Annotated in this window: 57 protein-coding genes and 1 pseudogene (2 of these 58 only partly in view); 18 read left to right on the plus strand and 40 right to left on the minus strand. The window is 72.8% G+C overall.

The window, feature by feature from the left end:
• Positions 1 to 841, minus strand: partial view of a geranylgeranyl reductase family protein gene (locus GA0070604_RS16245; RefSeq protein WP_091118705.1) — the 5' portion only. It extends 305 nt beyond the left edge of the window; the window shows 841 of its 1,146 coding nt (coding positions 1-841); the start codon lies at positions 839 to 841; its stop codon lies off the left edge, out of view.
• A 148-nt stretch (positions 842 to 989) separates the two neighbouring features.
• Here GA0070604_RS16245 and GA0070604_RS16250 point away from each other — a divergent pair, with 148 nt between their 5' ends.
• Together GA0070604_RS16250 and GA0070604_RS16255 are read left to right on the plus strand one after the other, a co-directional pair.
• Positions 990 to 1,226: a hypothetical protein gene (locus tag GA0070604_RS16250; RefSeq protein ID WP_091118706.1), complete on the plus strand. Its 237-nt coding sequence runs from the start codon at positions 990 to 992 to the stop codon at positions 1,224 to 1,226.
• A 69-nt stretch (positions 1,227 to 1,295) separates the two neighbouring features.
• On the plus strand, positions 1,296 to 2,771 hold the full coding sequence (locus GA0070604_RS16255; protein WP_091118707.1) for an MFS transporter: 1,476 nt from the start codon (positions 1,296 to 1,298) through the stop codon (positions 2,769 to 2,771).
• 75 nt (positions 2,772 to 2,846) lie between these two features.
• On the opposite strand, the gene GA0070604_RS16260 is transcribed toward GA0070604_RS16255, so the two are convergent.
• The 7 genes and pseudogenes from GA0070604_RS16260 to GA0070604_RS16290 form a co-directional block, all read right to left on the minus strand.
• Entirely contained in the window at positions 2,847 to 3,428 is a 582-nt protein-coding gene (locus tag GA0070604_RS16260; protein ID WP_091118708.1) for a hypothetical protein, read from the minus strand.
• Between the two features lie 845 nt (positions 3,429 to 4,273).
• Positions 4,274 to 5,020, minus strand: a complete 747-nt coding sequence (locus GA0070604_RS16265; RefSeq protein WP_091118709.1) for a hypothetical protein — start codon at positions 5,018 to 5,020, stop codon at positions 4,274 to 4,276.
• A gap of 246 nt (positions 5,021 to 5,266) precedes the next feature.
• On the minus strand, positions 5,267 to 6,370 hold the full coding sequence (locus GA0070604_RS16270) for a DUF3626 domain-containing protein (protein ID WP_244161933.1): 1,104 nt from the start codon (positions 6,368 to 6,370) through the stop codon (positions 5,267 to 5,269).
• 51 nt (positions 6,371 to 6,421) lie between these two features.
• Entirely contained in the window at positions 6,422 to 6,883 is a 462-nt protein-coding gene (locus GA0070604_RS16275; protein WP_244161934.1) for a VOC family protein, read from the minus strand.
• A pseudogene (gene rho, locus GA0070604_RS16280) lies at positions 6,880 to 8,046 on the minus strand (transcription termination factor Rho); the annotation flags it as partial. The pseudogene rho and the gene GA0070604_RS16275, both read right to left, overlap by 4 nt.
• Positions 8,047 to 8,768: 722 nt before the next feature.
• A complete protein-coding gene (locus tag GA0070604_RS16285) occupies positions 8,769 to 9,398 on the minus strand; it encodes an MBL fold metallo-hydrolase (protein WP_091118712.1) in 630 nt (209 codons plus the stop codon).
• Complete coding sequence (locus GA0070604_RS16290) at positions 9,395 to 10,483, minus strand: S-(hydroxymethyl)mycothiol dehydrogenase (protein ID WP_091118713.1); 1,089 nt, start codon at positions 10,481 to 10,483, stop codon at positions 9,395 to 9,397. The genes GA0070604_RS16285 and GA0070604_RS16290 overlap by 4 nt, the downstream gene beginning before the upstream one ends.
• 137 nt (positions 10,484 to 10,620) lie before the next feature.
• Here GA0070604_RS16290 and GA0070604_RS16295 point away from each other — a divergent pair, with 137 nt between their 5' ends.
• Complete coding sequence (locus tag GA0070604_RS16295; RefSeq protein WP_091127179.1) at positions 10,621 to 11,040, plus strand: hypothetical protein; 420 nt, start codon at positions 10,621 to 10,623, stop codon at positions 11,038 to 11,040.
• Between the two features lie 26 nt (positions 11,041 to 11,066).
• Here the strand turns inward: GA0070604_RS16295 and GA0070604_RS16300 are convergent, their stop codons facing one another.
• Both GA0070604_RS16300 and GA0070604_RS16305 read right to left on the minus strand, forming a co-directional pair.
• The gene (locus GA0070604_RS16300; RefSeq protein ID WP_091118714.1) at positions 11,067 to 12,350 is read right to left on the minus strand and encodes an MFS transporter; all 1,284 of its coding nucleotides are present in this window, start codon (positions 12,348 to 12,350) and stop codon (positions 11,067 to 11,069) included.
• Between the two features lie 72 nt (positions 12,351 to 12,422).
• Positions 12,423 to 13,526, minus strand: a complete 1,104-nt coding sequence (locus GA0070604_RS16305) for a CapA family protein (RefSeq protein WP_091127180.1) — start codon at positions 13,524 to 13,526, stop codon at positions 12,423 to 12,425.
• 167 nt (positions 13,527 to 13,693) lie between these two features.
• On the opposite strand from GA0070604_RS16305, the gene GA0070604_RS16310 reads away from it, so the two are divergent.
• Positions 13,694 to 14,491, plus strand: coding sequence for an inositol monophosphatase family protein (locus tag GA0070604_RS16310; protein ID WP_091127181.1), 798 nt, complete (start codon positions 13,694 to 13,696; stop codon positions 14,489 to 14,491).
• A 12-nt stretch (positions 14,492 to 14,503) separates the two neighbouring features.
• On the opposite strand, the gene GA0070604_RS16315 is transcribed toward GA0070604_RS16310, so the two are convergent.
• From GA0070604_RS16315 to GA0070604_RS16335, 5 genes are all read right to left on the minus strand, one after another.
• Positions 14,504 to 15,358 carry an alpha/beta fold hydrolase gene (locus GA0070604_RS16315; protein WP_091118715.1) on the minus strand — a complete coding sequence of 285 codons (855 nt, stop codon included), beginning with the start codon at positions 15,356 to 15,358 and terminating at the stop codon, positions 14,504 to 14,506.
• Positions 15,355 to 16,248 (minus strand): SDR family NAD(P)-dependent oxidoreductase, encoded by an 894-nt coding sequence (locus GA0070604_RS16320; protein WP_091118716.1) that lies wholly within the window; start codon positions 16,246 to 16,248, stop codon positions 15,355 to 15,357. The genes GA0070604_RS16315 and GA0070604_RS16320 overlap by 4 nt, the downstream gene beginning before the upstream one ends.
• Before the next feature lie 19 nt (positions 16,249 to 16,267).
• The gene (locus GA0070604_RS16325) at positions 16,268 to 17,767 is read right to left on the minus strand and encodes a flavin-containing monooxygenase (protein ID WP_091118717.1); all 1,500 of its coding nucleotides are present in this window, start codon (positions 17,765 to 17,767) and stop codon (positions 16,268 to 16,270) included.
• A 92-nt stretch (positions 17,768 to 17,859) separates the two neighbouring features.
• Positions 17,860 to 18,315: a hypothetical protein gene (locus GA0070604_RS16330; protein ID WP_091118718.1), complete on the minus strand. Its 456-nt coding sequence runs from the start codon at positions 18,313 to 18,315 to the stop codon at positions 17,860 to 17,862.
• A complete protein-coding gene (locus tag GA0070604_RS16335) occupies positions 18,315 to 18,791 on the minus strand; it encodes a hypothetical protein (RefSeq protein WP_091118719.1) in 477 nt (158 codons plus the stop codon). The genes GA0070604_RS16330 and GA0070604_RS16335 overlap by 1 nt, the downstream gene beginning before the upstream one ends.
• Before the next feature lie 44 nt (positions 18,792 to 18,835).
• Here GA0070604_RS16335 and GA0070604_RS16340 point away from each other — a divergent pair, with 44 nt between their 5' ends.
• Positions 18,836 to 19,834, plus strand: coding sequence for a helix-turn-helix transcriptional regulator (locus GA0070604_RS16340; protein ID WP_091118720.1), 999 nt, complete (start codon positions 18,836 to 18,838; stop codon positions 19,832 to 19,834).
• A 64-nt stretch (positions 19,835 to 19,898) separates the two neighbouring features.
• On the opposite strand, the gene pdxR is transcribed toward GA0070604_RS16340, so the two are convergent.
• A complete protein-coding gene (gene pdxR, locus GA0070604_RS16345) occupies positions 19,899 to 21,374 on the minus strand; it encodes a MocR-like pyridoxine biosynthesis transcription factor PdxR (protein ID WP_091118721.1) in 1,476 nt (491 codons plus the stop codon).
• Positions 21,375 to 21,403: 29 nt separating this feature from the next.
• On the opposite strand from pdxR, the gene GA0070604_RS16350 reads away from it, so the two are divergent.
• The 4 genes from GA0070604_RS16350 (at position 21,404) to GA0070604_RS16360 (ending at position 23,477) form a co-directional block, all read left to right on the plus strand.
• Positions 21,404 to 21,853: a LysE family translocator gene (locus GA0070604_RS16350; protein WP_244161935.1), complete on the plus strand. Its 450-nt coding sequence runs from the start codon at positions 21,404 to 21,406 to the stop codon at positions 21,851 to 21,853.
• Positions 21,847 to 22,005 (plus strand): hypothetical protein, encoded by a 159-nt coding sequence (locus GA0070604_RS33590; RefSeq protein ID WP_244161936.1) that lies wholly within the window; start codon positions 21,847 to 21,849, stop codon positions 22,003 to 22,005. Before GA0070604_RS16350 ends, GA0070604_RS33590 begins: the two co-directional genes overlap by 7 nt.
• A gap of 9 nt (positions 22,006 to 22,014) precedes the next feature.
• Positions 22,015 to 22,794, plus strand: coding sequence for a B3/B4 domain-containing protein (locus tag GA0070604_RS16355; protein ID WP_091118722.1), 780 nt, complete (start codon positions 22,015 to 22,017; stop codon positions 22,792 to 22,794).
• A 251-nt stretch (positions 22,795 to 23,045) separates the two neighbouring features.
• On the plus strand, positions 23,046 to 23,477 hold the full coding sequence (locus tag GA0070604_RS16360; protein ID WP_091118723.1) for an archease: 432 nt from the start codon (positions 23,046 to 23,048) through the stop codon (positions 23,475 to 23,477).
• Between the two features lie 17 nt (positions 23,478 to 23,494).
• Here GA0070604_RS16360 and GA0070604_RS16365 read toward each other — a convergent pair whose 3' ends face one another.
• Genes GA0070604_RS16365 through GA0070604_RS16390 form a run of 6 tightly spaced genes read right to left on the minus strand, consistent with a single transcriptional unit; the run spans position 23,495 to position 30,989 of the window.
• Entirely contained in the window at positions 23,495 to 24,913 is a 1,419-nt protein-coding gene (locus tag GA0070604_RS16365) for an RtcB family protein (RefSeq protein WP_091118724.1), read from the minus strand.
• Positions 24,914 to 24,959: 46 nt separating this feature from the next.
• Positions 24,960 to 26,021 (minus strand): ABC transporter ATP-binding protein, encoded by a 1,062-nt coding sequence (locus GA0070604_RS16370; RefSeq protein WP_244161937.1) that lies wholly within the window; start codon positions 26,019 to 26,021, stop codon positions 24,960 to 24,962.
• The gene (locus GA0070604_RS16375) at positions 26,018 to 27,082 is read right to left on the minus strand and encodes an ABC transporter ATP-binding protein (protein WP_091118725.1); all 1,065 of its coding nucleotides are present in this window, start codon (positions 27,080 to 27,082) and stop codon (positions 26,018 to 26,020) included. Before GA0070604_RS16375 ends, GA0070604_RS16370 begins: the two co-directional genes overlap by 4 nt.
• 14 nt (positions 27,083 to 27,096) lie before the next feature.
• A complete protein-coding gene (locus tag GA0070604_RS16380; RefSeq protein WP_091127183.1) occupies positions 27,097 to 28,086 on the minus strand; it encodes an ABC transporter permease in 990 nt (329 codons plus the stop codon).
• 59 nt (positions 28,087 to 28,145) lie between these two features.
• On the minus strand, positions 28,146 to 29,897 hold the full coding sequence (locus GA0070604_RS16385; protein ID WP_091118726.1) for an ABC transporter substrate-binding protein: 1,752 nt from the start codon (positions 29,895 to 29,897) through the stop codon (positions 28,146 to 28,148).
• A 57-nt stretch (positions 29,898 to 29,954) separates the two neighbouring features.
• Positions 29,955 to 30,989, minus strand: a complete 1,035-nt coding sequence (locus GA0070604_RS16390; RefSeq protein WP_091118727.1) for an ABC transporter permease — start codon at positions 30,987 to 30,989, stop codon at positions 29,955 to 29,957.
• A 490-nt stretch (positions 30,990 to 31,479) separates the two neighbouring features.
• Here GA0070604_RS16390 and GA0070604_RS16395 point away from each other — a divergent pair, with 490 nt between their 5' ends.
• Positions 31,480 to 32,364 carry a pentapeptide repeat-containing protein gene (locus tag GA0070604_RS16395; protein WP_244161938.1) on the plus strand — a complete coding sequence of 295 codons (885 nt, stop codon included), beginning with the start codon at positions 31,480 to 31,482 and terminating at the stop codon, positions 32,362 to 32,364.
• Positions 32,365 to 32,598: 234 nt separating this feature from the next.
• On the plus strand, positions 32,599 to 32,835 hold the full coding sequence (locus GA0070604_RS16400; RefSeq protein ID WP_091118729.1) for a preprotein translocase YidC: 237 nt from the start codon (positions 32,599 to 32,601) through the stop codon (positions 32,833 to 32,835).
• A 52-nt stretch (positions 32,836 to 32,887) separates the two neighbouring features.
• Here the strand turns inward: GA0070604_RS16400 and GA0070604_RS16405 are convergent, their stop codons facing one another.
• The 3 genes from GA0070604_RS16405 to rnhA all read right to left on the minus strand — a co-directional run bounded on the left by GA0070604_RS16405 (position 32,888) and on the right by rnhA (position 34,935).
• Complete coding sequence (locus tag GA0070604_RS16405) at positions 32,888 to 33,154, minus strand: ferredoxin (protein WP_244161939.1); 267 nt, start codon at positions 33,152 to 33,154, stop codon at positions 32,888 to 32,890.
• Positions 33,151 to 34,374: a cytochrome P450 gene (locus GA0070604_RS16410; protein WP_091118730.1), complete on the minus strand. Its 1,224-nt coding sequence runs from the start codon at positions 34,372 to 34,374 to the stop codon at positions 33,151 to 33,153. The genes GA0070604_RS16405 and GA0070604_RS16410 overlap by 4 nt, the downstream gene beginning before the upstream one ends.
• 84 nt (positions 34,375 to 34,458) lie before the next feature.
• The gene (rnhA, locus tag GA0070604_RS16415) at positions 34,459 to 34,935 is read right to left on the minus strand and encodes a ribonuclease HI (RefSeq protein WP_091118731.1); all 477 of its coding nucleotides are present in this window, start codon (positions 34,933 to 34,935) and stop codon (positions 34,459 to 34,461) included.
• 132 nt (positions 34,936 to 35,067) lie between these two features.
• Here rnhA and GA0070604_RS16420 point away from each other — a divergent pair, with 132 nt between their 5' ends.
• Positions 35,068 to 36,180: a serine hydrolase domain-containing protein gene (locus GA0070604_RS16420; RefSeq protein WP_208602080.1), complete on the plus strand. Its 1,113-nt coding sequence runs from the start codon at positions 35,068 to 35,070 to the stop codon at positions 36,178 to 36,180.
• Positions 36,181 to 36,227: 47 nt separating this feature from the next.
• Here the strand turns inward: GA0070604_RS16420 and GA0070604_RS16425 are convergent, their stop codons facing one another.
• Positions 36,228 to 37,481 (minus strand): lycopene cyclase family protein, encoded by a 1,254-nt coding sequence (locus tag GA0070604_RS16425; protein ID WP_091118733.1) that lies wholly within the window; start codon positions 37,479 to 37,481, stop codon positions 36,228 to 36,230.
• 83 nt (positions 37,482 to 37,564) lie between these two features.
• Here GA0070604_RS16425 and GA0070604_RS16430 point away from each other — a divergent pair, with 83 nt between their 5' ends.
• Complete coding sequence (locus GA0070604_RS16430; protein WP_091118734.1) at positions 37,565 to 37,825, plus strand: hypothetical protein; 261 nt, start codon at positions 37,565 to 37,567, stop codon at positions 37,823 to 37,825.
• Positions 37,826 to 37,878: 53 nt separating this feature from the next.
• On the opposite strand, the gene GA0070604_RS16435 is transcribed toward GA0070604_RS16430, so the two are convergent.
• Positions 37,879 to 39,144 (minus strand): MFS transporter, encoded by a 1,266-nt coding sequence (locus tag GA0070604_RS16435; RefSeq protein ID WP_244161940.1) that lies wholly within the window; start codon positions 39,142 to 39,144, stop codon positions 37,879 to 37,881.
• A 123-nt stretch (positions 39,145 to 39,267) separates the two neighbouring features.
• Positions 39,268 to 40,959 (minus strand): AMP-binding protein, encoded by a 1,692-nt coding sequence (locus tag GA0070604_RS16440; protein WP_091118735.1) that lies wholly within the window; start codon positions 40,957 to 40,959, stop codon positions 39,268 to 39,270.
• 148 nt (positions 40,960 to 41,107) lie between these two features.
• On the opposite strand from GA0070604_RS16440, the gene GA0070604_RS16445 reads away from it, so the two are divergent.
• On the plus strand, positions 41,108 to 41,971 hold the full coding sequence (locus GA0070604_RS16445; RefSeq protein WP_244161941.1) for a response regulator transcription factor: 864 nt from the start codon (positions 41,108 to 41,110) through the stop codon (positions 41,969 to 41,971).
• A gap of 102 nt (positions 41,972 to 42,073) precedes the next feature.
• Here GA0070604_RS16445 and GA0070604_RS16450 read toward each other — a convergent pair whose 3' ends face one another.
• Positions 42,074 to 42,319, minus strand: a complete 246-nt coding sequence (locus tag GA0070604_RS16450; RefSeq protein ID WP_141721308.1) for a DUF6767 domain-containing protein — start codon at positions 42,317 to 42,319, stop codon at positions 42,074 to 42,076.
• Between the two features lie 408 nt (positions 42,320 to 42,727).
• Here GA0070604_RS16450 and GA0070604_RS16455 point away from each other — a divergent pair, with 408 nt between their 5' ends.
• Both GA0070604_RS16455 and GA0070604_RS16460 read left to right on the plus strand, forming a co-directional pair.
• The gene (locus tag GA0070604_RS16455) at positions 42,728 to 43,216 is read left to right on the plus strand and encodes a hypothetical protein (RefSeq protein ID WP_091118738.1); all 489 of its coding nucleotides are present in this window, start codon (positions 42,728 to 42,730) and stop codon (positions 43,214 to 43,216) included.
• A gap of 89 nt (positions 43,217 to 43,305) precedes the next feature.
• A complete protein-coding gene (locus tag GA0070604_RS16460) occupies positions 43,306 to 43,956 on the plus strand; it encodes a class F sortase (RefSeq protein ID WP_091118739.1) in 651 nt (216 codons plus the stop codon).
• Positions 43,957 to 44,065: 109 nt separating this feature from the next.
• Here GA0070604_RS16460 and GA0070604_RS16465 read toward each other — a convergent pair whose 3' ends face one another.
• The 3 genes from GA0070604_RS16465 to GA0070604_RS16475 form a co-directional block, all read right to left on the minus strand.
• Positions 44,066 to 45,112, minus strand: a complete 1,047-nt coding sequence (locus tag GA0070604_RS16465) for a phosphotransferase family protein (RefSeq protein WP_091118740.1) — start codon at positions 45,110 to 45,112, stop codon at positions 44,066 to 44,068.
• 66 nt (positions 45,113 to 45,178) lie between these two features.
• A complete protein-coding gene (locus GA0070604_RS16470) occupies positions 45,179 to 46,423 on the minus strand; it encodes an MFS transporter (protein ID WP_091118741.1) in 1,245 nt (414 codons plus the stop codon).
• 3 nt (positions 46,424 to 46,426) lie between these two features.
• Entirely contained in the window at positions 46,427 to 47,047 is a 621-nt protein-coding gene (locus tag GA0070604_RS16475; RefSeq protein ID WP_091127186.1) for a DsbA family protein, read from the minus strand.
• Positions 47,048 to 47,399: 352 nt separating this feature from the next.
• On the opposite strand from GA0070604_RS16475, the gene GA0070604_RS33050 reads away from it, so the two are divergent.
• The gene (locus GA0070604_RS33050; protein ID WP_208602081.1) at positions 47,400 to 47,888 is read left to right on the plus strand and encodes a histone H1; all 489 of its coding nucleotides are present in this window, start codon (positions 47,400 to 47,402) and stop codon (positions 47,886 to 47,888) included.
• A 137-nt stretch (positions 47,889 to 48,025) separates the two neighbouring features.
• On the opposite strand, the gene GA0070604_RS16485 is transcribed toward GA0070604_RS33050, so the two are convergent.
• Positions 48,026 to 48,970, minus strand: coding sequence for a hypothetical protein (locus tag GA0070604_RS16485; RefSeq protein ID WP_141721309.1), 945 nt, complete (start codon positions 48,968 to 48,970; stop codon positions 48,026 to 48,028).
• A gap of 75 nt (positions 48,971 to 49,045) precedes the next feature.
• Between GA0070604_RS16485 and GA0070604_RS16490 the strand changes: the two genes are divergently transcribed.
• Complete coding sequence (locus tag GA0070604_RS16490) at positions 49,046 to 49,471, plus strand: YchJ family protein (protein ID WP_091127187.1); 426 nt, start codon at positions 49,046 to 49,048, stop codon at positions 49,469 to 49,471.
• Between the two features lie 89 nt (positions 49,472 to 49,560).
• Here GA0070604_RS16490 and GA0070604_RS16495 read toward each other — a convergent pair whose 3' ends face one another.
• The 7 genes in view from GA0070604_RS16495 to GA0070604_RS16525 are tightly spaced (at most 27 nt apart) and all read right to left on the minus strand, a layout consistent with a single transcriptional unit that may run on beyond the window.
• Entirely contained in the window at positions 49,561 to 50,097 is a 537-nt protein-coding gene (locus GA0070604_RS16495; RefSeq protein WP_091118743.1) for a gluconokinase, read from the minus strand.
• Entirely contained in the window at positions 50,087 to 51,316 is a 1,230-nt protein-coding gene (gene manD, locus GA0070604_RS16500; protein WP_091118744.1) for a D-mannonate dehydratase ManD, read from the minus strand. The genes GA0070604_RS16495 and manD overlap by 11 nt, the downstream gene beginning before the upstream one ends.
• Before the next feature lie 27 nt (positions 51,317 to 51,343).
• On the minus strand, positions 51,344 to 52,360 hold the full coding sequence (locus tag GA0070604_RS16505) for a sugar kinase (RefSeq protein ID WP_091118745.1): 1,017 nt from the start codon (positions 52,358 to 52,360) through the stop codon (positions 51,344 to 51,346).
• A complete protein-coding gene (locus GA0070604_RS16510) occupies positions 52,357 to 52,980 on the minus strand; it encodes a bifunctional 4-hydroxy-2-oxoglutarate aldolase/2-dehydro-3-deoxy-phosphogluconate aldolase (RefSeq protein WP_091118746.1) in 624 nt (207 codons plus the stop codon). The genes GA0070604_RS16505 and GA0070604_RS16510 overlap by 4 nt, the downstream gene beginning before the upstream one ends.
• Before the next feature lie 4 nt (positions 52,981 to 52,984).
• Positions 52,985 to 54,133, minus strand: a complete 1,149-nt coding sequence (dgoD, locus tag GA0070604_RS16515; RefSeq protein ID WP_091118747.1) for a galactonate dehydratase — start codon at positions 54,131 to 54,133, stop codon at positions 52,985 to 52,987.
• Positions 54,134 to 54,138: 5 nt separating this feature from the next.
• Positions 54,139 to 54,954: a carbohydrate ABC transporter permease gene (locus GA0070604_RS16520; RefSeq protein WP_091118748.1), complete on the minus strand. Its 816-nt coding sequence runs from the start codon at positions 54,952 to 54,954 to the stop codon at positions 54,139 to 54,141.
• Positions 54,951 to 55,349: the 3' portion of a carbohydrate ABC transporter permease gene (locus tag GA0070604_RS16525; RefSeq protein WP_244161942.1), read on the minus strand. Its footprint extends 513 nt past the window's final position; 399 of the gene's 912 nt are visible here — the last part of the coding sequence; its start codon lies off the right edge, out of view; its stop codon occupies positions 54,951 to 54,953. The genes GA0070604_RS16520 and GA0070604_RS16525 overlap by 4 nt, the downstream gene beginning before the upstream one ends.

The following is a 55,349-nucleotide window of genomic DNA, read 5'->3' on the forward strand; positions in this document are numbered from 1 at the left end:
AGCTGATCCCTTCCCGACTCCACGGTTCCAGCAGGCCGGCCGCGTCACCGGCGACCAGCACCCGACCACGGCGCAGCGGCGAGTCCTCCGTACGGCACCGGGTCAGGTGGCCCGAGTCGTGCTCCGGGGTCAGCTCGGACAGGCCGAGCCGCGCCACGAAGTCACGCAGGTAGGCCCGGGTCCGTTCCCCCTCGCCGCGCGCGGAGATGACGCCGACGGTGAGCCGGTCACCCTTGGGAAAGACCCAGGCGTACGAGCCGGGCACCGGCCCCCAGTCCAGGAGTATCCGGCCCCGCCAGCGCTCCTGCTCGGCGGGTGGGACCGGCAGTTCCACCTCCAGCCCCAGGTCGACCTGGCGGTGAGCCACCCCGACGTGCCGGGCGGTGACGCCGGAGGACCCGTCCGCGCCGACAACCACGCGGGCGCGTACGGTGTCGCCGTCGGCCAGCCGCAGGCGTACCTCGTCGGGGTCCTGCTCGACGGCGCGGACCGCGACGCCCTCACGGACCTCGGCCCCGGCGGCGACCGCGGCGGCCCGCAGCCGGTGGTCGAACTCCTCGCGGCGGATCATGCTCACCAGCGGCCCGGGATGCCGGCGGGTGAAGGCCCGTCGCCCGTCCCGGGTGAACGTGACCCGGTCGGCCCGGTCGTGGACCGGCACCTCGATCCGGTCGGCGACCTCGGCCAGCGACGTGCCGATCAGCCCGCCGCCGCAGGTCTTGTAGCGAGGGTGGGTGGCGCGTTCGAGCACCATTGTGCGCACGCCGGCCCGGGCCGCGGCGTGCGCGGCGGAGAGCCCGGCGGGGCCGGCACCGACGACGACCAGATCCCAGATGATCACTGGTGCAGCCTAGGGCACGACCCGTCCGGGGGCGCCCCACCGCGCCCGACGGCACCCCCCGTTCGGGTGGGCATCATCGGCGGCCCTCCGGGTAACCGCCGGGCGCAGACCACCCGCCGAGCGGGCGGGTCACGTCGAGGAGGGAACGATGCAGCAGGTACAGCTGTCCGACATCGAGCAACGGGTGTACCAGGCGGTGACTGCGCTGGAGGTGCGGGGGCACGTACCCTATCCCGGCATGATCGCCGAGGAGGCCGGGATGACCGAGGAGGAGCTGCGCGAGCCGCTGCACATGCTCACCGAACGGGGCCTGCTGCACCGCGAGGACTCCCCGATGGCGGGTCTGGACTTCGGGCCACGGTGGTGTGCGCGCCAGATGGCGTAGCCGCGCCGGTTGCCCCACGATGGGCCTGGTGGCGATCGGACACGTGAGCGACGGCCTTCGGGGGGCGCGATGAGCACGGACCGGTCGGCACCGGCGGACACCGCCGGATACGACGACCGGCGCCGCTGGCAGGCGCTCGGCGTCGGCCTGGTCGCCGCGTTCATGACGCTGCTGGACGTCAGCATCGTCAACGTGGCCGTACCGTCGATCGACCGGGCCCTGCACGCCACGCCGAGCGACCTGCAGTGGGTGCTGTCCGGGTACGCGCTCACCTTCGGCCTGATCCTGGTGCCGGCCGGGCGTTTCGGTGACGCACGCGGCCGGCGCAGCGCGTTCGTGGCCGGGCTGGTCCTGTTCACGCTGACCAGCGCGGTGGCCGGGCTGGCCAGCTCGCCACTGTGGCTGGTCATCGCCCGGCTCGTCCAGGGCGCCGCCGCCGGGGTGGTCAACCCCCAGGTGAGCGGCATGATCCAGCAGCTCTTCCGGGGCGCCGAACGGGGCCGGGCGTTCGGGCTGCTCGGCGCCACGATCGGCATCTCCACCGCCGTCGGCCCACTGCTCGGCGGGCTGCTCATCCAGCTCGGCGGCGAGCAACACGGCTGGCGGTACGTGTTCTTCGTGAACGTGCCGGTCGGCATCATCGCCGTACTGCTGGGCTGGCGGCTGATGCCCGCCCGACCCACCGGCGTACCCGACCGGCACCGACTCGACCCGATCGGCGTGCTGCTGCTCGGCGCCGGGGTGACCCTGGTGCTGCTCCCGCTGGTGCAGCAACAGCAGTGGCACAGCGGGACGAAGTGGTTGCTGATCCCGGCCGGACTGGTCTTCCTGGCCGCGTTCGGCCTGTGGGAGCGGCGGTACGCGCGCCTTCGGCAGCCCCTGTTCGACCTGCGGCTGTTCGGGCTGCGCTCGTACACCCTGGGGACGCTGATCGGTCTGCTCTACTTCGCCGGGTTCACCGCGATCTTCTTCATCTTCACCCTGTACCTACAGATCGGGCTCGGTTACAGCGCCCTCGCCGCCGGTCTGGCCATCACCCCGTTCGCCCTCGGTTCGGCGGTGGCGTCCGCGGTAGGCGGCCGGGTGGTCAACCGGTACGGCCGGCCACTGGTCGGTGTCGGCCTGCTGGTGGTGGTGGTCGGTCTCACCGCGACCGTGTGGGTGCTGCACGGCTCGTGGCATGTCTCAGTGCCGGTGCTGACCGCGGTGCCGTTCCTGGTGGCCGGGCTGGGCAGTGGTCTGGTCATCGCACCGAACCAGACGCTCGCCCTCTCCGAGGTGCCGGTGCCGCAGGCCGGCAGCGGGGCCGGCATGCTGCAGACCGGTCAGCGGATCGGGTCGGCCGCCGGAATCGCCGCGGTCGGCTCCCTGTTCTTCTCGACCCTGGCCGACACCCGGGGAGACTGGTCGACGGCGTTCCGGCATTCTCTGGTGCTGGCCGCCGGGATCATCGCGCTGGCGCTCGTCGCCGCGCTGGTCGACGTCGTGATGGGTCACCGTCGGTCCGGTCCTACCTCCCCGGCCCGCTCTGGCGCCGCATCCTGATCCTCGCGCAGACGCCGCTGGCCGGCACCCCGGTTGCGGGGTGCCGGCCAGCGGTTGTTCGTGATTCTGTGGTTGTCAGCTGTTCCAGTACTGGGCGACCAGGTCGGCGGCCTGCTGCTCCCACTGGGCGTAGGCATCCGGGTACGCCGACACCTGCACCGTCTGCGCGGCCTTGGTCAGCGGCATGTCCTGCCACCCGTCAACCTGCTTCAGACCCTTCAGGAACGCCATCGTCGAGTACTCCGGATCGGTGATCTGCTCCGGCGAACCCCAACCCGAGCTCGGGCGCTGCTGGAACAGACCCAGCGAGTCATGGTCATTGGCGTCGCCGAGGTGGCCCAGGTTCTCCAGCTTCGACTCCTGCAGACTCGTGGCGATCGACACCACCGCGGCCCGCTCCGGCATCCCGGCCTTCTTCGTCGCCGCGATGATCGCCTTCACGTTGCCGGTCTGCTCGTCGTTCAGACCGATCCTCGACTGCGTGCCCTGCACACCATGCGGGATCAGCTTGCCGCTGTCCGGCTTGTCGGCCTGTACGACGGCCGGGTTGGCGTGCACCGGCTCAGCGGCGTGAGCCGCGATCGGACCAGCGAACACACCACCGGTGAAAGCCAGACCAGCAACACCAAGAACGCTCTTACGCAGCATCGTGTTCATGACAAAGCTCCATTCGGGGGTTGGCGCACACCCGCCGACAAAAGGGGAGACGGCAAATTCTGTGTGCGCAAGCACCGTCAGGCGCTCAAAAGAGAAGGGGGAAAGTCATCGACCGGAACGCTCACGGGGCGAGGGGATCGCCTCTTCGCGGCGCCGGGACCATGTACAACGACCGACCACCCGGCGTCATTCCCGGGATCGGCCCACCCGCCGACGCGGGCGGCCCGGGGCCTGGGGGCTCCTTGGTCGTGCAGCCATGTACAACGACCCCCGCCCGTCGGCCATTCCGCCCGCAGGATGCCGCCCCTCACCCCCGAACCGGACATCCAGCGCAAAACGTGGCGCCGGTTGATCGCGGAACTCCGTGATCCACTCCATGTGCCGCAAACGGTGGTCACCGGCCCCGCCGAGACCACCACATGCCGCACACGGAGTCGATCAAGACCCGGCCGAAGCCGGGCGGCCGACCGGACCCCCTCACTCCACCCAAGCCGGCAGTCAACGCCGCCGAAGCGGGCATCCCCCGCAAACCGCGCCCCCAGGCGGTCGCGAGCTCGGGTGATCCACTCCATATCGCGTAAATGGTGGCCACCGGCCCTGCCGAGACCACCACATACCGCACACGGAGCCGACCAAGGCCCGTCGAGGCGCGGGCGGGCAGGCACGAAAGAGCACCAGCCACACCCAAGACCCGATGATCCACTCCGTGTGCCGCAAACGGTGGTCACCGGCCCCGCCGAGACCACCACATACCGCACACGGAGTCGATCAATGGCTGGTCAAAGGGGGAGACGGAACCGGCCGGCCCCTGGACAGGGGCCGGCCGGTTCCGGAAGAAGCAGGACTCACCAGACCTGCTGGACGATGTCCGCCGCCTGGTCCTCCCACTGCGCGTACGCGTACGGGTAGGCGGACACCTGGACGGTCTGCGCGGCCGTGGTCAGCGGCAGGTCGCGCCAACCGCCGACGTTCTTCAGCGCGTTGAAGAACGCCTTGGCGGCGTAGTCCGGGTTGGTGATCTGGTCGGGCGTGCCCCAACCGGACGACGGGCGCTGCTGGAACAGGCCCTGCGAGTCGTGGTCGTTGTACATGCCGAGGTGGCCGAGGTTGTACAGCTTCGACTCCTGCAACGAGGTGGCGACGCCGATCACGGCGCCCCGCTCCCCCACGCCGGTCTCCTTGGCGGCCTTGACGATGGCCTTGGCGTTGGAGATCTGGGCGTTGTCGAGCGGGATACGCGACTGCGCGCCCTCGACGCCGTACGGCACGAGCTTGTCGCGGCTGGGCGGGTTGGCCTTGGTGGGAACCTTGTCGGCGCCGGTGGTGAGCTCGGATTCGGCGACCGCCGTCTTGTTGCCGGTGGCCAGGTCGATGGCGGCGACGGCGCCGGCGTGCGGTCCGGTGGTGACCGGGGCGGCGACGGCGGTCGGGCCGAACGCCAGGCCGCCCAGGACGGCAACGCCCGAGACGGTCAGTACGGCCTTACGGTGCGGGGTCTTCGCGATGGCGGGGAGCCACCGGGTGACGAGCTCGGCGGTGCGGTGCGAGGTCTGTTCGATGGCGGGGAGCCATCGAGTGAAGTGCTGCTTCACGATGGTTGCCCTTTCGATCGTCATGACGCGCTCCGGGGTGAGCGGGCCTCGGGGGAACTACTGGCCGGTACGGGGTTTGCGCTTCCGGGGTACTGGGGACACAACCAGCTTGCCGTGTCGGTCATTCCGGATATGCCGGAGAGGCACCGGGCTGCGGCGCAGGTCACCATGGGTGCGGGATGGGCCGGCAGCGGGCGTACCGGGAGGGCGGAGACGGAGCGCGCGGGTCGAAACGGGAGGCCGGTCTCAGCCAGCGGCAGGCGTGCCGAACCGGACGACAACGTGCCAGAGCTGCTTGAGGTGCTGAAGGGTGACCTCGGCCGGACCTCGGTCGGCCCACCGTTCCGGCTCCCGTACCAGCGACGCGGCCGCGCGGCCGATCAGTGCGGCATGCACCGGCTCTCCCGGGCGGGCGAACTGCGCGTGCACTCGGGCTGCGAGCGGTGGGATGGCCGGGCCGCGGAACTCGGCGTCGACCCCGTCGACCGGCAGCTCGAACCCGCAGTGCCAGTGCAGCGGGAAGCCGTGCCGCCGGGCGATCCCGGCGAGGATCCGCCCGGCCTCCGTACCCCGGAACGACGGGTCGACCACCAGCGTTTCGACGTCCCGAGCGAGGCTCACCTCGCCGTGGATCTGCGCCTCGATGTAGTCGTCCAACGCCCGCCCGGCCACGGTCGATTCCCGCTTCCGGTTGCCGAGCAGCGTACGCAGCAGCGTGTCGGTGTCCATGCCGGCGAGGCCGAGGCTCACGCCGGTGCCGGCGGTGGCCCCGAGCAGCGCGGCGAGTACCGGTTCGAAGACGTCGAGGGTGCCGACGTCCTTCGGCTGGGTGTGGCTGTCGCCGAAACAGAGGGTGGCCCGGTGGAGCGCCTCGGGGCGCAGCCGCAGGTGGCAGGAGCCGAACCGGGGGCAGGCCCCGTCGACATGGTCGAGCAGGTTCAGGCCACCGTACTTCGGGCGCTCCGCGGGGAGCACGCCCGGCCGCTGGTACGCCCCGCCGAACAGCGTCCCCTCCCAGCGGTCCCGGTCACCGCCGGGGAACGCGGTCAGCCCGCCGTTGGAGATGCCCGTCTCGAACTGGCTGCGGTAGACGCCGTCCTGGTCCAGCGCCTCGGCCACCGTACGGCCGTCGCGTAGCAGGCGGTCCGGGTGGAAGTTGAGCGTCAGCCGACCGTACGCGGCGACCGCCGCGACCACCTGCTCCGCCTGGTGCGCGGTCCCGGAGCCGGCGAGGTGCCGGGCGATGGCGGCAAGGGCCGCGGGACGGTCCCGCAGCGCCACGCGGCGGACGTGTCGCAGGGCGGCGGCCTGCGCCGGGGTCAGCCCGGGCGCGGTGACGGGGTCGGGCACCGCGCGAGGGTATCAACGGCCGGGCGGCCGGGCGCAGCGGATTGCCGGCGGTCAGACGTCGGTGCCGAAGCCGTCCGTGGCCGCACGTTCCGCCGGGGTACGCAGCTCCTGGAACACGGTGAGGTGGAGGCCGGCCGGGGCGTCGAGGCGGGCGTTGAGGGACTGCCACGGGGTGACGGTCGGCGGAGCGACCTCGGTGGCACCCGCCGCGACCAGACGTTCGGTCATCGTGCGGCTGTCGTCCACCTCGAACGCCACCCGCAGGCGCGGTGCGACCTGCCGGCCGACCTCCACCTCGTCGATCATTCGCTTCTGCGCGGGATTCGCCAGCTCCAGGGTGGCCCGGCCGGCCTCCAGGATCACCACCCGCGCGCCGTCGCCACCCGAGTACGCCGCCTGCTCGGGCAGGCCCAGGGCGTCGCGGAAGAAGGCGACGGCCGCGTCGTAGTCCTCGGCCTCGACGACGAGGCGGAGCTGGCGTACGGTCGGCGGCTCGTTTCCCGGCATGGTCATGACCGTTGAGGATAGTTGCCGGCGGCACCGAGCCGGATGAGGAACTGGGCGTTGCCCGCTGTGGCGGTGAGCTGGTGCAGCAGCCGGTCCAGGGCGGCCTGGCGGTCCATCGGGGACAACGCGGATCGCAGGCCCCGCAGGCGATGCCGCTCGACCTCGGTGAGCAGCAGCTCCTCCCGACGGGTGCCGGAGGCACGGACGTCTACGGCCGGGAAGGTGCGCCGCTCGGCCAGCGCGCGGTCCAGTCGCAGCTCGGCGTTGCCGGTGCTCTTGAGCTCCTCGTGGATGAGCGTGTCCGCGGCCGAACCGGTGTCCACCAGCGCCGAGGCGAGGATGGTCAGCGAGCCGCCCTCCTCAACCGCGCGGGCCGCGGCGAGCAGCCGCTTCGGCGGGTTCAGCGCGGCGATGTCGACCCCACCGGAGAGCGTACGGCCGGCGGACCGTACGGAGAGGTTGTAGGCGCGGCCCAGCCGGGTCACCGAGTCGAGCAGCACGACCACGTCGTGCCCCAGCTCGACCAGACGCTTCGCCCGCTCGATCGCCAACTCCGCCACCGTGGTGTGGTCCTGCGGCGGCCGGTCGAACGTGGCCGCGATGACCTCGCCCTTCACCGACCGAGAAAAGTCGGTGACCTCTTCCGGCCGCTCGTCGACCAGCACCACCATCAGGTGGCACTCCGGGTTGTTACGGGTGATCGCGTTCGCGATCGCCTGCAACACCATCGTCTTGCCCGCCTTCGGCGGCGAGACGATCAGCGCCCGCTGGCCCTTGCCGATCGGCATGACCAGATCGATGACCCGGGTGGTCAGGATGTGCGGCTCGGTCTCCAGCCGCAGCCGCTCCTGCGGGTACAGCGGGGTGAGCTTGTAGAACTCCGGCCGACGCCGCGCCTCCTCCGGCTCCATCCCGTTGACGGTGTCGAGGCGTACCAGCGGGGCGTGCCGGCCACGGTGGGGCGGGGCGGCGACCGCGCCGGTCACCAGGTCCCCGCGACGCAGACCGTACCGGCGTAGTTGGGCGGGCGGGACGTACACGTCCGCGGCCGAGGGCAGGTAGCCGGCGACCCGGATCAGGGCGTGGTCGTCGACGGTGTCGACGATGCCGGTGACGGGGGCCGGCGTCGAGGTGTCGGTGTTGTTCATCGGGTGCCTTTCGGTGGGCCCCGCGACGGGGGCCAGAGGTGGGAACGTGGGCGGAACAGGTCATGACGTACGAAGAAGCCGGAAGGTTGAGGCACACCTGGTGCGGGCCGCGTCGAATGCCCGACCGGGCCGTGACAGCGCACTGTCGGTGGTGACGGCGACGGGCCTGCCGCCGCGGGCCGCTCGGCAATCGGAGGCCGGACCGGCGAGGAGGTCGCGACGGCGGATCCACGCGACTGTCGACGATGATCCGTGACCGCGCCGGCGACGTGCCGCGACGGTCGGGATGAGGGAGACTCCGGGTGGCGCTGCGCGCCGGCATCCGGTTCCGTCGGCAGGATAACCCGACAGCATCGGGCAGGACAAGCAGCTCGCGGCCGGAAGGCCGGCTGCGGGGCCGCCAGTCTCGCGGCTCGACGCGTAGGGTTGCCCGATGCCAAGATCAGCATCTCCGCTGTACGACGACGTTCGCCAACTCGCGGTCTCGGCCGCGGCTGTCGACGGCACCGTGGGCGCGCTGCTGGGCAACCACGAGGCACAACTGCTCGCCGCGCTCCGGTTCGGCTCCGCGCCGGTCGCCGGGTGGGAAGAGCCCGGCGGCTTCCGAGGTGGTCGGGCGCGCTTCGGCGGGCGTGAGAACGACCTGCGCCGGCTGACACCGCAGCACGTCGCCTGGATCAGCAGCCTACCCGCGGTCGCGGTGGTCGACGGTTACCTGCTCGTACTGCACGGAACCGGCGCGCTCAGTGACCCCGGGCGATCCACTCGTCGAGGTGCGGCGCCTCGGCGCCGATGGTGGTGTCGTCGCCGTGTCCGGTGTGGACGACCGTCTCCGGCGGCAGGGTGAGCAGCCGGGTCCGGATCGACTCGATGATGGTGCCGAAGTCGCTGTAGGAGCGGCCGGTCGCGCCCGGACCGCCGGCGAACAGGGTGTCGCCGGTGAAGACCGTGCCGAGGTCGGGGGCGTAGAGGCTGCACGCGCCCGGGCTGTGGCCGGGGGTGTGCAGCACCCGCAGCGTGGTGCCGCCGACCGCGACGGTCTGACCGTCACCCAGCGCACCATCGGGCGGGGTGTCGGGGTGGACCAGGTCCCAGAGCACCCGGTCGGCGGGGTGCAGCAGCACCGGGGCGCCGGTGGCACGGGCCAGCTCGGGCGCGACGCGTACGTGGTCGTCGTGGGCGTGGGTGGCCAGGATGGCGACCACCCGGCGGTCGCCGACGACCTTGCGGATGGCGGCCACGTCGTGCGGCGCGTCGACGACGACGCACTCGGTGTCGTCGCCGATCACCCAGACGTTGTTGTCGACGTCGAAGGTCTGCCCGTCCAGCGAGAACGTGCCGGAGGTGACGGTGTGGTCGACGCGGGCGGTCACGGGAAGATCACCACCGAGCGGAGCACGTCGCCGTGGTGCATCCGGGTGAACGCCTCCTCGACCTGGTCGAGGGCGATCTCCTCGGTGACGAACGCGTCCAGGTCGAGACGGCCCTGCCGGTACAGCTCGGTGAGCATCGGGAAGTCACGGCTCGGCAGGCAGTCGCCGTACCAGCTGGACTTGAGCGCGCCGCCGCGACCGAAGACGTCCAGCAGCGGCAGCTCGATCCGCATCTCCGGGGTGGGTACGCCCACCAGCACCACCGTCCCGGCCAGGTCCCGGGCGTAGAAGGCCTGCTTCCAGGTCTCGGGGCGGCCCACCGCCTCGATCACCACGTCGGCGCCGAACCCGCCGGTCGCGGCGCGGATCGCCTCGACCGGGTCGTCCTCGGAGGCGTTGACGGTGTGCGTGGCGCCGAACCGGCGCGCCCAGTCGAGCTTGCGGGAGTCGGTGTCGACCGCGATGATCGTGGTCGCCCCGGCCAGGGCCGCGCCGGCCACCGCGGCGTCGCCGACGCCGCCGCAGCCGATCACCGCGACCGAGTCGCCCCGGGTCACCTGGCCGGTGTTCATCGCCGCGCCGAGCCCGGCCATCACCCCACAGCCGAGCAGACCGACGGCGGCGGGCCGGGCGGCCGGGTCGACCTTGGTGCACTGACCGGCATGGACGAGGGTCTTCTCGGCGAACGCGCCGATGCCGAGGGCGGGTGTGAGCTCGGTGCCGTCGGTGAGGGTCATCCGCTGGGCGGCGTTGTGGGTGTTGAAGCAGTACCACGGGCGGCCCCGGCGGCAGGCCCGGCACTGCCCGCAGACCGCCCGCCAGTTGAGCACCACGAAGTCGCCGGGGGCCACGTCCGTGACGCCCGGCCCGACCTGCTCGACGATCCCGGCGGCCTCGTGGCCGAGCAGGAACGGATAGTCGTCGGTGATGCCGCCCTCGCGGTAGTGCAGGTCGGTGTGGCACACCCCGCAGGACTGGACCCGGACCACCGCCTCGCCCGGCCCCGGGTCCGGCACCACGATCGTGGTGACCTCCACCGGCGCGCCCTTGCGCCGCGACACGACTCCCCGGACTTCCTGGCTCACGGTCCCTCCCGCCTGCGTCGGTCTCCTACCCCGTGAACCTACCGCCGATCACCACGGTGGCCCACCCGGTGCGCGGCGGTTATCTCGCGCGTCCCCGGGTACGCGGGAGTCGTTCTCCGGATCCGACGGGAGTGATCATGAAGCTGACGCACACGCCGCTCCGGCTCAGCATCGGCGCGTTCATCCTGAATTCCGGGCTCAGCAAACGCGGCCTGGAGGGCGAGTCGGCGCAGGCGGTGCACGGCATGGCCGTCGGCGCGATCCCCCAGCTGAAACAGATCGAGCCGGACCGGTTCGGAAAACTGCTGTCCCGGGGCGAGATCGCCCTCGGCGCCGCGCTGCTCACGCCATTCGTGCCGTCGCTGCTCGCCGGTGCGGCGTTGACCGCCTTCGGCGCCGGGCTGGTGCAGCTCTATCTCAAGACACCCGGTATGCGGGAGGAGAACAGCCTGCGCCCCACCCAGGCCGGCACCGGCATCGCCAAGGACGTGTGGCTGGTCGGCGCGGGACTCACCCTGATGCTGGACTCGCTGACCCACGGTCGAAGGCACCGCTGACACCAGGTCGGCCGATTGGACGGCGGTCAGGTGCCGGCGGGCGCGGGGACCGCGCCGGCGGCGCTCTCGGCCGCGTACCGGCGGCGGGCGGCGTTGCGGTAGCGGAGCACCTGTACCGCGCCGAGTGCCCAGAGCAGGTACTGCACGGCGAACGCCCAACGGAACGCGTCCAGCGGCGGGGCGCTCCGGCCGGCCGGGGTGGCCAGGTCGAGGACCACGCCGACCGCCAGCACCAGCAGGATCGAGGCGACGAACCCGCCGACGTTGACGATGCCGGTGGCACTGCCGATCCGATGCACCGGGTTGGCGGTGCGCGCGTAGTCGAAGCCGATCACCGATCCGGGGCCGTTGACCGCGAGCACGACGACGAGGACCACCAGCAGCCCGTGCGGCGCACGTCCCGGCCAGGCCAGCACCACCGCCCAGATCGCGGCGGTGGCGGCGGTGATCGCGAAGACCAGCACCGAACGGTGGTACGAGTACCGGGCGCACAGGTGGGCGATCACCGGGCCGCAGAGCAGCATCACCACGGTCATCAGGGTGAGCAGGGCGGCCGCCGCGGTGGGCGAGAGTCCCTGCCCCTGCACCAGGAACGGGTAGCCCCAGAGCAGCGCGAAGACCGAGCCGGAGAACTGGGTGACGAAGTGGGTCCACAGGCCGAGGCGGGTGCCCGGCTGGGACCAGGCCTCGGCGAGCTGTCGGCGTACGCTGGCCAGGTCGGGGGCGACGGCGGTGCCGTGCCCGGTGTGCGGGATGTCCCGGACGGCGACGAGGACGAGCAGCAGCGCGGTGGCGCCGAGCCCCGCCGCGGTGAGGAACGCGGGCGTCCAGCCGGCGTGGTGCAGCAACGCCACCAGCGGGATCGCCGCGAGCACCGCGCCGAGTTGCCCGACGGTGCCGGTCAGCTGCACCAGCAGCGGGTTGCGCCGCCCGGGGAACCAGAACGCCACGATGCGCAGCACGCTGATGAAGGTCATCGCGTCGCCGAGGCCGACCAGTACGCGGGCGGCGACCGCGAGGCGGACGTCGGTGGCGACGGCGAAGCAGAGCTGACCGGCGACCATCAGCGCCCCGCCGGCCACCAGCAGCCGGCGGGAGCCGAACCGGTCGAGCAGCACCCCGACCGGCACCTGCATGGCCGCGTACACGGCGAGTTGGGCGACGGAGAAGGTCGCCAACGCGGAGGCGTTGATGTGGAAGCGGTCCGCCGCGTCCACCCCGGTGACGCCGAGCGTGCTGCGGTGGAAGACCGCGACGAGGTAGGCGGTGAGCGCCACCGCGTACACCAGGGCGGCGGGACGGCGCTTCATGCACCTATGCTGCGTCCCAGCTCGTGGGGGGTGCTCCGGCGCTACCCGGATCGTGGTCTGGGCCACTCCGGGTCAGCCGGTTCGCAGGGCGATCAGGCCATCGTCGCCGAGCGCGAACCGGGCCCGGTACGGCGTGCCGAGGCCGTCGAGCAGCTCCGCCAGCCAGCGGGCCTCCTCCGGCACGGCCGGTTCCAGCCGCATCCGCCGCACGCGTACCGGTGCCAGGCGCAGCCGGCGCAGCTCCCCGGAATCCGCGTCGAGCGTGGGCAGGTGCAGCAACCGCAGCTCCGGCCGGTACGACTCCTGCCCGCCGATCCCCTCGTAGTCGTCGATCAGGTCGCCGCAGCCGTATAGCACGAGCCGCCCCCGGTACCGTTCGATGGGACGTGGGTGATGCGACGAGTGGCCGTGCACCAGGTGCACCCCGGCGTCGATCAGCGTGTGCGCGAAGCGGACGTGTTCGTCCGGCACCTCGTACCCCCAGTTCGAGCCCCAGTGCACCGAGACGACCACGAGGTCGCGCGGCCCGGCCTCCCGAGCGATCCGGTCGGCGAGCGCCTCGGCCGACAGGATCGAGATGTCCAGGTACGCCACGCCGGGCCGCTCGCCGACCGCAGCCCACTGCGGGTACACCCCGCTGGAGGGGGCGCCGACCGACCAGAGGAGCAGCCGGCGCCCGTCGGGCAACGGCACCACGGCGGGCCGCCACGCCTCGTCGGCGTCCCGGCCGGCGCCGGCGGTCCGGATGCCGGCCGTGTGCAGGGTGTCGAGGGTGTCGGCCAGCCCGGCCGGGCCGAAGTCGAGGACGTGGTTGTTGGCCAGCGCGCAGACGTCGAGCCCGGCGGCGGTGAGGCAGGCCCGGTTCGCCGGGTCCATCCGGTAGTGGATGCCCTTGCCGGGGGCGGGCTCGCCTCGGCTGGTCACCGACGTCTCAAGGTTGACGATCCGGACGTCCGGGCGCAGGGCGTCCAGCAGACGCAGCGCCGAGCCCCACGGCCACTCGGGCGGAACCGGTCGCGGCACCGGACCGTTGACGGACTCGGCCAGCTCGACGTAGCGGCGGGCGTCGATGACCACCTGCTCCCGCAGCGCGGGCGGGCCCGGGTACGGCAGGATCTGGTCCACGCCCCGGCCGGTCATCACGTCACCGGCGAGGAAGAGGGTCACCTCGGCCATGACGACCGTGTTCCCGCCCCGGGCGCACACGCACCTCGCGGGCTTCTTCTCCGAGGACGAGAAGCCTCAAGAGCGGTACGCCTCACGGTCATGCACACAGTGAGCGAATCCGACGTATCCGCCCTTCACCCGGACCGGCCTCGCCGTTCTATCCTGCCCGCATGCCGATCATGGATAGTGACGTGGCGGTGGCGGTGGCCGCGGCGGAGGCCGGCGCCGCCGTCGTACGTTCCCGGTACGGGGCAACGCTGACGCGGGTGGAGAAGTCCGGGGGTGACTTCGCCACCGAAGCCGACCTCGACGCGGAACAGGCGATCCTCGACGTCATCCGGGCCGCTCGGCCGGATGACGCGGTGCTCGGGGAGGAGAGCGGACGCACCGGATCCGCCACCGCCGACCGGACCTGGCTGGTCGATCCGCTCTGCGGCACCCTGAACTACGCGGCCCGGATGCCGCTGGTCGCGGTGAACGTGGCTCTGCGTACCGGCACCGACACGACGGCGGCCGCCGTGGCCGATCCCTTCGCCGGGGAGGTGTTCTGGACCGACGGCGGCCCGGCACAGGTCCGCCGCGACGGGGTGGCCGGACCGCTCACACCGTCCGCCGAGTCACGGCTGGTGGACGTCAACCTCGACCCGCCGTTTCCGAACGATCCCGCGTTCCGGGCCGTACGGTTGCTCGGCCACCCGGAGTTCGTGGCGCGGTTCCGGCCCCGGGTGGTCTCCACGACCCTGGCGGTGGCCTGGGTCGCCGCCGGCCGGCGGGCGGCGTACGTGACGGACGGCCACCTGCGGGACAGCGTGCACTTCGCCGCCGGGATCGCCCTGTGCCGGGCCGCCGGCTGCGTGGTGACCGGCATCCACGGGCAGCCACTGCACACCGGCGCGGAGGGACTGCTGGTGGCGGCGGACCACGACACGCACCGCGCCCTGCTGGCCCTCGTTCGGGAACAGTTCGCGGCCTGAGACAGCGACCCGCTATCCGGCTGGCGGACGCGCCCAGAACTCGGTCACCAGCGCGTGGAACGCCGCGGCCCGTTCGATCTGCGGCATGTGCCCGGTGTCCCGGAACAGGTGACCGCGGGCCTTCGGCAGTCGGGTGCGAGCGTTGGCCAGGTGGCCGGCCGGCAGGATCTGGTCCCGGTCGCCCCACACGACCAGCGTGGGCAGGTCCAGTGCGGCCACCGCGGCGAGCAACTCCCGCCGCCACTGCGGCCGTACGCCCCGCCAGGTGCCGAGGCTGCGGACCAGTTCCAGCATCACCCGGGTGGCGTGCGGCTGCCGGGCCACCGCGAGAGCGGTGGCGATGCGCTCCTCGGTGACGTACGCCGGGTCGTGGAAAATGGCCTGCTCGGTGCGGCGGGCGACCGCCGGGTACGGGCGCAGCAGCAGCCGACCCAGCGGGCGCAGCGCGAGCAGCCGCAGCGCGACGGTGACCTCCCGGCCGAAGCCGGCGCTGTTGACCAGCACCAGGCTCGCCGCCCGGGCCGGGTCGTCGGCGGCGAGGCGCATCGCCACCGCGCCGCCGAGGGAGTTGCCGACCAGGTGCACCGGGCCGGTGATCCCGGCCGTGTCCAGGACCTGCGCGACGGCCGTGGCCAGGGCCGGGAGGGTGTGCGGGACGTCCAGCGGCGCGCTGCCGCCGTGACCGGGCAGGTCGACGCTGACCACCCGGTGGTCTCGGGCCAGCAGCGCGTGCTGGGCGGCGAAATCGTCGAGGGTACGGCCGATGCCGTGCAGCAGCACCACCGGCGGGCCGTCGCCGGCGATCCGGCAGCGGACCCGCCGGCCGGCGACGATCAGCTCATCGGCCGGCGGCGGGGCAATGGTCATGCCGGCCGCTCCGGTTCGGGCGCGACGGATTCCGAGGCGGAGCGCGGCTCCGGCACCCGGGCCACGCTCCGCCTCGTCGCCAGCGCCAGCACCTTTCCGTACGACGCCGGGGCGAGCCGGACCAGCAGGTCGGGCAGCTTCGCCGACCAGCCGATCAGCACCCGGCCCCGGCGGCGCCGGACGCCGCGCAGGATCACCTCGGCGGCCTTCGCCGGATCGATGGAGAGCAGCTTCTCGAACTGCTGGCGGCCGGTCTCGAACTCCGCGCGGGGGACGCCGGTGCCCACCCGCGCGCTGGCCGCGATCCGGGTCCGGATGCCACCGGGATGCACCGAGGTCACGCCGACGCCGTCGTCGACCAGTTCGTGCCGCAGCGCCTCGGTGAAGCCCCGAACGGCGAACTTGCTGGCCGAGTACGCGACCTGCCCGGCGGGCGCGATCAGCCCGAACAGGCTGGAGATGTTGACCAGGTGGGCGCCCGGCTCGGCCTTGAGCGCGGGCAGCAGGGCGTGGGTCAGCCGGACCACGGCCCGGAAGTTGATCTCGATGACCCAGAGGAACTCGTCGAGGGTGACCTGATCGAACCGGCCGCCCAGCGCCACCCCGGCGTTGTTGACCAGCAACCGGATCCGGGGATGCCGCCGGCGCAGCTCGACGGCCACCCGGTCGGTGGCGTCGGCGTCGGCGAGGTCGACCAGATAGGTGTCGACCCGGCGGTCGGGGTGTGCGGCGCGGATCGCGGCCACCACCGCGTCGAGCCGTTCGGCGTCCCGGTCGAGCAGGACCAGGTCGACGCCGCGGCGGGCCAGCCCGTACGCGAGGGCCTCGCCGATGCCGCTGGCCGCGCCGGTCACCACCGCGGTGCCGCCGGGAAAGACGAACTCACGCATCCAGGGACGCTCCTCTCGGTCAGGCGACGGGTGCGGTGGGACGCGCGGTGCCGGCGGAGGCGGGCGCACCGGCCCGGGAGAAGCGCACGCCCTCGTCGGTGAGCCGGCCGTACCGCATCAGCAGCACGTCCCGGGGATAGTTCTGGTACAGCCGCCAGGGTGCCCGGGGGCCCTGCTTCGGGAGTCGGTCGACGGCGCGCAGCACGTACCCGGACTGCAGGTCGATGAGCGGCACCAGCTCGCCGGAATCGGGGGCGACCGGGGTGACGATCTGCTGGCCGGTCGCGTCCAGATGGCGCAGCAGCCGGCAGACGTACGTGGCGACGAGGTCGGCCTTGAGGGTCCAGGAGGCGTTGGTGTAGCCGATGGTCATCGCGAAGTTCGGCACGCCGGAGAGCATCATGCCCTTGTACGCGACCGTGCCGGCCAGGTCCACCTCGGCGCCGTCCACGGTCATCGTCATGCCGCCGAGGGCGAGCAGGTTGAGGCCGGTGGCGGTGACGACGATGTCGGCGGGCAGTTCCGCGCCGGAGCCGAGCCGGATGCCCGCCTCGGTGAAGGTGTCGATGGTGTCGGTGACCACCGAGGCCCGCCCGTCGCTGACCGCGGCGAAGAGATCGCCGTCGGGGACGACGCAGAGCCGCTGGTCCCAGGGGTCGTAGCGGGGCGAGAAGTGTCGGTCGACGTCGTACCCGACCGGCAGTCGGCCCCGGGCGGCCCGGCGCAGGAACCGCTTCACCAGGCCCGGGACACGCCGACTGAGCTGGAAGTTGGCCACCCCGAGCAGCACGTTCCGCCAGCGCACCACCGAATACGCGGCCCGCGCCGGCAGCCGGCGGCGCAGCGCGTCGGCGAGCCGGTCGCGTGCGGGCAGCGCGATGACGTACGTGGGTGAGCGCTGGAGCATGGTGACGTGGCCGGCGCGCTCGGCCATCGCCGGGACCAGGGTGACCGCGGTGGCGCCGCTGCCGATCACCACCACCCGCCTGCCGGTCCAGTCGAGGTCCGCCGGCCAGTGCTGCGGGTGCACCAGCCGGCCGGCGTACCGGTCGACGCCCGGGAATTCAGGGGTGTAGCCGGAGTCGTAGCGGTAGTAGCCGGCGCAGGAGAACAGGAACGCGCAGGTGAGGACGACATCCTCGCCGGTGTCGTCGCGGTGGGCGTGGACCGTCCAGCGGGCGCTGGCACTGTCCCACTCGGCGCGGACCACCCGGTGGTGGAAGCGGATGTGTTCCCGCACCCCGTACTCGCGGGCGGTCTCGCGCACGTACGCCCGGATGGAGTCGCCGTCGGCGATGGCCTTCGGCTCGGTCCACGGTTTGAACGAATAGCCGAGGGTGAACATGTCGGAGTCGGAGCGGATGCCCGGGTAGCGGAACAGGTCCCAGGTGCCGCCGATGGCGTCCCGCGCCTCCAGCACCGCGTAGGTCTTGCCCGGGCAGTTGGTCCGCAGGTGGACGGCGGCGCCGACGCCGGAGAGCCCGGCACCGACGATGAGGACGTCGACGTGGTCGGCCATGGCGTCTCCGGTTCGGGCGGCGGTGGACCGGACGATACTCCCCACCGCCGGGCGCCGGCCACGGCAGCCGCTGCCGTGGCCGGCCGGACCGGTCAGCCGGACCGCGTGAAGTCCATCGTCCAGTTCGTCTCCCAGGTCCGCTCGCCGTCGACCGAGAACGCCTGCTCCCAGCGGCACGAGGTCGGGGTGATGCCGGACCAGATGAACCGGCAGCGGACCGGCCGTCCCTCGTCCGTGTCGTCGGCGTAGAAGGTGCCGACGCCGTCGACGAACCGGCCCACCACGGGCGGCAGTTCGAGGACGCCTCGACGGCTGTTCATCCAGTAGATCGACCACAGCCCGGTGGCCGGGTCGAGGATGCGCACCGTCGAGCCGGAGAAGCCCTGGCTCGGGAAGCGGATCTCGTCGAAGCTGCCCGCGCCGTCGAAGAACGAGTGCGCCACCGAGGTGCCGGGAAACTCGTCCCAGTCGTCGCTGCCGACGTGCCGCTTCCTGAGCCGGCGGTTGGCCACGTCCCAGGTGCCGACGAAGAAGTCGAAGTCGCCCATCAGCGGCCCACCGGCCCCTCGGCGCGGGTGTCGGCCAGGTAGCCGGCCAGGTCCGGCTCGTCCGGGGCGAGCACGTGGCGGATCCAGGCGGTGCGCTCGTGCTCCAGCACGCCCAGCTCCCAGACGCAGCCCACACCGGGGCGGTCCAGCGGGACGAAGTGCGCCGGGTCGTCGGACGGGCAGTCCAGCGCGGGCTGGCCGGCAATCGCGATCCGGCACTCCACCACGTTGTCCCAGAACCAGCTGTACGCCAGCAGGTACGCCCCGGTGTCCGCGCCCCGGTGCAGCACCACCCAGCTCGCCGGTGGGGTGTCGCCGTCCGGCTCGGGCAGCAGCTTCGGCAGGTACGCGTACGCGGCCTCGATCACCTCCGGTTCGAGGCGGCGTACCGGCTGGTCGATGTGGTAGCGCTTGACGTGCCGGCCGGCGACCTCGACGGTCCCCGGCACGGTCAGCTCCTTGTCGTGAAAGGCCATGCCGGCACGCTAGGGGCACTCCCCTGACAGCTACTGTCAGGGGAATGCGGGCCAGTCGTCTCCTGTCCATCCTGCTGCTGCTCCAGGCCCACGGCCGGCTCACCGCCGCCGAGCTGGCGCGCCGCCTGGAGGTCTCGGTCCGCACCGTCTACCGGGACGTCGAGTCGCTGCACGCCGCCGGCATCCCGCTGTACGGCGAGGCCGGCCACTCGGGCGGCTACCAGCTCGTCGACGGCTGGCGGACCCGGCTGACCGGGCTCACCGCCGAGGAGGCGGACCGGTTGCTCTTCGCCGGACTGCCCGGGCCGGCCGCCGAACTGGGCTACCAGTCGGTGGTGGCCAACGTCCAGCTCAAACTGCGGGCCGCGCTGCCGCCCCCGCTCGCCGACCGGGCCGCCCGGCTCGAACAGCGCTTCCACCTGGACACCCCCGGCTGGTACTCCGACGGCGACCCGTCGCCGTACCTGGCGCCGACGGCGGAGGCGGTGTGGCGGCAGCACCGGATCCGGGTCCGCTACCAGAGCTGGACCGGCGAGGTGACCCGGGTGCTGGAACCGTACGGCCTGGTGCTCAAGGGCGGCCGGTGGTACGTGGTGGCGGCCCGGCCGGACCGGCCCGAACCGGCCACCTACCGGGTGAACCAGATCCTCGACCTGGCCCCGCTCGACGAGCCGTTCGACCGGCCCGAGTTCGACCTGCCCGGCTGGTGGCGGGCGCACGTGGTGGACTTCCGGGCCCGGCTGCACCGGGACGAGGCGACCGTCCGGCTCTCCCCGCGCGGCCGGGAACGGCTGCGGGAGGTCGCCAGTGACCCGGTGGTCGCGGCGGTGGACGCCACGGCCGGCCCGCCGGACCAGGCCGGTTGGGTGTACGCCGTGATCCCGATCGAGTCGCTCACCCACGCCCACGGCGATCTGCTGCGGCTCGGTGCCGAGGTGGAGGTCCTCTCCCCCGCCCCGCTGCGCGACCGCCTCGCCGACACGGCCACCGCCCTCGCCGGCCTCTACCGGTCGCCCCGCACCGCCCCGCCACCCGCCCGTTGATCAAGAGGTTCGCGTCGGTGTTGATCACCTCGCCGACGCGAACCTCTTGATCAACGAGGCATCGTCAGGAGCGGGCGCGCAGAGCCACGCCGACGGTGGCGATGCCGCGCTCGATGTCGCCGGTCGGGTTGGCGGCGTAGCCGAGGACCAGGCCGGGCGGCTGCGGACGTTGCCCGTGCCAGGACAGCGGCTGCACCTTGACGCCCCGGCGTAGCGCCGCGGCGGCCAACGCGACGTCGTCAACGCCGCCGGGCAGGGTGACCAGCAGGTGCAGGCCGGCGGCGGCGCCGTGCAGGACCGCCCCGGGCAGGTGCTCGCGCACGGCGCGGATCATCGCGTCCCGGCGGCGTACGTGCCGGCGACGCAGCAGCCGCAGGTGACGTTCCAGCGCCCCGGAGTCCATCAACTCGGCCAGCACGAGCTGGGGCAGGGCCGCGTTGCCGAGGTCGGCCATCCGTTTGGCGGCCACCAACGCCGCGTGGTGCCGCGGCGGCACCAGCACCCAGCCGATCCGCAGGGCCGGGGCGAGCAGCTTGGAGACGCTGCCGGTGTAGCAGACCTGCTCGGGCAACATGCCACGCAGCGCCGGCACGGGCGGGCGATCGTAGCGGTGCTCGGCGTCGTAGTCGTCCTCGATGACCAGGCCGCCCCGCTGCGCCCAGCGCAGCAACCGGCGGCGCCGGTCGCCGTCGAGCACCACCCCGGTCGGGAACTGGTGCGCGGGGGTGAGCATCACCGCCGGCGCGCCGCTGGCCTCCAGCCGGTCCACCCGCAGCCCGCGCTCGTCCACCGGCACGGGCGGGGTGTCGAGCTGCCAGTTGCGCAGGTGCTGACGGACGCCGAGGGAGCCGGGGTCCTCCACCGCCACCGTGTGCACCCCGTCGGCATGCAGCAGTTGGGCGAGCAGGCCGAGCGCCTGGGACACCCCGGCGACGATCACCACCTCGGCCGGGTCGACCCGGATGCCCCGGTTGCGGGCCAGCCAGGTGGCAACCGCCAGCCGCAGCGCGGGGGTGCCGGTCGGGTCGCCGTACCCGAAGTCCGCGGGCGCCAGGCGGTGCAGCACGGCGCGTTCGGCCCGCAGCCAGGCCGCGCGGGGGAAGGCCGCGAGATCGGGTACGCCGGGTGTCAGGTCGAGCTCCGCCGGGGCGGTACGCAGGGCGTCGAAGACCTCCGCGCCCGGCCGGTCGGTGAACACCTCGACCCGGGCGGGTGGCCGCGGCGCGGGGGTGACCACCTCGGTGGGCGTGGCCACCACGACCGTCCCGGCTCGACCGCGCCCCATCACGTGCCCGTCCTCGGTGAGCCGCTGGTACGCCTCGGTCACCACGCCCCGGGAGACGCCCAGCTCGGCGGCGAGAACCCGACTGGCCGGCAGGCGGGCGCCCACAGGCACCCGACCGTCGGCGATGGCCGCTCGCAGCCGGGCCGCGAGCCAGTCGGCGCGCCCACCGGGCGGGGCCTCGCCGACATCGAGCTGAAGGAAATCGGCACCGGCCGTTATGGACTCGTCGGATAACCGATGTTTGGCTCTGTCCACGAGGCCATTATGGCCGCAGGCTGGACCGCATGAGTATCGCCTTCCTGCTGACCACACTGATCGTGGTGATCACCCCGGGCACCGGGGTCGTGTACACGCTCTCCGCCGGACTGTCCGCGGGTCGCCGCGCCGCGCTGGTCGCCGCGCTGGGCTGCACCGTCAGCCTCGTGCCGCACCTGGCGGCGGCGGTCACCGGCCTGGCCGCCCTGCTGCGCGCCGGCACCCCGGCGTTCCGGGTGGTCACCTGGCTGGGCGTGGCGTATCTGCTGTGGATGGCCTGGTCCGCGCTGCGTGACCGCAGCCCGCTGCCGGTCGACGACCCACGCCCGCCGCGCCGGCTGCTCCTCGACGGGGTGCTGGTGAACCTGCTCAACCCCAAGGTGACCGTGTTCTTCGTGGCGTTCCTGCCGCAGTTCGTCCCCCGGACGCGCCGGGGGCCACGGTCCGGATGCTGGCCTACGGTGGCGTCTTCATGCTGACCACCTTCCTGGCCTTCGCCGGCTACGGGCTGCTGGCCGGCGCGCTGCGGCAGCGGGTGCTGGCCCGGCCGCGGGTGACCGCGCTGCTACGCCGCGGTTTCGCCGGCAGTTTCCTCGCACTGGGCCTCGGCCTGGCCCTCACCGCCCGATAGGAGCATCCTGTGCGCTTCCGACACGCCCCGCAGGTCTGGTCGACCTTCCCCGAGCTGGTCTGCGGCGTCCTGCACGCCACCGGCGTCACCCCGGCCGTCGACGTCGGTCCGCTGCTCGCCCGGCACGCGGACACCGCCCGGGCCCGACTCGCGGCCGGGCCGGAGGGCGGCTTCCCGGAGATCCAGGCCTGGCGCCGCGCCTTCGCGCGAATGGGATTGCCGCCGACCCGCTACCGATGCGCGGCCGAGTCGCTGCTGCGTCGCTTCCGGCGCGACGGCGCGCTGCCGCGGCTGCATCCGCTGGTCGACCTGGGCAACGCGCTGTCTCTCGGGTACGCCGTGCCGGTGGCCGTCCTCGACGTCGAGCGGATCACCGGCGACCTGGCGGTGCGGCCGGCCACCGGCGACGAGACCTACCTGACCCTCGGTGGCGGCGAGGACGAGCGCCCCGAGCCCGGCGAGGTGATCTTCGCCGACTCGGCCGGCCGGGCACACTCCCGGCGCTGGACCCACCGGCAGAGCGGCCGATCCGCCGTCCGGGACGACACCACCGAGGTGCTGGTGGTCATCGAGGCGCTGCACGACGGGGCGGCGGGAACGGTGCCCCGGATGCTCGCCGAGCTGGCGTCCGCCCTGACGGACCGGTGGCGGGTGTCGGCCCGGACGGCGATGCTGACGGCCGACGCGCCGGTCTTCGCGGTGACGCCGGCCGCCGGTGGGCCCACACCGTCCGCCCCCGGTACGACCGCCGCGCCGGGCGAGGTGGCGTCCCTGTCGCCGGGCCGGTGAGTCGGTGACCGCCTACGCCGCTGAGATCCTCCCCTACGCAGCCATCAACGTCACGTACAGTGACAGCGGTAGGAGATGCCCGGCGGTCCAGCCGCGCGTCGGGCTCGCGCGTCGGGCGGAGGCGCCTCTTTCACGGAGAGAGTGGCCATCAGACGTGGCATGACCACTCTTTCCGTGAATCTGGGCGGATCTTGGGGAACGCGGCGAGGGTCACGGCTCGGTGACCGTCGGGCGTGGCACGGGGGCGGGAGATGAGCAGACGACCGGCGCGGGGACACCGGAACGTGCCGCACACCGCAGACGTACGGATCGAGGCGTGGGCGCCGGACCGGGAAGGGTGCGTGGTCGAGGCGGTGGCCGCGATGCTGGACGGCTTCGTCGACACCGCCGGCGCGACGGCGGACTCGACGGCCGAGACGCGGTTCGCCGTGCCGCCCGGTGACGACACGGACATGCTGGTCGCCGTCCTCGACGAGGTGATCTTCCGGCTGGAGACGGCGGGCGTGCTGCCGCTGGCCACCGAGGTACGCGCGGCCGACGGCGGGCTGCTGGTGCGGTGGTGGACGGTCGACGCCGACGCGGTGGAGCTGGTCGGCGCGGTACCCAAGGCGGTGTCCCTGCACGAGCTGCGCTTCGGCCCCGACCGGGAGGGCTGGTCCTGCGCGGTGACGCTGGACGTCTGACCCGGCTCGCGTACGGGTCAGCCCTTCACCACGCCGACCGGGACGAGCCGGGCCACACGCCGGCAGAGCCCGGCCCCCTCGGTGGCCTCGATGACCGCGTTGATGTCCTTGTACGCGGCCGGCATCTCCTCGGCCAGTCCTCGCCGCGACTTGCCCCGCACCGCGATGTCCCGCGCCTCCAGTTCCCGGCGTGGATCATGCCCGCGCACCGCCTTGGTGGCCTGCTTGCGGCTCTGCGTACGGCCGGCGCCGTGGCAGGTGGAGGCGAAGGCCGGCGCTCCCGGCGTTCCGACCAGCACATACGAGTCGGTGCCCATCGACCCGGGGATCAGCACCGGCTGCCCGACCGGACGCAGGTCGTCCGGCAGGTCCGGGTGGCCCGGCGGCAGCGCCCGGGTGGCGCCCTTGCGGTGCACGCAGAGCCGCCGCTGGTCGCCGTCGACGCCGTGAGTCTCGATCTTCGCGAGGTTGTGCGAAACGTCGTACACCAGGCTCAGATCGCTTCCGGTGACCCGCTCGAAGACCTGCCGGGCGGCGTGGTGCAGCAGTTGCCGGTTGGCCCGGGCGTAGTTCGCCGCGGCGGCCATCGCGCCGAGGTAGGCCCGTCCCTCGTGGGACGACACCGGCGCGCAGGCGAGCTGCCGGTCCGGCACCTGGATGCCGTACCCGGGCATCGCCTTCTCCATGGCGTGGACGTAGTCGGTGCAGATCTGGTGGCCGAGCCCGCGCGAACCACAGTGGATCATGACGCAGACCTGCCCGACACGCAGCCCGAAGGCGCCGGCCACCGGCTCGTCGTACACCTCCGCCACGGCCTGCACCTCAAGGAAGTGGTTGCCCGAGCCCAGGCTGCCGACCTGACCGGCGCCCCGCTGCACCGCCCGCTCGCTGACCTGGGCCGGATTCGCGTCGCCGACCGCGCCGTAGTCCTCGCACCGGTCCAGGTCGCGCTGCACCCCGTAGCCGCGCTCGACGGCGTACCGGGAGCCGCCGCGCAGCACGCCGTCGAGTTCCGTCCCGCCGGCCAGGTGCCACACCGCACCCTTGCCCATGCCGCGCGGGGTGGCCTCCCCCAGGCTGTCCATCAGCGCGTCGAGGCGGGGGCGTAGCTCGGCGCGGTCGAGCCCGGCGGCGAGCAGCCGCACCCCGCAGGAGATGTCGAAGCCCACCCCGCCGGGCGAGACCACCCCGCCGGCCTCGACGTCGGTGGCGGCGACGCCGCCGATCGGGAAGCCGTAACCCAGGTGCACATCCGGCATGGCGTAGGAGGCGCCGACGATGCCGGGCAGGGTGGCCACGTTCGCGACCTGGTCCAGCGACCGGTCCGCCCGGGCGTCCGGCAGCAGCGACCGGGACGCGAAGACCACGCCCGGGACCCGCATCGGATCATGCCGGTCGATCCGGAACCGGTACGGCGACTCCTCGACCAGCTCCATGGCGCCGGCCTACCCCGCTGCGGGGCGGTTACACCCGGTTCAACGTTCAACCCACCGCGGCGTCCCTGGCTTGAGCCAGCGCTCCGCTCTGCGGGTAGTGGCAGGCTGTGAGCTGGTGGCCGTCGTCGCGGGTGACCAGTGCCGGTTCCTCCGCGGCGCAGCGGTCCTGGGCTTTCCAGCAGCGGGTACGGAACCGGCAGCCCGACGGGGGGTTCAACGGGGTGGGCACGTCCCCGGTGAGGCGGATACGTCCGGCCGGCCCGAGCGTGGTGACGTCCGGGATGGCGGACAGCAGTGCCCGGGTGTACGGGTGCTGGGGCCGTTCGTAGATGTCGTCGCGGTCGCCGACCTCGACGATCTTGCCGAGGTACATGACGGCGACCCGGTGGCAGAAGTGCCGGACCACGGCCAGGTCGTGTGCGATGAACACGAACGCCAGGTCGAGGTCGCGTTGCAGATCGCGCAGCAGGTTGATGACCTGGGCCTGGATGGACACGTCCAGGGCGGAGACGGGCTCGTCGGCGACGATGAGTTTCGGGCGCAGCGCGAGGGCGCGGGCGATGCCGATACGTTGGCGTTGCCCGCCGGAGAACTCGTGCGGGTAACGGTTGTAGTGCTCCGGGTTCAACCCGACCAGTTCAAGGAGCTCCTGCACGCGTTTCTTGATCCCGCCGGGCGGGTTGACGCCGTTGACCTGCAACGGCATGGCCACGATCCGGCCGACGGTGTGGCGGGGGTTCAGCGACGCGTACGGGTCCTGGAAGATGATCTGCAGGTCCTGCCGCAGCGACCGTAGCTCGCCACGGCGGGCGTGGGTGATGTCCCGGCCGGCGAACTCGATCGACCCGGCGGTCGGTTCCAGCAGCCGCACCAGCATCCGCCCGGTCGTGGTCTTGCCACACCCGGACTCCCCGACCAGGCCCAACGTCTCACCCGGACGCACCTCGAAATCCAGGCCGTCGACCGCCCGTACGGCGCCCCTGGCCCGGAAGCCCTCCCGCACCGGGAAGTGCTTGGTCAACCCGCGCACCCTGAGCAGCGGCTCGGCGTCGCGCGGCTCGGGTTCGCCGACGATGGCCGCCGGCAGACGCCCGTTGATGGTGCTCATCTCGCCACCCCCACCTGGGCGATCTCGTCGCGGTAGATGCGCTGCCGGACGGCCTCCGGCAGGTGGCAGGCGACCAGGTGGCCACGCTCGACCACCTGCCGCAGTTCGGGGACATCGGTGACTGAGCGGTCGCCGTTGCGGCCGGCGTAGCGGCAGCGCGGGTGGAACGCGCACCCCGACGGCAGATTGATCAACGACGGCGGATTGCCCCTGATCGGCACCAAATCCGCGTCCGCATCACCATGCAACGACGGCACACTCGACAACAAACCCCACGTGTACGGATGCTGCGGCCGACGCAACACCTGCTCCACACTGCCGTACTCGACCGCCCGACCCCCATACATCACCAACACGTCATCAGCCACCTGACTGACAACACCCAGGTCATGCGTGATCAGAATGATCGCCGACCGGAACTCCGCCTGCAGATCCGCCAACAGATCCAGAATCTGCGCCTGCACAGTGACATCAAGAGCGGTGGTCGGCTCATCCGCGATCACCAGATCCGGATCATTCACCAGAGCCATCGCGATCATCGCCCGCTGCCGCATCCCACCCGAGAACTCATGCGGATACTGATCGAACCGCTTCCCCGGCTGCGGAATCCCCACCCGACCCAACATGTCCACCGCCCGCTGCCGGGCCTCCCGCCGACCCGCCCTCGGATGATGCACCCGATACGCCTCAGCGATCTGCCGACCAACCGTGTAGTACGGATGCAACGCCGACAACGGATCCTGGAAGATCATCGCCATGTCCCGGCCCCGCAGCCGCCGCACCTCCTCCTCCGGCAACCCGACCAACTGACGCCCACCCACCGAGATCTCCCCGGTGATCCTGGCCCGCTTCGCGTTGTGCAGACCCAGCACCGCCAACGACGTGACGCTCTTCCCCGAGCCCGACTCACCCACGATCCCCAGCGTGCGGCCCCGCTCCACCGAGAACGACACCCCGTCCACCGCCCGGACCACACCGTCCTCGGTGTCGAACCGCACCCGCAGATCCTTGACCCGCAGATAGGGACCCTCACCGGAGCGTTGTACCGGAAGCCCTGCCATGTCGCTCCCTCCCGTCAGCTCAGCCGCACCCGCGGGTCGATGACCGCGTAGAGCACGTCGACCACGATGTTGGCGACCACGATGAACACCGCCGCCAGCAGCACGGTCGCCATGACCACCGGCAGGTTGAGGAACTGCACCGCCTCCACGGTGGCCTTGCCCAGCCCTTGAAGGCCGAAGATGGTCTCGGTGATGAAGGTGCCGCCGAGGCTGGTTCCGATGTCGAGCCCGGCGATCGTGACGATGGGGGTGATCGCGGCCCGCAGCGCGTGGCGCAGGTGCACCTGCCGGCTGGAGAGCCCCTTCGCCCGCGCCGTACGCACGAAGTCCTCCGACAGGGTCTCCAGCATCTGCGCCCGGGACAGCCGGGCGTACAGGGCGGAGTTGAGGAAGCCGAGCGTCATCCAGGGCAGCAGCAGGCCCACCGCCCAGCGGGCCGGATTCTCGGTCAGCGGAGTGTAGCTGGGGAACGGCAGCAGCCCGGTGGCGTACACCAGCAGGTAGAGCAGGATCAGCCCGAAGAAGTAGACCTGCATGGACGCCCCGGCCAGGGTGATGCCGATCGCGGCCCGGTCGAAGGCCGTGCCGCGGCGCAGCGCCGACACCATGCCCAGCGAGATGCCCAACGCCAGCCAGAGCACCGCGCCGCCGAAGACGATGCTGAAGGTCACCGGGAGGCGCTGAATGATGATCTCGGTCACCGGCTGGTTGTTGCGGAACGAGTAGCCCAGGCAGGGCGCCGGGCACTCCTGCCGGAAGTCCCCGGACCCGTAGGTACGGCCGACGAAGACGCCCTTGACGAAGTCGGCGTACTGGCGGGGCAGCGGCTGGTCGATGCCGAGCCGCTGCTCGACCTGGGCGATGTCCTCGGCGGTGCAGTTCCGGCCGCACATCACCTTGGCCGGGCTGCTCGGCACCGCGAAGAAGAGACCGAAGGTGATCAGGCTGATAACGGCCAGGGTCACCCCGGCGACGAGCAGCCGCCGGATGACGAAACGGAGCACGGGTACCCCTCCCCGGTGGACGGTGGGGGCGGCCCGGTTCGGGCCGCCCCCACGGGTGGTCACTGCTTCACGTAGATGCCGTTGAGCGAGATGATGCCGTAGGCGTCGCTGAGGAAGGTGTTGCCGACCTTCGATCCGTGCAGCTCGTACGCGGCGTCGTAGTAGAGGGGTACGACCGGGGCGTAGTCCCGCATGATCTTCTCGTCCAGGGCCATCCAGCCGGCGTCCTGCTCCCCGGCGGGCAGCTTACGAACCCGGTCGACCTCGGCGCTGATCGTCGACTCGTTCAGGTACGAGAGGTTGTTGTTCCCCTCGGCGACGATCTCCCGCCCGTCGTAGACCGGCGGGATGATGGTGGAGCCGGTCGGCCAGTCCGAGCCCCAGCCGCCGATGTAGAGGTCGTACGGGTTGTTCTTGCGGCCGACCTCGTCGTAGTAGCTGCTGCTCTCGATGGGCTTCATGACGATGTCGAAGCCCATGACGGTGAGGTTCTTCCGGATCGCCTCGGCCTGCTGGGTCCGCAGCTCGGTGTTGGCGTGGGCCAGCACCAGCTTCGGCTTCTTGCCGCCGAGCAGCTCGGTCACCTTGGCCTTGTCACCGGTGAGGGGGGCGTTGAAGGCGTCGTACTTCTTCCAACCGGCGGTGGTCGGCGACATGAGCGTGGTGGCCGGGGAGCCGGCGGCCTGCCCGCCGATCGCCTTGAGCACGGCGTCCTTGTCGATGGCGTAGTTCAACGCCCGGCGCACGTTCAGGTCGGTGACCCGCTGGTTGTTGATGTTCAGCACCCAGGTGTACTGCGTCGGGCCCTTGACCACCCGCTCGACGACTCCGGCGCTGGTGGTCCGGGGCAGCACGGCCGGTGGCACGTCGGTCCAGCTCAGCGCGGCCTGGTCGGCCGGGGCGTCGGCGACGAGGCGCTCGGCGATCTGCGCCTGCTCCAGCCCGAAGGTGATCCGGATCGCGTCCGGGTAGGCGTTGCGCAGCGGGTCGGTCTTCGGGTCCCAGTTCGGGTTGCGCTCCAGTTCCAGCGCGACGTCCCGCTGGTACGACTTCACCTTGTACGGGCCGGACGAGAAGGGCCGCAGGTCGTAGTTCGCCCGGGTGTCCTTGGCGGCGGGGACGGGTGCGCTGGTCGGCAGCGCCGCCGCGTACGGCATGTCGCAGTGCGACTCGGGGAAGGTGAACCGGATGGTCCGGTCGTCGGGCGTCTCGATGCCGTCCGGAACGGTCTTGCCGCCGTCGTACGGTCCCTGGTACTTCGCGTTGTACACCCCGCCCGGGTAGAGCCACTGCTGGATGTAGTGCGGGCCCTCGTTGAGGCTGCCCGCGAACGAGCGGGCGATGCCGTACGCGACGTCCTTGCTGGTGACCGGGGAGCCGTCCTCGTACTTCACGCCCTCCCGGAGGGTGAACTCCCACACCTTGCAGTCCTTGTTGACGTCCTTGCCGGGATCGGTGGCGAGGTCGCCGACGAGCAGCAGTTTGCCGCTGCCGTCCTCCTTGTAACCGTTGAGCGCGCGATAGAGCAGCCCGCCGGTCACCTGCTGCACGTTGACGTAGTTGCGGGCCGGGTCGAGGTGCTCGAAGTCGGAGTTCTGCATGATGGTGAGCGTCCCGCCGCGGCTGGCCCCGTCGACCGCCTTCGCCGGGCCCTGGTTGTCGGCGGCCTCATAGGAGATCAAGCCGGTCTGGGTCTTCGTCTTACCGTCGTCGCCGCCACCACCGCCGCTGTCGGTGGTGGGGCTGCAACCGGCGGCGACCAGCGCCGCGGCGAGGACACCCGTGGTCAGTGTCCGGGTTCGTGCTCGCACGGTGTGCTCCCTTCCCGCCCGGCGGCCCCGCCGGCCGGGCATGTTGATGGCCGAGGGTTACCGGGTCGATCGGGGATCCAGCGAGTCGCGCAGCGCGTCTCCGAAGAGGTTGAACGCCAGGACCAGCAGGAAGATCGTCAATCCGGGGAACAGGGTGTACCAGGGGTCGCTCGCGACGTAGCCGATGCTGTTGTAGATCATCCGGCCGAGGTCGGGCGTGGGTTCGGTGACGCCGATGTTGACAAACGCCAGGGCCGCCTCGATGGCGATGAACTGCGGCACGTTCAGCGAGACCGTGACCAGGATCGGCGCCCAGATGTTCGGCAGCAGTTGCCGGAACAGGATGTGCCCGGTGCCCGCGCCGGCGGCCCGGGCGGCCTCGACGAACTCCCGTTCGCGCAGCGAGATCACCTGCCCGCGCACCAACCGTGCCGTGTACGTCCAGCTGAACAGGCCGAAGGTGGCGATGATCAGCCCCACCCGGAAGGCGGGTGACGGTGCCTCGCGGTCGGTGTAGAACCGGTCCTCGAGGATAGGGATCACCGCGAGGGCGAAAATGAGGAACGGAAACGCCAGCGTGAGGTCGATCACCCAGTTCACGACGCTGTCCAGCCAGCCGCGCGCCCAACCGGCCAGCACGCCGACCATCACCCCGATGAGGGAGGCCACCAGGGCCGAGGCGAAGGCGATGAACAGGGACGTCCGCAGGCCGTACACCAGCTGAAGGAGGATGTCACGGCCGCTGCCTGGTTCGAGGCCGAGCCAGTGCTCGGCGTTGATGCCGCCGGCGTATCCGATCGGCATTCCGAAATCGTTGAGCCGGTCGACGAACTTGTCCGTCGGGTCGATTCCGGTCAGCCAGCCGAGCAGCGGCGCGCCGAGGGCGACGACCGCGGCGACGAGCAGGGTCAGCGCGCTCAACCGCGCCGTCCGATCCCGCTTCAGACGCAGCCAGGCGAGCTGGTTGGGCGACCGGCCGACGATCTCCCGGCGGCCGTCCGCGGACGGCGTGGGATCGGCGTCGACGGCGATGGCCGAGGCGGACGAATCACCGGGTGTGGCCAACGACGGTGGGTGGGACATGTCGCTCATGAGAAGCCCTCCGGACGGCGACGAATACGTCCTTCACCCGAAGGTAAACCGGTGGCGAGCGGCGAATTGAATCGTTACGGTAACGGCCGGATTGGTTGTCAGACATTGACAACGATCTGGTCTACGCAATGACTCGTTGCAATAACGGAGCGCTTTGGTTGTCATCCGTTCGGTCATCGTCCTGGCAGTTCCTGAATACGCCGCCGCGTATCCGGGTCTCGGTTGTCACCCGTTCGGGCATTCCCACACGTCGGGCGCGGACCGGCTCAGCGGTCGAGCGAGATGGACGCCCGGATGAGGTAACCGACCTGGGCGGCGAAGCCCGCCTTCCTCACCGCCACGATACGGAGCAACCCGGCATCCAGGGGCATAACGGTGCCGGATCACACCGAGCGACCCGGCCGCTCTCCCGCTGCCGGCAGGCGGGAGAATGGCACCGGGGCGCGGGCGGTCGAGGCCGGCGCTGGCGAGACGGGGGAGGCCGGGCAGGGTGTCCGAGGCGACGGAACGACCGGCGGCGAGCGGTGGGCGTGAGCTGCGGGCCGACTGTGCCCGGTGCTTCGGGATCTGCTGCGTCGCGCCGGCGTTCGCCGCCTCCGCCGACTTCGCCATCGACAAGCCGGCCGGCCGGCCCTGCCCGAACCTGCGCACCGACTCCCGCTGCGGCATCCACCGCGACCTGCGCCAGCGGGGCTTCGCCGGCTGCACGGTCTTCGACTGCTTCGGCGCCGGCCAGCACCTCGCGCAGGGCACCTTCGGCGGACGGGACTGGCGCGGCGACCCGACGACCGCCCGGCTGATGTTCGACACCTTCGCGGTGATGAGGCCGCTGCACGAGCTGCTCTGGTACCTGACCGAGGCCCTCGCGCTGACACCGGCCGGGTCACTCCGGGGCGACCTGGCCGCCGCCCTGGCGCAGACCGAACGGCTCACCGACGGCACGCCGGAGGAACTGCTCGCCCTGGACGTCGACGCGCATCGGAACCGGGTCAACCAGCTGCTGTCCCAGGCCGGCGAGCAGGCCCGGGCCGGACGCGCGGGCGTGGACCGGCGCGGCGCGGTGCTGATCGGGGCGGACCTGCGCCGGGCCGGGCTGTCCGGGGCGAACCTGCGCGGGGCCTGCCTCATCGGCGCCGACCTGCGCGAGGTCGACCTGGGCGCGGCGGACCTGACCGGCGCCGACCTACGCGGCGCCGACCTACGCGGCGCCGACCTCGGCCGATGCCTGTTCGTGCACCAGTCGCAGGTCGACGCCGCCCGCGGCGATCACCGGACCGTGCTACCGCCGGGCCTACGCCGGCCCGCACACTGGTCCCTCACGATCACCCCGGTCCGGCCCTCGCGCAAACGGGCCGCCACACGCCGCCGCCGCTGACCGCCGGGCGACGGACAGGCAGCGATCCACCTACGCGGACCCGGGTTGATCGACCCCGGACGCGGCAGCCTGGGCGTTTCACCACGCGGTCCGCGGGTCAGGCGGGTCACTCACCGGCCGGACATCGCACCGCGTGGATCCGCCCGCCCGACGCCACGCGTTTCGGAGTGTCGCAGCGGGGTAGCCGTCGTGCCACGCCACCTTTGGCGGCGCGGTACGACGGGAGGCGGACGGGTGGAGTATCGGGTACGCCAGGGCGAGCAGCCGGTCGATCCGGCGCACGCCGAGCATGAGGCCGGCCAGGCCCGGCTGGTTCAGGTCGACGCGGACACCGACGTGCCGGCGCCGGAGCCGGGCGCACCGAAGCCTGACGTGGTGACCGAGGACGACGGCTCCGGAGTGGCCGGCGGGTCCTCCGGCAGCAGCGCCGGTGGTTCCTCCATGCCGACACACCCGGACGCGCCCCGCTGACCGGGCGGCGGTGCCCGGCCCGGGGAGACGAGCCGGCCGGCGACGATGCTGATCAGCCCTCCGGCACCGGCGAGCCGCCGAATCCGGTGTGCTCCGGCTGGGGCGGCGGCTCGTCGAGGCTGATCGCCCCGGCCGGGCACAGGTCGACGGCCTGCCGGACCCGGTCGGCCACGTCCGGCGGCGGCTCGGCGACGCGGAGCAGTACGAGGCCGACCTCGTCGTCCTGGTCGAAGATCTCCGGCGCGGTCACCACGCAGTTGCCCGATCCGCAGCAGCGTTCCCGATTCACCCGCACCCGCACGGCCGCCCCCTCGGTCACCAGGTCACCGGTAGCGCTTCGAGGCCGAACACGACCGAGGCGTCCCGGGTCGGCGGGCGCCCGGCGACCGTGGCGGGGCGCAGCCGGGGGAACCGTCGGGCCAGCTCCACCAGGGCGATCCGCAGTTCCGCCCGCGCGAGCGGCTGCCCGATGCACTGGTGCATCCCGAACCCGAACGCCACGTGCTGCTGCGCCTGCCGGTACGGGTCGAACTCGTCCGCCCGGTCGAAGGTGTCCGGGTCGCGGTTGGCCAGGGAGAGCACCGCGATCACGCCCTCGCCCGCCTGGATGAGCTGCCCACCTATCTCGGCGTCCGCCGTGGCGAGCCGGGGCAGGCCGTCGCGCACGATGCTCAGACAGCGCAGCAGCTCCTCGACCAGACCGTCGGCATGCCCCGGGTCCTCCCGCAGGGCGGCGTACCGGGCGGGGTGCCGCAACAGCAGCAGGGTGCTCAGGCCGATCATGTTGGCGGTGGTCTCGTGGCCGGCGATGAGCAGCAGCACCGCCATGCCGACCAGCTCGTCGACGGCCAGCTCGCCGGTGTCGACCCGGTCCCGGGCCAGTCTGCTGAGCAGATCGTCGGTGCGGTCGCCGGCGGCCACCTTCGTCTCGACCAGTCGGCGCAGGTAGTCGCGCAGCTCCCGCGCGTGCCGCTGGCGGTGTTCCGGTGACGCGTCGCGGTCGATCAGCGTCCGGCTGCGTTCCTGGAAGAACTCATGGTCGGCGTACGGGACGCCGAGCAGGTGACAGATCACCATGGACGGCACCGGCAGGGCGAAGTGCGCCACCAGGTCGGCGGGCGGACCGGCATCACGCAGCCCGTCCAGGGCCTGGTCGACGGTCTGCCGGATCAGCGGTTCGATCCGCCGAACATTCCTGATCATGAACTCGGCAGTGAGCATCCGGCGCAGCCGCGCGTGCTCCACCCCGTCCATCCGGATGAAGCCGCCCCGCCGGTCGCCGAGCGCGGCCGGGGCCAGCCGGCGCAGCAGGGGGAAGCCCGGCCGGCCGAGGTCGGCGCTGAAGTCGGGATGGCGCAGCAGTTGGCGGACGTCAGCGTGCCGGGTGACCAGCCAGGCGGTCGCGTCGGTGGGGAGCCGGACCCGGGTCACCGGCCCGGAGAAACGGTGCCGCTCCGCCGCGTCCAGCGGGACGAGCGGGTCGCGGTCGAGGTTGATCGGCGGCCACAGCGGCAGGTCGGTGAGCGGTGAGACGGTCACGTGGACACCTCCGAAGGCGACTGTCCGTGACGGTGTCAATCCGTTACGTTACCCATCGACCAGGTTGAACACAACCCGTCGGCGTCAGCGGGCCGCCACCGCCTCCGCCCGAGCCTCGGCCATGCCCCGGTTGGCCAGCGCGTCGGCGCGCTCGTTCTCCGGGTGTCCGTTGTGCCCCTTCACCCAGAGCCAGGTCACGTCGTGCCGGGCACAGGCCGCCTCCAGCCGCTGCCACAGGTCGGCGTTCTTGACCGGCTGCTTCGCCGCGGTCAGCCAGCCGTTGCGCTTCCAGGACGCGAGCCAGCCGGTGATGCCGTTGCGCACGTACGTGCTGTCGGTGTGCAGACGTACGGTGACCGGCCGGGTCAGGCTCTCCAGCGCGCGGATCGCGGCCGTCAGCTCCATCCGGTTGTTCGTCGTCGGCGTCGCCTCACCGCCGCACAGCTCACGCTCGTGCTCACCCCAGCGCAGCACCACGCCCCAGCCACCCGGGCCCGGATTGCCGCTGCACGCCCCGTCGGTCCAGATCTCCACGACCCGGCCGGTCGCCGCCTCCGCCATGCCGGCAACCTACCCGGTACGCCGAGCGGCCGGGTCGGCCGACCCGCCGGGGGCGGGCCCGATCCGCTCCCCCGGCCCGCCGAGGAGAAATACCCACGACACCGGCACGGCCCTCTGGCAGGGTGAGCGATCGTGGACGGACGCTGGGACGGCCTGCGGGCCGAGGTGCGAGCAACGATCGACGACCTGGTCTCCTCCGGCCGGGAGAGCGGCGTGCAGGTGGCCGCCTACCTGGACGGGCAGCCGATCGTGCAGGAACAGGCCGGCCTCGCCGACGCCAGCACCGGGCGACCCGTCACCGCCGACACGCCGGTGCACGCGGTCTCCACCGGCAAGGGGCTCACCGCCACCGTGGCGCACGTCCTCGCCGAACGGGGGCAACTCGACTACGACCTGCGTATCGCCGACGTGTGGCCGGAGTTCGCCCGGCACGGCAAGGAGCGCGTCACGCTGCGGCACGCCCTCACCCACACCGCCGGGCTGCCGGCGCTGCCGGCCGACATCACCGCTGAGGACTTCACCGACTGGGACCGGATGTGCGCGCTGATCGCCGACACCGAGCCTCGGTGGGCACCCGGGACGCGGCTCGCGTACCACGCGTGGACGTTCGGCTGGCTCGTCGGGGAGGTGATCCGGCGGGTGACCGGCCGGCGGATCTCCGAGGTGCTCGCCGAGGAGGTGGCCGTCCCGCTCGGCGTGCCCGGGGAACTCTTCCTCGGGGTGCCCGAGGCGGACCTGCCCCGGCTGGCCCGGCTGGAGGACGCCGGCCTGACGGAGATGATCACGTACGCGAGCGCCCACCTGCCGAACTTCGACGCGGTGGCCCCGCCCGGCGTACGACCCGACGCGACGATCGGCAGCCGCCCCGACGTGCTGCGCGCCGAGGTGCCCGCGGTCGGCACGATGAGCGCCCGCGCGGCCGCCCGGATGTACGCGGCGTTGCTCGGCCCGGTCGACGGCGTACGGCTGATCTCACCGGAGCGACTGCGGGAGGTGTCGGCGGTGGCGGTCCGCGCCGAGGAGTGGGTGTTCGGGCAGGAAGCCACCTTCGGCCTGGGGTACGCGGTCGACGACGACGGCTCGTTCGGCACCGCCGGCAGCGGCGGCAGCCTCGCGTTCGCGTACCCACGGTTGGGGCTGACGGTGGCGGCGGTGCGCAACCGGCTCGGCGCGGGCGACGGCGACCCGATGGAGCGGCTCCGGGTGCTGGTCCGGGACGCCGTCGCCCGGGAACTCGGCCGGTAGGCCGCACGGACGGCCCGGCGCGGCACGAATGCCCGGCAGACCGCCGGCTACGAGCCGGACCGGCCCGCCGCCCGTGACCCGGCCTCCGGAACGCCGGTGGCGGCGCGGCCCGGCCGGGCGCACAGCCGGTCGACGGTGTCACCGAGCACCGCCGCGGTCATCGGCAGCCACGGACTGGACCGCATCACCGCCAACTCCTCCACCGGGCTGGTGACGCCGTCGAGGAACCGCAGCACCCGCTCGGGCGGGTTACGGTCGAACAGCCGCGTGAAGAACTCCACCCCGTCGACGTGCCCCCGGTCCAGGGCCCGCAGCGCCACCGCGTCCAGCCACCGGTGCCGCCGGGGATACGCGGGCGCCGGCACCGGCGGCCGGCCGGCCGCGAGGGAACGGGCGATCTGGTCGGCCTGCCGCAGCATGGCCGAGAAGGTGAAGCCGGTGGACGGGCGGGTGGCGCCGCCGGCGGTGCCGAGGCGGACCACCCGGGGCGACGGGCGGGTGACGAACGGGCCGTCGGTCATCGGGATGACCCCGTGCTCCACCTCGCGCACCCGCAGCGCGGTCAGGTCCAGTCCGATTCGGCCGGCGTACCCGCGCAGCGCCGCGTCGTACGCCGCGTCGGCGAGCACCGCCGGCGAGAACTCGGTGTACTCGACCAGCGCGTACCGGTCGCTGACCGGCAGCACGTAGCCGAAGGAGACACCCCGGGCAGGCTGCGGGGTGCGGAAGTCCATCAGTACCGCCCGGTCCGGATCGAACACCGGCCGGTCGGCCGCCAGCCACCATCCCCGGAAGTGCTGCAACCACCGGGTCCGCCCGGGTCGCTCCGGTGGGCGAGGGCGCGAGTCGAGCACCCAGCCGGCCCGCAGCAGCACCCGCCCGTCCGGGTCGCGGACCGTCACCCGGTCGCCGTCGTCCTGCAACGCCCCGGCCGGCGTGCCGATCCGCACCGCGCCGAGCCGGCGCTCGGCGGCGGCAGCCCGGTCGTAGACCGGGGCGGAGCGCAGCATCGCGTACCGCAGCGGGGCGAGCGGCAGGACGCGGCGGCCGGCGGGCGTGACCACGTCGACCCGCGACCAGCTGGCGTTCAGCAGCGGGTCGAGTTCGCCGCCCGGGGTGCCCCAGAACGCCCAGGTGCGGTCCTGGCCGCGCCGGTGCACCGGGTCGACCACGGCGATCCGCGGGCCGGCGACGTCGTGCCGGTCCAGGGCGGCCAGCACCAGGGCGGCGGCGCCACCGCCGCCCAGCAGCGCGAGGTCGACGTCGACCGGGGATGCGTCCACCCGCCCACGCTGCCACACCGTCGGCGGCGGGGCCGCGCCGGGCCCGTTTGCCCAGGTCCGACAGGGGAAACCGAGGGCCCGACACGGGGAGGAGCGAGACCATGAAGATTCACGACCCGTCCAGCCAGGCCATGCAGAAGGACTACGAGATCTCCGACCTCGAACGCCTGATGGGCAAGAAGGACTGGAAGAACTACGACGACGTGATCAACTGGCTGAAGAAGGAGGGTGACGACGACCGGCGGTTCACCCCGGGCGAGGTGCAACACATGATCGACGACTTCTCCCGGGCCCGGGACAAGAAAATGGACTTCGTACGGGACCCCGAACAGCTCTACCAGAAGCTGAAGAAGGGCCGGTAGACGTCGCCTCGACCGCCGTCGGGGCCGTCTCGCGACGGTCCCGACCGGCCCCCTCAGCCGACGCTCGCCGGGGTTTCCGGCGCCGTGGCCGCCGGTTCGGCGTACGCGGCCGCGACCGTCGCCCGGTCGAAGACCCGCCAGGTCAGCGCGATCACCGCCAGCGCGACCACGAAGCCCACCCAGTACGGCGCGGTGATCCCGAACCGGGCGGCGACCATCCCGCCGAGCAGCGCGCCGACGCAGTTGCCACCGGCGGCGATGAACAGGTTCGTGCTGCCCACCCGGCCCATCAGCGCGGGCGGGGTGAGCCGCTGGCGCAGCGAGTTCGCCACGATGTTCCACAACGCGCTGTGCACCCCGAAGACGAACAGCGCCACCCCGACGACCACGGCGCTGCGCGAGGCGGCCAGGGCCAGGTGCAGGCCGGCCTCGATCAGCAGGCCGATCCGGATCGTCCAGGTGGCGGTGATCGCGGCGATGAGCCGGTCACCGACGGCCGAGCCGAGCAGCCCGCCGACCGCCAGGCAGGTGAACAGCGCGCCGTAGCCGACCGAGCCGAGGCCGAGCCGTTCGGTGGCCAGCAGCACCAGCACCGCGAGGGCCGCGGTGAGGGTGACGTTGAGCATGCCGATCAGCAGGGTCATGGTGCGTAGCAGCCGCTGGGACAGCAGCCAGCGGAACCCTTCGGCGACCTCCGCCCGGACCGAGCGGCGTCGGCCCGGCTCCGGCGAGCCGCGGTACGACCCGGCGACCAGGCCGACCAGCACGGCACTGAGCGCGTACGTGCCGGCATTGACGCCGAACGGGATCGAGGCGGCCACCACGAAGAGGAACCCGCCGAGCGGGCCGGCGACCATGTTCTGCATGACCTGGGTACCGCCGCCGAGCCAGCCGTTCGCGCGTTCCAGCCGCGACCGGAGCACCACCGCCGGCACGATCGCCTGGGCAGCGCTGCGGAACACCACCTCGCCGGCGTTGACCACGAACAGCACCGCGTAGAGCAGCGCCACCCCGGCCCGGCCGGTCACCATCGCGGCGGTCAGCACCACCAGGACGCCCACCCGCACCCAGTCGATGACCACCATCAGCCGTCGCCGGTCCACCCGGTCCACGAGCACCCCGCCGGGCAGCGAGAACAGCAGCCACGGCAGCCACGCCACCGCGGCGCCCGCCGACACGACCAGCGGATCGTCGGTCCGCGACGCGACGTACAGGGGCGCGGCCACGATGGCCATCCCGCTGCCCAGCGCCGACATGGTGCTGGCCGCCCACAGTCGCGCGAAGCGCCCGTCCAGCCGGTCCCCCGCAGTCCCCCTCACGGCGAGGGAACCTACCAGCGGTCACGGTCGCCGGACCGCAATGGCCGACTCCGGGTACGGCAATAGGTGGTCTCGCGGTTGGTTATGACCGCAACATGCCGCACACGGAGTCGGCGGGGCGACTCAGCGGAAGTCCTCCTCGCGGTACTCGCCGGCCGGCCGCGTCCGCGCCCCGGCGTGCTTGTCCCGCTCGGCAAGGCGCAGCTCGGTACGGCGGATCTTCCCCGAGATGGTCTTCGGCAGCTCGGCGAACTCCAACCGCCGCACCCGCAGGTACGGAGCCAGCCGCTCCCGCGAGTGCGCGAAGATCGCCGCCGCGGTCTTCTCGTCCGCAGCCCACCCGGGGGCCAGCACCACGTACGCCTTCGGCACCGCCAGACGTACCGGGTCCGGTGACGGCACCACCGCCGCCTCGGCAACCGCCTCGTGCTCCAGCAGCGCGCTCTCCAGCTCGAACGGTGACACCCGGTAGTCGGACGCCTTGAACACGTCGTCGGTGCGCCCCACGTACGTCAGGTAGCCGTCGGCGTCCCGGGAGGCGATGTCCCCGGTGTGGTAGTAGCCGTCCCGCATCGCGGTGGCGGTCAGCTCGGCGTCGTCGTGGTAGCCGGCCATCAGCGCGGTCGGCCGGTGCGCCAGGTCGAGGCAGATCTCCCCGTCGTCGCCGGGCTCGCCGGTCACCGGGTCGACCAGGGCCACCACGTACCCGGGCAGCGGACGCCCCATCGAGCCGGGCCGCACCGGCTGCCCGGGCGGGTTGCCGATCTGCGCGGTGGTCTCGGTCTGCCCGTACCCGTCCCGGACGGTCACCCCCCAGGCCGCCTCGACCTGCTCGATCACCTCCGGGTTCAGCGGCTCCCCGGCGCCGACGACACTGCGCGGCGGCTTCCCGAGCCGGGTCAGGTCCGACTGGATCAGCATCCGCCACACGGTCGGCGGCGCGCAGAAGCTGGTCACCCCGCAGCGGTCCATCGCCGCCATCAGCCCGTTCGGATCGAAACGGGAGTAGTTGTAGACGAAGACCGTCGCGCCCGCGTTCCACGGTGCGAACACGTTGCTCCAGGCGTGCTTCGCCCAGCCCGGCGAGGAGATGTTCAGGTGCACGTCGCCGGGGCGCAGCCCGATCCAGTACATGGTGGACAGGTGGCCCACCGGGTATGAGGCGTGGGTGTGCTCGACCAGCTTCGGCCGGGCGGTGGTGCCCGAGGTGAAGTAGAGCAACAGCGGGTCGTCGGCCCGGGTCACCCCGTCGGGCGTGAACATGTCCGACTCGTCGTACGCGTCGGCGTAGGCGTGCCAGCCGGTAACCGGCCCGCCGACCGCGATCCGGGTGTAGTCGCCGGGCGTCTCAGCGAACTTGTCGGTGTGTTCCGCCCCGACCACCACGTGCCGGGCCGCGCCCCGGTCCAGTCGGTCGGCCAGGTCAGCCGGGCCGAGCAGCGGCGTCGCCGGGATGATCACCGCGCGCAGCTTGATCGCCGCCAGGATCGTCTCCCAGAGCTCCAACTGGTTGCCGAGCATGAGGATCAGCCGGTCGCCAGCCCGCACGCCCCGCGCCCGCAGCCAGTTCGCCACCCGGTTCGAGCGGCGGGACAGCTCGGCATACGACCAGCGGGCCTCTCCCCCGTCGGCCTCGACGATCCACAGCGCGGTGTCGTCGTTCTCCGCGGCGAGCACGTCGAACCAGTCCAGCGCCCAGTTGAACTCGTCCAGTGCCGGCCAGCGGAACCTCTCGTACGCGGTCTCGGGGTCCTCGCGGTGCGCGAGCAGAAAGTCGCGCGCGGCGCGGAAGGCGTCGGTGCCGGCGGTGGCCATGGAGGGTGTCCTTCCTCTGTCTGCTGGACGCGCGGCGAGGGGACGGGGCCGCGCGCAGTAGCCTGATCCTCGATCGGGTGACGCGCCTCTCACCACCCCCGGATGGGGGTGGCCGGGCGGCCCGGCGGATCTTGGTGAGGTGATGAGGGTGGGGCGGCTCTTTCCCCGCGACGATGCCGACGAGATCCGGGGCGCGCTGCTGGCCCTGCGCCGCGGCACCGGGCTGCCGGTCGCCTTCGGCGGGCTGGTGCGGCCCGGGGCAGCGCATCGGATGATCATCACCGAGCTGACCGGCACCACCACCGGAGCGCTGCGCGGGTTGGCCGTCGCCGCCGGCGCTGGGCTGGGCGGGAAGGCCCTTGCCCTCGGTCTGCCGTTTCGGGTCGACGACTACCCGGTGGCCCGCACGATCAGCCACGAGTACGACGCGCCGGTCTTCGCCGAGGGGCTGCGCTCGGTGGTGGCCGTACCGGTGGTGACCGGCCGGGAGGTGCGTGCCGTCCTCTACGGCGCGGTCCGTCAGCGGTTACCCCTCGGTGACCGCCTGGTCGCCGCCGCGGTGGACGTCGGCCGGAACCTGGAACGCCGCCTCGCCGACCGGGACGCCGCCCGCGCGGCGCTGGCCGCTCTGCCCACCGCGCCGGCGCGCACCGAGCGGGACCCGGACGGGCCGGGATGGGAGCAGGTCCGGCAGGCCCACGCCGAGCTGCGCGGGCTGCTACGCCGGGTCGACGACCCGGAGCTGCGCGACCGCCTCGACGCGGTCGCCGACCGGCTCGCCGGCGCCGTCGCGGGGCCCGACCGCCCGGCCCCGGCGGTGGCCCTGTCGCCGCGGGAGATCGATGTGCTGGCCTGCGTGGCGCTGGGGTGCACCAACGCCGACGTCGCGGCGCAGCTCGGGCTACGCCCGGAGACGGTGAAGAGCTACCTGCGCTCGGCGATGCGCAAGCTGGGCGCGCACACCCGGTTGGAGGTCGTGGTCGCGGCCCGCCGGGCCAGGCTGCTCCCCTGACGAGTGATCCGCCAGAGGCAGTAAGCAGGCGAGGAAACACCTTCCCGGTGACTGGGGGCAGCGCCAGATGCGCCGTCACATCCGCTAGAGCGTCCTAGGAGGCTAGCTTTCGCGCTGGTGGCTGCGGGTTGCGGGACGTGGTGCCGGTCGGGGCCGCCGCGTCCCGGCCGTGGCCAGTCTGGCCCGGTGCACCCCCTCCCGCAGTTCGTCGTCCCCCATCACCAGATAGACCAGCGGGCAGTCCTGCGGCCCGGTGACATCGAGCTGGCACAGGGTGCACGGCTCCCCCGGCCGGATCGGGCAGCTCGCCGCCGGCCTGGCCGTTCTGCTCGCAGTGCTCACGTTCACCACAGTCCTCCCCACCGACCGGAACCGCCAGGGTCGTTGGTCACGAGGCCGCGGCCTTCTCTCGGCCTGGGCCGGGCCTCAATCGACTCCGTGTGCGGCATGTGGCGGTCTCGGCAGGTCCGGAGACCGCCGGTTGCCGGACCTGGAGTGGATCACGCCACGGGCCCGCCGAAACGGGACAGGCCGGCGCAGTGGGCACGCGCCCCCGGTTCTCCGGACGCGGCTGGGCGGGCATGCCCGACGCTCTCCGGCGGGAGGGAAGACATGGGACAGCAACGAAGATTTCTCATTTACGCCGAGTGACCGTCGCAACCCTCCTAGTGTTGGCCACACCGGTGCTAGTCACGGAGTTGGCCACCCGAACGGCGTCCCAAGCGGTCAGCGGACGAAAAGTGAGGGAAGACGCGGATGAAGGCACAGAGAATTCTCGGATCGACGGCGGTCGGCGTGGGCCTCGGCACGCTCCTGCTCCCGGCCGCCGCGCTCGCGGACACCACCGTCTCACCCGCCACCACCCCGGTCGGCGGGACCGTCGTCCTCACCACGACGGAATGCAACCCGAAGGACGGTGACGCGCTCTTCCACGTCACCGGACCCGACCGGGACCAGAACGTCCGGTCCACCACGGCCGCGGCCGGGGGCGGACTGAGCGCCGAACTCTTCACCGCCGGGTTCACCCTCGGCACGTACACGGTCACCACCACCTGCGGCAACGGCAGCAACGGGGGCACGGCCACCTTCACCGTCACCCCGATCGGCGGTGCCCCGGCCGGTGCCGGCGGCAAGGACGGCGACACCGGCGTGCTCGTCACGGGCGGCGCGCTGGCCGCCGTGGCGGTCGCCGGCGGGACGTACGCGCTGGTGCGCCGCCGACGGCGCCCGACCACCGCCGCCTGACGGCCTCGCCACACCATCCCTGGGCGAGGAGGCCCGCGCCGGACCTGGTCCGGCGCGGGCGCCGCCCACGCCGGACCGGAGGTGGGAACCTGTCGCCGAAGAGCAGCAGCGCGGACGGGCCGTCGAAGGCCCGCACGGCCGCGGTCGTCGCCGCGGTCACCATCGCCGGAGCGACCGGCGCCGGTCTGGTCGCCGCCGGTCTCGGCACCACCGCCCTCCGGCCGCCCCAGCCGGGGGCCTCGGCGGCGCCGACCGCCGAACCCTCCGGCTCACCCGGGCCGGTGCTGCCCCGTTCCGAACCGGCCCGCGTCACCATTCCCCGCATCGGCGTCGACGCCGCCATCGTCCCGGTGGCCACCAACGACGACGGCGAACTGGAGGTGCCACCGCTGGACCACCCGGAGATCGCCGGCTGGTACCGCCCGGGCCCCACCCCGGGCGAGGCGGGCAACGCCGTGCTGGTGGGGCATGTGGACTCGCAGAACGGCCCGGCGGTCTTCTTCGACCTGGGCCGGCTACGCCCCGGGGACACGGTACGGGTCAGCCGGGCCGACGGCCGGGTCGCCACGTTCACCGTGGACGGTGTCGGGGCGTACCCGAAGGACCGCTTCCCCACCGAGCGGGTTTACGGCGGCGACCCGGAGGCGCGGCTGCGCCTGATCACCTGCGGCGGCCGCTTCAACCCGCGCACCGGCAGCTACCCGGACAACATCGTGGTGTTCGCCACCGCCACCCGCTGACCCGAGACAACCGTGGCGGCACGACGCCCCGGGCGCAATCGCCGGAGGCGGCCAGCACGACCAGCAACGACTCCACGATCGCCCTCGACCCGGGCCGGCCGGCGAGCGGCTACGGTCTGTCGAGGTCGGACAGTTCCTGGTCGAGCAGCTCGGCGAGGCGGGTCACCCGCCACGGCTCGGACTCGGCCGTGATCGCCCGGCTGGGCATCTCCACGGTCATCAGCAGGTAGAGGTAGAGCCGGTACAGGCCCAGTCGGCGGCGTACGCCGGCATCCAGCGGGAACGGCCTGATCGTCCGGTACGCCCGCACCACCGGATGGTCCGGTTCGTCCTCCGTACGCCGGAACAGCAACGGTGAGACCAGGTCCATCAGCGGATCGCCCCAGAGATAGCGCTCGCCGTCGACCAGGCCGCTGAGCCGGGGCGTGCCGTCCGGGACGTCCACCGCGAGCACGTTGCCCGCCCAACAGTCGAAGTGCAGCAGCGCCGGGCGGCGCACCACGTCGAGGACGTGGGCATGCCGGTCGACCAGTTCCCGGATCCGGCCCGCCGGCAGCGGCAGTGGCACCCGCCAGTCGGCCGCGTCGGCGAGCATGTCGTCCAGCATGGCCAGGTAGGCGTCCCGCCAGGTGTCGGCGCAGGCTCGCCCGCCGTCGTAGCCGTACCGGTCGCCGGTGACCCCGTGCAGGGTGGCGAGTGCGACGCCGAACTCGGCCTCGACCTCCGTGGTGTCGACACCGGCCTCGGTCAGCTCCCACAGCGTGCGACCGGGCAGCAGGCCGGTGAGCAGCCAGTCGCCCAGCGCCGGATCGCTGCCGTGGTGCAGCAGCGGCGCGGCCGGCACGGTGGGCGCCCCCTCGGCGACCAGCCGCAGGTAGCGGGCCTCGGCGCCGATCATGTCGTGCTCGTAACGCAGCAGCGGCACGGACGGCGGCGGCCCCACCTTCAGCACCACGGCCTGCCCGTCGTCCAGGGTCACCCACCAGACGGCGGCGAACCCGCCGCCGGTCAGCGGGCCGCACCCGGTGACCCGGGGCGTGGGACCGAGAGACGCCGCGACGTAGCGACGGACCTGGTCCGGGTCGAGGCGGCGTTGGGTGGGGCTCGATCCGGCGTGCCCCGCCACGCCGACGGCATCGTTTGTCGACAGCTCCATCTCGTGCTCCAGGCTAACGGCCGATGCCGCCGCGTGCTGCCCCGGGAAGCGCGGCGTGGGACACCCTCACCCGGCCCGTAGAGCCGGGGCTCCGGGCGCGGCGGCCGGTGCCGGCCGCGTCGCGCCCCGCACCACCGAGCCGATCCCGACCGCCGCGGCCGCGTAGAGACCGGCGAAGACCAGCCAGCCCACCGACCCGCCGTCGACGATCAGCCAGGTCAGCAGCACCGGGCCGAGCATCCGGGTCAGCGGCACCCCGCTGCCGAAGAAGCCCTGGTACAGGCCGTGCCGGTCGGCCGGCGCCAGGTCGAAGCTGAGCTGCCAGGCGCCCGCGCCGTGCGCCATCTCGGCGTACACCTGGGCGCCGGCGCCGAGCAGCAGGATCACCGCCGCCGCCCAGGGCACGGTGGCGGCGGCCGAGAGCGCGAAGAGTCCACAGGCGACGGCCATGGTGACGCCGGCCCGCCGCAGCGAGCGCACCGCGCCCGCCGGATTCACCACCCGCCGGGCCACCCGCACCTGGGCGAGCATCACCGCCGCCGTGTTGACCACCAGCAGCGCCGCCGCCAGCCAGGACGGTGCCGCGGTGCGCCGCGCCACCCAGAGCGGCAGCACCAGGCTGAGCAGCGGAAGGTACAGCATCATCACCGCGTTCAGGGCCGTCAGCAGCGCGTACGGCCGGTCCCGGAGCACCGCGAGGCGACCGCCGCCGGCCCCGGGACGGGCCGCCGCGGGTCGCCGCGCCGGGAGCCGCCACAGCAGCAGCGCCGCGACCAGGAAGGCCACCGCGTCCACCGCGAGCACCGACCGGTACGCCCCGGCGGTGTGCGCCCAGAGCGCCAGGCCGCCGAGGGCCGCCCCCAGGCCGAGCCCGGCGTTGACCACCGCCTGCAGCCGCGCCCGCACCTCGGTATGCTGGGCCGGCTCCACCAGCCGGGCCAGCAGCGCCTGGCGTACCGCCGCCAGGCCGGTCTGGCCGCTGCCGTACAGGGCGGCCACCAGGACGAAGGCGGCCGGCTGGCGGACCAGCAGGAACGCGGCGACGGCCAGCGCGGTGCCGACCGCCAGCAGGACCGCCACCAGACGGGCGTCGCGCCGGTCCGCCGCGTGTCCCGCCGGCACTCCGGCCAGCAGACCGACCGCCCAGCCGACGGACAGCCCGAGCCCGACCTGCCCGGGTGACAGGCCGACCACCTGGGTGAAGTAGAGCGCGGAGGTGACGAGGAAGGCCCCCTCACCGATCGAGTTGCCCAGCTGGGCCAGGGCGAGCGTACGCGCCGGTCCCGGTTGGGGCAGCAAACGGCCGGGCACGGGTCAGCGCTCGATCGGCCGGCGGGTGCGCGCCCGCTTCAGTTCGAAGAAGCCGTCGGTGCCGGCGACCAGCAGCACCCCGTCCCAGAGCCGGCCGGCCGCCTCGCCACGCGGGATCGGCGCCACGACCGGCCCGAAGAAGGCGTTCACCCGGCCGTCGGGGCCGGTGACGTGGATGGTGGGGGTGCCGAGATCCTCGCCGACCGGCTCCAGGCCGACGTGGTGGCTGGTTAGCAGGGCCTCGTCGTGGTCGGTGGAGTCGGCGGCGTCGGCCAGGTCGACGGGCAGGCCGACCTCGGTCAGCGCGGCCACGTACAGCTCCCGGCCGATCGGCGCCCGCTCATGGTGGATCCGGTTGCCCAGCGCGGTGTAGAGGTCGCGCAGCACCTCGGGGCCGAACTTCTGCTCGGCGGCCACGGCCACCCGGACCGGGCCCATGCCGGGCCTGAGCCACTCCCGGTACCACTCCTCCAGCCCGTCGCGCCCCTCGTTGAGCACGGACAGACTCATCACGTGGAACCGGACCCGCACATCGCGGACCTGCTCCACCTCCAGCAGCCACCGGGAGGCGTTCCACGCCCAGGGGCAGCGCGGGTCGAACCACATGTCGGCGGTCGTCGTCATCGTCTCGGTTCCCTGTCCGGTCTCGGTCACGTATCTGACGCTAGGCCGGGAAGCGGCCCAACAGCAGTGCCGATCGGCGCACCGATCTCTGGGCCAATCGTCAACCGACCGCAGCTCGGTATTCGGAGAAGCCACTCCTTGCGATCCACTTCATGTCCCGCAAGTGGTGGTCTCCGCCGCCACTGTGACCGCCACATGCCGCACCCGGAGCCGATCAAGGAGCGGAGGGCGCGCGGTGTTTGACCCCGGGCGCGGCGGGAAGACACGCGCGCCGCGCGGGCCGGTCGGCCCGACGTCGCCGGACGGCACCCACCACCGTCCGGGGCCGCGGCGCAGCAGCGAGGGAGGAGCGATGGCCCAGGCGGTCACCAGACCCAGCAGCGCTCGGAAGGCCACCGGGGCGCGAAAGGCCCCGATGCCGAACAAGGCGGCGGCGAAGAAGGTCGCGACCGCCACCAGACGGGCGACCGGGGCGACCGCGGCCAAGACGCCGGGCGGCAAGCCCACCCCGACGACCGCCCGGGCCGCGAAGAAGAAGGACACCGCGGCCACCACCGCCACACCCAGCCGACGGCCGACCGCCAAGGCGACCGCCGCGAAGAAGGCGACGACCGCGAAGAAGGCCCCCGCCACCAAGGCGGCGGCGAAGAAGGCTCCCGCCACGCGGGCCACCGCGAAGAAGGCGACCGCACGGAAGGGCACGGCCCGCAAGGCCACGGCGAAGAAGGCCGCGGCCACCACCCGGGCCCGCCGGATCGCCGAGACCCGGACGCCGGCGAAGAAGGCGACCACCATGGAAACATTCGGCAACCGGCGTACGCCCCGAACAAGCGCCCGCTAATCCCACCCCGCCCGCCCGGCGCCCCGGCGCCCCGGCGTGCGCAACATCAGGGAAGTTGCTGTCTCGCGGCGCGGGGAGGCAGCAACTTTCCGGAAGTTGTCGCGTCCGGAGGCGGGTCACGACGGGAGGCGCCCCGGTCAGGGGGCGGTGAGCAGGCCGACCCGTTCGGCGGCGGCAGCGGCGCGACGGCGGTGCACCTCGCCCGCCTCGGCGGCGAGTTGGTCCCGCAACCGGTCGACCGCCGTGCCGGCCCGGTCGACCGCCTCCCGCGCCCGGCGGATCCGGCCGCGTACGGCGAGGTCGGTGAAGATGTTGTCGAGGAAGATGTCGGTGAAACGGGTCAACTCGCCCACCTCCAGTTCCGGCGCGACCCACCCGCCGGGCAGCCCGGCCAGCTCGGTACGCAGCACCGCCAGCCACCGGTCCGCGACCCGGGCCGCCGCCGCGGCGTCGTCCATCCGGTCGTGCTTCATCACGCTGCCCACGAGTCCGCCGCCGAAGAAGGTGTCGTAGGTGGACCAGCCGTCCGCCCTGGCCAGGCGGTCGCGTACCGCCGCCAGGGCGGTCCGGGCAGCCGCCGCGGCGCGGGCCGCCTCCTCGACCCGTCGGGCCCGGGCGGTGAGCCAATCCTGTTCGGCGGCCAGCGCGGCGAGGCGATCCGCCCGGCGGTCCCGGCCGGCGCGCAGCAGCCGTTCCCGCTCGTCGAGCAGGGCCGCGTACGCCGCGGGCGCGCCGGCCAGCTCGGCGTGGCGTGCCTGGGCGGCCCGGTGGTCGCGACGCAGCCCGGCGAGGCGTGCCCGCGCGTCCGCCTCGCGCCGGGCGGCCAACTCGGCCTCGGCGCGTTCCCGGGTCAGGTCGTCGTCGCGGGTGCCACGCAGGGAGGCGACGACGCGGGTGAGCGAGCGGCCTTCGAGGCGTTCGACGTCCTGCTGCTCCCGCTCGTACGCGTGGCGCAGCCCGTCGAGTTGCCGTTCCGCCTCCTCGACGCTGCGGCGCAGCAGCTCGACCTGCCCGCCGACGGTCTCGTGTTCGCGTACCCGTTCGGCCGCCTCGGCGAGCCGTCGCCTCACATCCCCGTCCACGAGGCCATTGCAGCGCGGCCGCGCAAGCCCGTACCCGGCGGACCCGGCCGGCCGCCGCTGCGGCAGGATGGCCCCGTGGCGAGACGTGGCGCAGGCCGGGGCGCGGCCGAAGGGGCGAGCGGGGCCTGCCCGTGCGGGACGGGCCGGCCGTACCCGGACTGCTGTGGCCCGATCCACCGGGGCGTGTCGACGGCGGCGACCGCCGAGGCGCTGATGCGCTCGCGGTTCAGCGCCTTCGCCGTCGGCGACGTCGACCATCTGCTGCGTAGCTGGCACTCCTCGACCCGACCGGCGACGCTGCGGTTGGATCCGGGGCTGCGGTGGCTGCGGCTGGAAGTCCTCGGCAGCGACCGGGGCGGGCTCTTCGACACCGCCGGCACGGTCCGGTTCCGCGCCCACTACCGGGAGGCGGGCCGCCCCGGAACGCTGGAGGAGCACAGCCGGTTCGTCCGGGAGGACGGCCACTGGACCTACCTCGACGCCGTACCCGACCGACCCTGACGGCACCGCGGGCCTGTCCGGGCATGGCCCGGAAACGCCGAGGTCCGGCCCCGACACAAACGCCGAGGCCGGACCCGGTAGGACCCTGATCAGCGGCCGGGGGCCGGTGCGCGCAGCGGCAGGCCGAGCCGGTCGATCGCCGCCCGGACGAGTTCGTCCGGCGTCGCCGCCACCTCCAGCACCACCCCGGACTCGTCCGGGTCGAGGTGCTCCAGGGTCGCCCGCTGCGAGTCGAACAGGCTCGCCGGCATGTAGTGCCCGACCCGCCGGTCCAACCGTTCCCGCATCAGCTCCGCCGCCCCGTCCAGGTGCAGGAACTCCACGCCCGGCGGCCCCTGCCGCAGCACGTCCCGGTAGGCGCGCTTCAGCGCCGAGCAGGCCAGCACGGTGGAGACCCCCTCGGCGTGCCGCTCGGCCATCCAGCCGGCCAGGGCGCGCAGCCAGGGCCAGCGCGCCGCGTCGTCCAGCGGGATGCCGGCGCGCATCCGCGCCACGTTGGCCGCCGAGTGGAACTCGTCGGCCTCGGCGAACCGCAGGCCGGTCAGTTCGCTGATCCCCCGGGCCACCGTCGTCTTGCCCGCTCCGGACACGCCCATCACCACGATGTGCCGGGGCTCACCAGTCATGGACGGTGCCGTCCTTGAGCCGGTTGTAGGGCAGGTACGCCGGCTGGTACGGGAACTTGGCGGCGGCCTCCTCGTCGAGTTCGACGCCGAGGCCGGGCTGCTCCCCGGGGTGCAGGTAGCCGTCGGTGAAGGTGAACGACTGGCGGAACACCTCGTTGGTGAGCGGGCCGTGCTGCATGTACTCCTGGATGCCGAAGTTGTGGATGGCCAGGTCCAGGTGCAGCGCGGCGGCCATGCCGACCGGCGAGATGTCGGTGGGGCCGTGGATGCCGGACTTGATCTGGTACTGGGCGGCGAAGTCGAGCAGCTTGCGCATGGCGGTGATGCCGCCGGTGTGGGTCACCGCGGACCGGACGTAGTCGATGAGCTGTTCCCGGATCAGCGTCTGGTAGTCCCAGACGGTGTTGAACACCTCGCCGATGGCCAGCGGCGTGGTGGTGTGCTGGCGGACCAGCCGCAACGCCTCCTGGTTCTCCGCCGGGGTGCAGTCCTCCAGCCAGAACAGGTCGTACGGTTCGAGCGCCTTGCCGAGCTTGGCGGCCTGGATGGGGGTCATCCGGTGGTGCCCGTCGTGCAGCAACGGCAGTTCGGGGCCGAACTCGTTGCGGACCGCCTCGAAGACGCCGGGCAGGTGGCGCAGGTAGGCGCGGGTGTCCCAGTCCTCCTCGGCGGGCAGCGGGGTGCGCTGGGCGGGCTCGTAGTCGTAGCGCTTGCCGTCGGCGCTGGGCTGGGCGGCCACCCCGTAGACGGCGTTGATGCCGGGCACCGAGGTCTGCACCCGGATGGACCGGAAGCCCAGCTCCAGGTGGTGCCGGATCGAGTCGAACAGCTCGGGCAGGTCCCGCCCGGAGGCATGCCCGTACGCCATGATCCCGGTCCGGGAGGCGCCGCCGAGGAGCTGGTAGAGCGGCATCCCGGCGGCCTTGGCCTTGATGTCCCAGAGGGCCACGTCCACCGCCGCGATGGCGGCCATGGTGACCGGGCCGCGCCGCCAGTACGCCGACCGGTAGAGGAACTGCCAGGTGTCCTCGATGCGGTGCGGGTCCCGCCCGATCAGCAGCGGGACGACGTGGTCGGCCAGGTAGGACGCGACGGACAGCTCCCGCCCGTTGAGGGTGCCGTCCCCCAGCCCGGTCAGCCCCTCGTCTGTGGTGATCTTGAGGGTGACGAAGTTGCGGTCGGGGCTGGAGACGATGACGTCCGCTGCGACGATCTTCACGCGGATTGCCTTTCTCGAAGGGTGGGGTCAGCGAATGGTGTCGCCGGGCTGCCGGGAGTCCAGGAGGGACAGCTCGTCGCGGCGCGGCAGGGCCTCCCAGTCGCCATGCCCGGCGACGGCGAACGCGCCGAGGGTGACCGCGCGGCGCAGCCGCCCGGCCAGGTCGAGTCCGTCCAGGTGGCCGGAGAGGTAGCCGGCGGTGAAGGCGTCCCCCGCGCCGACGGTGTCGACCGCCGTCACGGGCAGCGCCGCCGCCTCCAGCCGGCCGTCCCGGGTGTACGCGCGGGCGCCGTCGCCGCCGAGCTTCACCAGCACGGTCGACACGCCCCGGTCGAGCAGTTCGGCCACCACGGTCGGCTCGTCGGCGCCCGGCGTGCCGACGAGATCCAGCTCGTCGGCGGAGGCCACGACGACCGAGACGTGGCCGGCGAGCGGGGTGAGCACGGCCCGGGCGGCGTCCCGGCTCCACAGCTTCGCCCGGTGGTTGACGTCGAGGCAGACCAGCGCACCGGCCCGGGCGGCGGCCCGCGCCGCCCACGTCGTGGCCTCCCGGGCGCTGTCGGACAGCGCCGGGGTGATCCCGGTCAGGTGCAGCACCCGCGCCCCGGCCGCCAGGGCGGGACGCAGGTCGTCGACGCGCAGCGCGGACCCGGCCGAGCCGGCCCGCTGGTAGATGACCCGGGTCAGGTCGGCGGTGCGCCGCTCCAGGAACATCAGCCCGGCCGAGCGCTCCGGGTCGCGGATCACGTGGGTGACGTCCACGCACTCGGCGCGCAGCTGCCGCAGCAGGAATCCGCCCAGCTCGTCGTCGCTGACCCGGCCGGCGAAGGCCGCGCGGTGGCCGAGCCGGGACACGCCGATGGCCACGTTGCACTCCGCCCCGGCCAGGTGCGGGTGCAGCGGGCCGCCGGCGGCGATCGGCCCGGCCGAGCGCAACGACACCAGGGACTCGCCGAAGGTGAGCAGGTCGACGCCGGCCCCGGTGCGGGGGCCGGGTAGGCGCGGGCCCGGCTCGCGTACGGCGTCGAGGTCGGCGGCGGTCATGCGACGGCGGCGAGGTAGGCGCGGGCCCGCTCGCGCAGGGCGTCGAGGTCGCCGCCGGAGGCGGCGTCACCGACCAGCGGCCCGCCCACGCCGACGGCGATCGCCCCGGCGGCGAAGTATCCGGGCAGGTCGGCCAGACCCACCCCGCCGACCGCGACGAACGGGATGTCCGGGAACGGGTCGCGCACCGCCTTCAGGTACGCCGGACCGCCCACCGACACCGGGAACAGCTTGATCGCCGACGCTCCCATCCGCATCGCGGTGTACGCCTCGGTCGGGGTGAACGCTCCGGCGGCGACGGGCAGGCCGCGCCGGGCCGCCGCGGGGATCGACTCGACCACGGCCGGCGTGACCACGAACTGCGCGCCCGCGGCGGCCACGTCCGCGACGTCGGCGGCGGTGAGCACCGTCCCGGCGCCGACGAGGGAACCGGCGGGCGCGACCGCGCGCAGCGCCTCGATGGCCGAGGCCGCGTTCGGCGTGGTCAGGGCCACCTCGACGATGCGTACGCCCTCTTCCAGCAGCGTGGTGCCGGCGGCGATCGCGCCGGCGGTGTCGGTGCCGCGGATGACCGCGAGGATCCGGGTGTCGGCGAGTTCGGAGACGAGATTGACAGTCATGCGATCACCATTCCGCATAGGAGCCGTCGCGGTGCCGCCAGGTGGGGCTGCGCCAGGCGTGCCCGCGCTTGTCCGCCACCCGCACCGCGGTTTCGTCGATCTCGATGCCGAGGCCGGGTGCCGTGAGCCGCTCGACGTAGCCGTCGACGAAGGTCAGCGGCTCCTTGTCGAGGCAGTAGTCGAGCACCTCGGCGCCGAGGTTGTAGTGGATGCCGATGCTCTGCTCCTGGATCAGGTAGTTCGGCGTGGCGAAGCCGACCTGGAGACAGGCCGCCAGGGCGATCGGGCCGAGCGGGCAGTGCGGGGCGAGCTGCACGTCGTACACCTCGGCCAGCGCGGCGATCTTGCGGACCTCGGTGATGCCACCGGCGTGCGAGAGGTCCGGCTGGGCGACCGCGATGCCGGCCTGGAGCACCGGCAGGAACTCCTGCCGGTTGTAGAGCCGCTCCCCGGTGGACACCGGTGTGGTGGTGGCGCGGACCAGCTCGCCGATGAGGTGCGAGTTCTCCGGGACGACCGGCTCCTCCAGGAAGAACGGCCGGTAGGGCTCGAGCAGCGGGGCGACCCGGCGGGCGGTGGCGAGGCTGAACCGGCCGTGGAAGTCGACCGCGACGTCCCGGTGGTCGCCGAGCACCTCGCGGGCCGCGGCGACCCGCTGGACCACGCCGTCGAGCTCGGCCACCGAGGCCATCGGGCTCATCGGGCCGGAGGCGTTCATCTTCACCGCGGTGAGGCCCGACTCGACGGCGGCGCTGATCTGGTCGCGTACCTCGCTGGGCTCGTCGCCGCCGACCCAGCCGTACACCCGGATCCGGTCCCGGACCGGGCCGCCGAGCAGCTGGTGCACCGGGGCCCCGTAGTGCTTGCCGGCGATGTCCCACAGTGCCTGGTCGAGGCCGGCCACCGCGCTGGCCAGGATCGGCCCGCCGCGATAGAAGGAGCCCTTGGTCATGACCTGCCAGTGGTCCTCGATCCGCAGCGCGTCCCGGCCGATCAGCAGTTCGCTGAGCTGCTCGACGGCGGTGCGGACGGTCTCGGACCGGCCCTCGCAGGTCGCCTCCCCCCAGCCGACGATCCCGTCGGTGGTCTCGACGCGGACGAAGAGCCAGCGGGGGGCGACGAGGAAGGTCTCGATGCGCTCGATGGTGGTCATGCCGCTCAGCCCTTCGTGGCGCCGGCGGTGAGGCCGGAGACGATGTACTTCTGCACGAACAGGGCGATCACCATGATCGGCAGGGTGACCACGGTGGCCGCGGCCATCAGGCCGCCCCAGTCGATGCTGGCGTAGCCGACGAAGTCGAAGATCGCCACCGGCAGGGTCTTGGTGTCCGCGCCGGAGAGCACCAGGGCGAACATGAAGTTGTTCCAGGAGAAGATGAAGGACAGGATCCCGGCCGTGGCGATGCCCGGCACGGAGAGCGGCAGGGTGATCCGGCGGAACGCGCCGATGTGGGTCAGCCCGTCGACCAGCGCCGCCTCCTCCAGGTCCTCGGGAAGGCTGTCGAAGAAGCCCATCATGATGTAGACGATCAGCGGCAGCGACACGAACATGTGGCTGAGGATCAGCACCGTGAAGCCGCCGACCATCTGCAGGTTCGAGAAGACGTAGTACCAGGGCACCAGGAGCGAGACACCGGGGATGACCCGGGCCATGAGCACGACGAGCGCGGACTTCTTCATGTTGAACCGGCTCATCGAGTACGCGGCCGGCACCCCGAGGATGAGGGAGAGCAGCGTGGCGGCGAACGCCACCCAGAGGCTGTTGCCGATGAACTGGACGTAGTTCGCCTGCTGGAGCACGTTGTGGTAGTTGTCCAGCGTGGGCGTGAAGGCGAACGCCTTCTCGGTGTCGTAGATGTCGACGTTGGTCTTGAACGAGGCGGCGATCATCCAGAGCAGCGGGGCGATCAACGAGATCACCACGACGGCCAGCGCCAGCGCCTTGAAGACCTTGAACGGCCGGCTCGGGTTCATCGCTCCAACCCCTTCTTGCGGTAGGTCAGGGCCCACATCACCCCGATGATGATCAGGAAGAAGATGATGAGGACCGTCGATGAGATGCCGTACTCGTTGTAGTCGAAGCTCAGGCCGTACGCGTAGACGTTGAGCGTTTCCACCTCGTGGAACGACCCGCCGCCGCGGCCCTTGGTGGCATAGAGGATGTCGAAGGTCTTCAGCGCGTCGATGCCGCGCAGCAGGATCGCGACGATCACGGTGGGCATCAGCAGCGGCAGGGTGACGTGCCGGAACCGCTGCCAGGTGCTGGCACCGTCGATGAGGGCCGCCTCCTGGGGCTCGTCGGAGAGCGAGGTCAGACCGGCGAGCAGGATCAGCACGACCATCGGCGTCCACTGCCAGATGTCGATGAA

The sequence above is a fragment of the Micromonospora eburnea genome (assembly GCF_900090225.1).
GTDB classification, from domain to species: Bacteria; Actinomycetota; Actinomycetes; order Mycobacteriales; family Micromonosporaceae; genus Micromonospora; species Micromonospora eburnea.

What these genes read in the sequence shown, in the direction of transcription:
- GA0070604_RS16300 (WP_091118714.1), bottom strand. Translation starts at nt 12,350, where the DNA reads ATGAAGCGCCGTCCCGCCGCCCTGGTGTACGCGGTGGCGCTCACCGCC.
- GA0070604_RS16255 (WP_091118707.1), top strand. Translation starts at nt 1,296, where the DNA reads ATGAGCACGGACCGGTCGGCACCGGCGGACACCGCCGGATACGACGAC.
- GA0070604_RS16520 (WP_091118748.1), bottom strand. Translation starts at nt 54,954, where the DNA reads ATGAACCCGAGCCGGCCGTTCAAGGTCTTCAAGGCGCTGGCGCTGGCC.
- dgoD (WP_091118747.1), bottom strand. Translation starts at nt 54,133, where the DNA reads ATGACCACCATCGAGCGCATCGAGACCTTCCTCGTCGCCCCCCGCTGG.
- GA0070604_RS16370 (WP_244161937.1), bottom strand. Translation starts at nt 26,021, where the DNA reads ATGAGCACCATCAACGGGCGTCTGCCGGCGGCCATCGTCGGCGAACCC.
- GA0070604_RS16390 (WP_091118727.1), bottom strand. Translation starts at nt 30,989, where the DNA reads ATGAGCGACATGTCCCACCCACCGTCGTTGGCCACACCCGGTGATTCG.
- GA0070604_RS16365 (WP_091118724.1), bottom strand. Translation starts at nt 24,913, where the DNA reads ATGGAGCTGGTCGAGGAGTCGCCGTACCGGTTCCGGATCGACCGGCAT.
- GA0070604_RS16305 (WP_091127180.1), bottom strand. Translation starts at nt 13,526, where the DNA reads ATGGCCGAGGTGACCCTCTTCCTCGCCGGTGACGTGATGACCGGCCGG.
- GA0070604_RS16350 (WP_244161935.1), top strand. Translation starts at nt 21,404, where the DNA reads ATGAGTATCGCCTTCCTGCTGACCACACTGATCGTGGTGATCACCCCG.
- GA0070604_RS16495 (WP_091118743.1), bottom strand. Translation starts at nt 50,097, where the DNA reads ATGACTGGTGAGCCCCGGCACATCGTGGTGATGGGCGTGTCCGGAGCG.
- GA0070604_RS16260 (WP_091118708.1), bottom strand. Translation starts at nt 3,428, where the DNA reads ATGAACACGATGCTGCGTAAGAGCGTTCTTGGTGTTGCTGGTCTGGCT.
- GA0070604_RS16465 (WP_091118740.1), bottom strand. Translation starts at nt 45,112, where the DNA reads ATGGAGCTGTCGACAAACGATGCCGTCGGCGTGGCGGGGCACGCCGGA.
- GA0070604_RS16325 (WP_091118717.1), bottom strand. Translation starts at nt 17,767, where the DNA reads ATGGCCGACCACGTCGACGTCCTCATCGTCGGTGCCGGGCTCTCCGGC.
- GA0070604_RS16375 (WP_091118725.1), bottom strand. Translation starts at nt 27,082, where the DNA reads ATGGCAGGGCTTCCGGTACAACGCTCCGGTGAGGGTCCCTATCTGCGG.
- GA0070604_RS16475 (WP_091127186.1), bottom strand. Translation starts at nt 47,047, where the DNA reads ATGACGACGACCGCCGACATGTGGTTCGACCCGCGCTGCCCCTGGGCG.
- GA0070604_RS16430 (WP_091118734.1), top strand. Translation starts at nt 37,565, where the DNA reads ATGAAGATTCACGACCCGTCCAGCCAGGCCATGCAGAAGGACTACGAG.
- GA0070604_RS16250 (WP_091118706.1), top strand. Translation starts at nt 990, where the DNA reads ATGCAGCAGGTACAGCTGTCCGACATCGAGCAACGGGTGTACCAGGCG.
- GA0070604_RS16295 (WP_091127179.1), top strand. Translation starts at nt 10,621, where the DNA reads ATGAAGCTGACGCACACGCCGCTCCGGCTCAGCATCGGCGCGTTCATC.
- GA0070604_RS16340 (WP_091118720.1), top strand. Translation starts at nt 18,836, where the DNA reads ATGCGGGCCAGTCGTCTCCTGTCCATCCTGCTGCTGCTCCAGGCCCAC.
- GA0070604_RS16275 (WP_244161934.1), bottom strand. Translation starts at nt 6,883, where the DNA reads ATGACCATGCCGGGAAACGAGCCGCCGACCGTACGCCAGCTCCGCCTC.
- GA0070604_RS16315 (WP_091118715.1), bottom strand. Translation starts at nt 15,358, where the DNA reads ATGACCATTGCCCCGCCGCCGGCCGATGAGCTGATCGTCGCCGGCCGG.
- GA0070604_RS16330 (WP_091118718.1), bottom strand. Translation starts at nt 18,315, where the DNA reads ATGGGCGACTTCGACTTCTTCGTCGGCACCTGGGACGTGGCCAACCGC.
- GA0070604_RS16455 (WP_091118738.1), top strand. Translation starts at nt 42,728, where the DNA reads ATGAAGGCACAGAGAATTCTCGGATCGACGGCGGTCGGCGTGGGCCTC.
- rnhA (WP_091118731.1), bottom strand. Translation starts at nt 34,935, where the DNA reads ATGGCGGAGGCGGCGACCGGCCGGGTCGTGGAGATCTGGACCGACGGG.
- GA0070604_RS16505 (WP_091118745.1), bottom strand. Translation starts at nt 52,360, where the DNA reads ATGACCGCCGCCGACCTCGACGCCGTACGCGAGCCGGGCCCGCGCCTA.
- GA0070604_RS33590 (WP_244161936.1), top strand. Translation starts at nt 21,847, where the DNA reads ATGCTGACCACCTTCCTGGCCTTCGCCGGCTACGGGCTGCTGGCCGGC.
- GA0070604_RS16360 (WP_091118723.1), top strand. Translation starts at nt 23,046, where the DNA reads ATGAGCAGACGACCGGCGCGGGGACACCGGAACGTGCCGCACACCGCA.
- GA0070604_RS16440 (WP_091118735.1), bottom strand. Translation starts at nt 40,959, where the DNA reads ATGGCCACCGCCGGCACCGACGCCTTCCGCGCCGCGCGCGACTTTCTG.
- GA0070604_RS16320 (WP_091118716.1), bottom strand. Translation starts at nt 16,248, where the DNA reads ATGCGTGAGTTCGTCTTTCCCGGCGGCACCGCGGTGGTGACCGGCGCG.
- GA0070604_RS33050 (WP_208602081.1), top strand. Translation starts at nt 47,400, where the DNA reads ATGGCCCAGGCGGTCACCAGACCCAGCAGCGCTCGGAAGGCCACCGGG.
- GA0070604_RS16510 (WP_091118746.1), bottom strand. Translation starts at nt 52,980, where the DNA reads ATGACTGTCAATCTCGTCTCCGAACTCGCCGACACCCGGATCCTCGCG.
- GA0070604_RS16335 (WP_091118719.1), bottom strand. Translation starts at nt 18,791, where the DNA reads ATGGCCTTTCACGACAAGGAGCTGACCGTGCCGGGGACCGTCGAGGTC.